The 56,490-nt window shown below is 70.9% G+C and carries 56 protein-coding genes, 1 tRNA gene and 1 pseudogene (1 of these 58 only partly in view); 43 read left to right on the top strand and 15 right to left on the bottom strand.

The features are described 5' to 3' along the window. The 10 genes and pseudogenes from H0H10_RS34425 to H0H10_RS34470 form a co-directional block, all read left to right on the top strand. Positions 1–323 (top strand): SCO3933 family regulatory protein (locus tag H0H10_RS34425; RefSeq protein ID WP_188185119.1); only part of this gene is annotated, 323 nt, incomplete at its 5' end. Between the two features lie 5 nt (positions 324–328). Then, positions 329–1,702, top strand: a complete 1,374-nt coding sequence (locus H0H10_RS34430; protein WP_188185120.1) for an FtsK/SpoIIIE domain-containing protein — start codon at positions 329–331, stop codon at positions 1,700–1,702. An 81-nt stretch (positions 1,703–1,783) separates the two neighbouring features. Further along, positions 1,784–2,412: pseudogene (locus H0H10_RS34435) on the top strand (DUF2637 domain-containing protein). Between the two features lie 18 nt (positions 2,413–2,430). After that, positions 2,431–2,622, top strand: coding sequence for an RING finger protein (locus H0H10_RS34440; RefSeq protein ID WP_019527053.1), 192 nt, complete (start codon positions 2,431–2,433; stop codon positions 2,620–2,622). Beyond that, positions 2,622–2,813, top strand: a complete 192-nt coding sequence (locus tag H0H10_RS34445; protein ID WP_188185121.1) for a mobile element transfer protein — start codon at positions 2,622–2,624, stop codon at positions 2,811–2,813. The genes H0H10_RS34440 and H0H10_RS34445 overlap by 1 nt, the downstream gene beginning before the upstream one ends. 10 nt (positions 2,814–2,823) lie before the next feature. Next, complete coding sequence (locus H0H10_RS34450) at positions 2,824–3,018, top strand: hypothetical protein (protein WP_023588145.1); 195 nt, start codon at positions 2,824–2,826, stop codon at positions 3,016–3,018. Positions 3,019–3,032: 14 nt separating this feature from the next. Continuing rightward, the gene (locus H0H10_RS34455; RefSeq protein ID WP_188185122.1) at positions 3,033–3,290 is read left to right on the top strand and encodes a SpdD protein; all 258 of its coding nucleotides are present in this window, start codon (positions 3,033–3,035) and stop codon (positions 3,288–3,290) included. Between the two features lie 130 nt (positions 3,291–3,420). Beyond that, positions 3,421–4,743: a replication initiator gene (locus H0H10_RS34460; protein WP_188185123.1), complete on the top strand. Its 1,323-nt coding sequence runs from the start codon at positions 3,421–3,423 to the stop codon at positions 4,741–4,743. Continuing rightward, positions 4,716–4,910, top strand: a complete 195-nt coding sequence (locus H0H10_RS34465) for a helix-turn-helix transcriptional regulator (RefSeq protein WP_188185124.1) — start codon at positions 4,716–4,718, stop codon at positions 4,908–4,910. The genes H0H10_RS34460 and H0H10_RS34465 overlap by 28 nt, the downstream gene beginning before the upstream one ends. Continuing rightward, positions 4,907–6,280, top strand: coding sequence for a tyrosine-type recombinase/integrase (locus H0H10_RS34470; RefSeq protein WP_188185125.1), 1,374 nt, complete (start codon positions 4,907–4,909; stop codon positions 6,278–6,280). Before H0H10_RS34465 ends, H0H10_RS34470 begins: the two co-directional genes overlap by 4 nt. 44 nt (positions 6,281–6,324) lie before the next feature. Here the strand turns inward: H0H10_RS34470 and H0H10_RS34475 are convergent, their stop codons facing one another. Both H0H10_RS34475 and H0H10_RS34480 read right to left on the bottom strand, forming a co-directional pair. Next, positions 6,325–7,530: a PIN domain-containing protein gene (locus H0H10_RS34475; protein WP_188185126.1), complete on the bottom strand. Its 1,206-nt coding sequence runs from the start codon at positions 7,528–7,530 to the stop codon at positions 6,325–6,327. A gap of 400 nt (positions 7,531–7,930) precedes the next feature. Next, positions 7,931–8,005, bottom strand: a tRNA-Arg gene (locus tag H0H10_RS34480). A 143-nt stretch (positions 8,006–8,148) separates the two neighbouring features. On the opposite strand from H0H10_RS34480, the gene H0H10_RS34485 reads away from it, so the two are divergent. The 26 genes from H0H10_RS34485 (at position 8,149) to H0H10_RS34610 (ending at position 36,496) form a co-directional block, all read left to right on the top strand. Further along, a complete protein-coding gene (locus H0H10_RS34485) occupies positions 8,149–8,667 on the top strand; it encodes a response regulator (RefSeq protein WP_188185127.1) in 519 nt (172 codons plus the stop codon). Between the two features lie 151 nt (positions 8,668–8,818). Further along, entirely contained in the window at positions 8,819–9,928 is a 1,110-nt protein-coding gene (gene nrtL / locus H0H10_RS34490; protein ID WP_188185128.1) for an ArgS-related anticodon-binding protein NrtL, read from the top strand. 18 nt (positions 9,929–9,946) lie between these two features. Then, entirely contained in the window at positions 9,947–11,338 is a 1,392-nt protein-coding gene (gene lysA / locus H0H10_RS34495) for a diaminopimelate decarboxylase (RefSeq protein WP_188185129.1), read from the top strand. A 162-nt stretch (positions 11,339–11,500) separates the two neighbouring features. Continuing rightward, the gene (locus H0H10_RS34500; protein ID WP_188185207.1) at positions 11,501–12,790 is read left to right on the top strand and encodes a homoserine dehydrogenase; all 1,290 of its coding nucleotides are present in this window, start codon (positions 11,501–11,503) and stop codon (positions 12,788–12,790) included. A 6-nt stretch (positions 12,791–12,796) separates the two neighbouring features. Continuing rightward, positions 12,797–13,855: a threonine synthase gene (gene thrC, locus H0H10_RS34505; protein ID WP_188185130.1), complete on the top strand. Its 1,059-nt coding sequence runs from the start codon at positions 12,797–12,799 to the stop codon at positions 13,853–13,855. A gap of 352 nt (positions 13,856–14,207) precedes the next feature. Then, entirely contained in the window at positions 14,208–15,125 is a 918-nt protein-coding gene (gene thrB, locus H0H10_RS34510; protein WP_188185131.1) for a homoserine kinase, read from the top strand. Positions 15,126–15,533: 408 nt separating this feature from the next. Continuing rightward, complete coding sequence (gene rho / locus H0H10_RS34515; protein ID WP_188185132.1) at positions 15,534–17,582, top strand: transcription termination factor Rho; 2,049 nt, start codon at positions 15,534–15,536, stop codon at positions 17,580–17,582. 211 nt (positions 17,583–17,793) lie between these two features. Then, positions 17,794–19,587 carry a trypsin-like serine protease gene (locus H0H10_RS34520; protein ID WP_188185133.1) on the top strand — a complete coding sequence of 598 codons (1,794 nt, stop codon included), beginning with the start codon at positions 17,794–17,796 and terminating at the stop codon, positions 19,585–19,587. A 339-nt stretch (positions 19,588–19,926) separates the two neighbouring features. Then, the gene (locus tag H0H10_RS34525; RefSeq protein ID WP_188185134.1) at positions 19,927–21,066 is read left to right on the top strand and encodes an LCP family protein; all 1,140 of its coding nucleotides are present in this window, start codon (positions 19,927–19,929) and stop codon (positions 21,064–21,066) included. A 195-nt stretch (positions 21,067–21,261) separates the two neighbouring features. Beyond that, on the top strand, positions 21,262–21,486 hold the full coding sequence (gene rpmE, locus H0H10_RS34530) for a 50S ribosomal protein L31 (protein WP_019326867.1): 225 nt from the start codon (positions 21,262–21,264) through the stop codon (positions 21,484–21,486). Between the two features lie 105 nt (positions 21,487–21,591). Further along, complete coding sequence (gene prfA / locus H0H10_RS34535; protein WP_188185135.1) at positions 21,592–22,668, top strand: peptide chain release factor 1; 1,077 nt, start codon at positions 21,592–21,594, stop codon at positions 22,666–22,668. A gap of 40 nt (positions 22,669–22,708) precedes the next feature. Next, positions 22,709–23,554: a peptide chain release factor N(5)-glutamine methyltransferase gene (gene prmC / locus H0H10_RS34540; protein WP_188185136.1), complete on the top strand. Its 846-nt coding sequence runs from the start codon at positions 22,709–22,711 to the stop codon at positions 23,552–23,554. A 50-nt stretch (positions 23,555–23,604) separates the two neighbouring features. Continuing rightward, positions 23,605–24,252, top strand: coding sequence for an L-threonylcarbamoyladenylate synthase (locus H0H10_RS34545; RefSeq protein WP_188185137.1), 648 nt, complete (start codon positions 23,605–23,607; stop codon positions 24,250–24,252). After that, a complete protein-coding gene (locus H0H10_RS34550; protein ID WP_188185138.1) occupies positions 24,249–24,926 on the top strand; it encodes an arsenate reductase/protein-tyrosine-phosphatase family protein in 678 nt (225 codons plus the stop codon). The genes H0H10_RS34545 and H0H10_RS34550 overlap by 4 nt, the downstream gene beginning before the upstream one ends. Positions 24,927–25,176: 250 nt before the next feature. Further along, positions 25,177–26,421 (top strand): serine hydroxymethyltransferase, encoded by a 1,245-nt coding sequence (gene glyA / locus H0H10_RS34555; RefSeq protein WP_188185139.1) that lies wholly within the window; start codon positions 25,177–25,179, stop codon positions 26,419–26,421. 130 nt (positions 26,422–26,551) lie between these two features. Beyond that, positions 26,552–27,844 carry an MraY family glycosyltransferase gene (locus tag H0H10_RS34560; protein WP_188185140.1) on the top strand — a complete coding sequence of 431 codons (1,293 nt, stop codon included), beginning with the start codon at positions 26,552–26,554 and terminating at the stop codon, positions 27,842–27,844. Positions 27,845–28,131: 287 nt separating this feature from the next. Further along, complete coding sequence (locus tag H0H10_RS34565) at positions 28,132–28,566, top strand: Cg1360 family ATP-synthase-associated protein (protein ID WP_188185141.1); 435 nt, start codon at positions 28,132–28,134, stop codon at positions 28,564–28,566. 210 nt (positions 28,567–28,776) lie between these two features. Then, positions 28,777–29,619, top strand: coding sequence for a F0F1 ATP synthase subunit A (gene atpB / locus H0H10_RS34570; RefSeq protein WP_188185142.1), 843 nt, complete (start codon positions 28,777–28,779; stop codon positions 29,617–29,619). Positions 29,620–29,697: 78 nt separating this feature from the next. Then, positions 29,698–29,928: an ATP synthase F0 subunit C gene (atpE, locus tag H0H10_RS34575; protein ID WP_009321656.1), complete on the top strand. Its 231-nt coding sequence runs from the start codon at positions 29,698–29,700 to the stop codon at positions 29,926–29,928. Positions 29,929–29,969: 41 nt separating this feature from the next. Next, complete coding sequence (locus H0H10_RS34580) at positions 29,970–30,515, top strand: F0F1 ATP synthase subunit B (RefSeq protein WP_188185143.1); 546 nt, start codon at positions 29,970–29,972, stop codon at positions 30,513–30,515. Next, the gene (locus H0H10_RS34585) at positions 30,512–31,327 is read left to right on the top strand and encodes a F0F1 ATP synthase subunit delta (RefSeq protein WP_188185144.1); all 816 of its coding nucleotides are present in this window, start codon (positions 30,512–30,514) and stop codon (positions 31,325–31,327) included. The genes H0H10_RS34580 and H0H10_RS34585 overlap by 4 nt, the downstream gene beginning before the upstream one ends. 145 nt (positions 31,328–31,472) lie before the next feature. Continuing rightward, complete coding sequence (gene atpA, locus H0H10_RS34590; RefSeq protein ID WP_188185145.1) at positions 31,473–33,062, top strand: F0F1 ATP synthase subunit alpha; 1,590 nt, start codon at positions 31,473–31,475, stop codon at positions 33,060–33,062. Between the two features lie 21 nt (positions 33,063–33,083). After that, positions 33,084–34,001, top strand: coding sequence for a F0F1 ATP synthase subunit gamma (locus tag H0H10_RS34595; RefSeq protein WP_188185146.1), 918 nt, complete (start codon positions 33,084–33,086; stop codon positions 33,999–34,001). Next, positions 34,001–35,437: a F0F1 ATP synthase subunit beta gene (gene atpD, locus H0H10_RS34600; protein ID WP_188185147.1), complete on the top strand. Its 1,437-nt coding sequence runs from the start codon at positions 34,001–34,003 to the stop codon at positions 35,435–35,437. Before H0H10_RS34595 ends, atpD begins: the two co-directional genes overlap by 1 nt. Positions 35,438–35,546: 109 nt before the next feature. Further along, a complete protein-coding gene (locus H0H10_RS34605; RefSeq protein WP_188185148.1) occupies positions 35,547–35,921 on the top strand; it encodes a F0F1 ATP synthase subunit epsilon in 375 nt (124 codons plus the stop codon). A gap of 128 nt (positions 35,922–36,049) precedes the next feature. Next, entirely contained in the window at positions 36,050–36,496 is a 447-nt protein-coding gene (locus H0H10_RS34610; protein ID WP_188185149.1) for a DUF2550 domain-containing protein, read from the top strand. Between the two features lie 80 nt (positions 36,497–36,576). On the opposite strand, the gene H0H10_RS34615 is transcribed toward H0H10_RS34610, so the two are convergent. From H0H10_RS34615 to H0H10_RS34625, 3 genes are all read right to left on the bottom strand, one after another. Next, the gene (locus tag H0H10_RS34615) at positions 36,577–38,400 is read right to left on the bottom strand and encodes a glycoside hydrolase family 18 chitinase (RefSeq protein ID WP_188185150.1); all 1,824 of its coding nucleotides are present in this window, start codon (positions 38,398–38,400) and stop codon (positions 36,577–36,579) included. 134 nt (positions 38,401–38,534) lie between these two features. After that, complete coding sequence (locus tag H0H10_RS34620) at positions 38,535–39,176, bottom strand: response regulator (RefSeq protein WP_188185151.1); 642 nt, start codon at positions 39,174–39,176, stop codon at positions 38,535–38,537. Beyond that, a complete protein-coding gene (locus H0H10_RS34625) occupies positions 39,173–40,360 on the bottom strand; it encodes a sensor histidine kinase (RefSeq protein WP_188185152.1) in 1,188 nt (395 codons plus the stop codon). The genes H0H10_RS34620 and H0H10_RS34625 overlap by 4 nt, the downstream gene beginning before the upstream one ends. A 152-nt stretch (positions 40,361–40,512) precedes the next feature. On the opposite strand from H0H10_RS34625, the gene H0H10_RS34630 reads away from it, so the two are divergent. Beyond that, a complete protein-coding gene (locus H0H10_RS34630) occupies positions 40,513–41,109 on the top strand; it encodes a hypothetical protein (RefSeq protein ID WP_188185153.1) in 597 nt (198 codons plus the stop codon). 73 nt (positions 41,110–41,182) lie between these two features. On the opposite strand, the gene H0H10_RS34635 is transcribed toward H0H10_RS34630, so the two are convergent. The 3 genes from H0H10_RS34635 to H0H10_RS34645 are packed head-to-tail and all read right to left on the bottom strand — an operon-like array spanning position 41,183 to position 43,319. After that, positions 41,183–41,755 carry a cob(I)yrinic acid a,c-diamide adenosyltransferase gene (locus H0H10_RS34635; protein WP_188185154.1) on the bottom strand — a complete coding sequence of 191 codons (573 nt, stop codon included), beginning with the start codon at positions 41,753–41,755 and terminating at the stop codon, positions 41,183–41,185. 13 nt (positions 41,756–41,768) lie between these two features. Further along, complete coding sequence (locus tag H0H10_RS34640) at positions 41,769–42,518, bottom strand: ABC transporter permease (RefSeq protein ID WP_188185155.1); 750 nt, start codon at positions 42,516–42,518, stop codon at positions 41,769–41,771. A gap of 18 nt (positions 42,519–42,536) precedes the next feature. Then, positions 42,537–43,319 (bottom strand): ABC transporter ATP-binding protein, encoded by a 783-nt coding sequence (locus H0H10_RS34645; RefSeq protein WP_188185156.1) that lies wholly within the window; start codon positions 43,317–43,319, stop codon positions 42,537–42,539. An 80-nt stretch (positions 43,320–43,399) separates the two neighbouring features. On the opposite strand from H0H10_RS34645, the gene H0H10_RS34650 reads away from it, so the two are divergent. The 4 genes from H0H10_RS34650 to H0H10_RS34665 all read left to right on the top strand — a co-directional run bounded on the left by H0H10_RS34650 (position 43,400) and on the right by H0H10_RS34665 (position 48,473). Then, positions 43,400–44,041 (top strand): TetR/AcrR family transcriptional regulator, encoded by a 642-nt coding sequence (locus H0H10_RS34650; RefSeq protein WP_188185157.1) that lies wholly within the window; start codon positions 43,400–43,402, stop codon positions 44,039–44,041. 125 nt (positions 44,042–44,166) lie between these two features. Then, positions 44,167–45,015 (top strand): 3-hydroxyacyl-CoA dehydrogenase family protein, encoded by an 849-nt coding sequence (locus H0H10_RS34655; protein ID WP_188185158.1) that lies wholly within the window; start codon positions 44,167–44,169, stop codon positions 45,013–45,015. 173 nt (positions 45,016–45,188) lie between these two features. Beyond that, a complete protein-coding gene (locus H0H10_RS34660; protein ID WP_030420940.1) occupies positions 45,189–45,512 on the top strand; it encodes an STAS domain-containing protein in 324 nt (107 codons plus the stop codon). 276 nt (positions 45,513–45,788) lie between these two features. Continuing rightward, positions 45,789–48,473, top strand: a complete 2,685-nt coding sequence (locus H0H10_RS34665; protein ID WP_188185159.1) for an ATP-binding protein — start codon at positions 45,789–45,791, stop codon at positions 48,471–48,473. Positions 48,474–48,538: 65 nt separating this feature from the next. Here the strand turns inward: H0H10_RS34665 and nucS are convergent, their stop codons facing one another. Then, the gene (gene nucS, locus H0H10_RS34670) at positions 48,539–49,210 is read right to left on the bottom strand and encodes an endonuclease NucS (RefSeq protein WP_188185160.1); all 672 of its coding nucleotides are present in this window, start codon (positions 49,208–49,210) and stop codon (positions 48,539–48,541) included. A gap of 280 nt (positions 49,211–49,490) precedes the next feature. Here nucS and H0H10_RS34675 point away from each other — a divergent pair, with 280 nt between their 5' ends. Further along, positions 49,491–49,883: an SCO5389 family protein gene (locus tag H0H10_RS34675; protein ID WP_188185161.1), complete on the top strand. Its 393-nt coding sequence runs from the start codon at positions 49,491–49,493 to the stop codon at positions 49,881–49,883. 126 nt (positions 49,884–50,009) lie between these two features. Here the strand turns inward: H0H10_RS34675 and H0H10_RS34680 are convergent, their stop codons facing one another. Further along, on the bottom strand, positions 50,010–51,038 hold the full coding sequence (locus tag H0H10_RS34680; protein ID WP_188185162.1) for an LLM class flavin-dependent oxidoreductase: 1,029 nt from the start codon (positions 51,036–51,038) through the stop codon (positions 50,010–50,012). A 258-nt stretch (positions 51,039–51,296) separates the two neighbouring features. Here H0H10_RS34680 and H0H10_RS34685 point away from each other — a divergent pair, with 258 nt between their 5' ends. Beyond that, positions 51,297–51,629 (top strand): Rv1322 family protein, encoded by a 333-nt coding sequence (locus H0H10_RS34685; RefSeq protein WP_188185163.1) that lies wholly within the window; start codon positions 51,297–51,299, stop codon positions 51,627–51,629. 18 nt (positions 51,630–51,647) lie between these two features. Here the strand turns inward: H0H10_RS34685 and H0H10_RS34690 are convergent, their stop codons facing one another. The 5 genes from H0H10_RS34690 to H0H10_RS34710 all read right to left on the bottom strand — a co-directional run. Further along, the gene (locus H0H10_RS34690) at positions 51,648–52,517 is read right to left on the bottom strand and encodes an ABC-2 transporter permease (protein ID WP_188185164.1); all 870 of its coding nucleotides are present in this window, start codon (positions 52,515–52,517) and stop codon (positions 51,648–51,650) included. Then, positions 52,514–53,782 carry an ABC transporter ATP-binding protein gene (locus H0H10_RS34695; RefSeq protein ID WP_188185165.1) on the bottom strand — a complete coding sequence of 423 codons (1,269 nt, stop codon included), beginning with the start codon at positions 53,780–53,782 and terminating at the stop codon, positions 52,514–52,516. The genes H0H10_RS34690 and H0H10_RS34695 overlap by 4 nt, the downstream gene beginning before the upstream one ends. A gap of 138 nt (positions 53,783–53,920) precedes the next feature. Further along, a complete protein-coding gene (locus H0H10_RS34700) occupies positions 53,921–54,694 on the bottom strand; it encodes an ABC transporter permease (RefSeq protein ID WP_188185166.1) in 774 nt (257 codons plus the stop codon). Then, on the bottom strand, positions 54,691–55,665 hold the full coding sequence (locus H0H10_RS34705) for an ABC transporter ATP-binding protein (RefSeq protein WP_188185167.1): 975 nt from the start codon (positions 55,663–55,665) through the stop codon (positions 54,691–54,693). The genes H0H10_RS34700 and H0H10_RS34705 overlap by 4 nt, the downstream gene beginning before the upstream one ends. Positions 55,666–55,751: 86 nt before the next feature. Then, a protein-coding gene (locus tag H0H10_RS34710; protein ID WP_188185168.1) for a coiled-coil domain-containing protein crosses the window boundary here: on the bottom strand, positions 55,752–56,490 show its 3' portion. Its footprint extends 197 nt past the window's final position; 739 of the gene's 936 nt are visible here — the last part of the coding sequence; its start codon lies beyond the right edge, outside the window; its stop codon occupies positions 55,752–55,754.

Consider the following 56,490-nt stretch of genomic DNA (forward strand, 5'->3'; position numbering starts at 1 on the left):
CCGCCACGATCCTGCTCACCGAAGCTCCGGCGCCGAAGGTGCGCGACCGGCAGACCGGTGAGATCGCCAAGGATGCGATGACCGGTGAGGCACTGATGACCGTCGGCGTCGTCTACATCGACGAGGGCGAGTCGTCGCTGATCCAGGTCACCGTCGCGGAGAGCGGCGTGACCGAGGGCCTGACGGTCGGTGCTCCGGTCTCGCTTCCGGGTCTGGTGGCACGGCCTTGGCAGAGCGTCTTCAACGGCCGGGAGCGGCACGGCATCGCCTACCGGGCGACCGCCGTCGCTCCGGGTGCCTTCTCGATGGCTCAGGCGGGCTGACCGCCGTGACGGATCTGGTGACGTGGGCCGAGCTGGGCGGTTCGCTCGCTGCGATAGGCGGCGCCGCCTACACCCGGCACGCCCACCCGGCGGCGTACTGGTCCACGGTCGGGCTGCCGCTCTCGGTGGTCCGGCTGCTGGCCTCGTACTCCTCGACCATGGACGCCTGCGGCCTGACCGTCGAGCCGTCCCGGTGGCGGGTGCTGGCCGTCCGGGCGACCACCCGCCGTGAGGTCCGGCCGGTGCCTCCTCGTCGGGGCGTCATCCGTCCCACCACGACCGGCCTGCGCATGCGACTGCGGCTGGCTCCGGGGCAGGAGCCGGCGGACGTGGCGGCCTCCGCCGAACGCCTCCGGCACGCCTGGGGCGTTCACGCCGTCCACGTGCGGGACGTCAAGCCGGGCGTCGTCGAGCTGCGGCTTGTCGGCTTCGACGTGCTGCGGAAGGTGCGGATGCCCCGTCGGCTGGACGGTGGTCCGCTTCGGATCCCGGTGGCGTTACGGGAGGACGCGACCGCGTTCGTGCGGGACTACCGGGCCGTGCCGCATGAGCTGGTGCTCGGCGCCACGCTCTCGGGCAAGTCCATGTACCTGCGGAACCTGCTGACCGGGCTCGCCGCTCAGCCGGTGGCCCTGGTCGGCATCGACTGCAAGCGCGGGGTCGAGCTGGCGCCCTTCGCACCTCGGCTCTCCGCCCTGGCGACCGACCCGGACCAGGCGGCCGAGCTGCTTCCCGCGCTCGTGAAGGAAATGGAGGACCGATACGACCTGATCAAGGCCCGGCAGGGCATCGCGCCCGGCACCCCGGAAGAACTGATCACCTCGGACGTCTGGGGACTGCCGGAGGACGAACGACCTGCCCCGATCGTGCTGTTCATCGACGAGGTGGCCGAACTCTTCCTCGTCGCCACGCGGAAGGAGGAGGAACGGCGGGACGAGATGGTCACCCACCTCATCCGGCTCGCCCAACTCGGCCGGGCCGCTGGCATCTATCTCGAAGTCTGCGGCCAGCGCTTCGGCGCCGAGCTGGGCAAGGGCGCGACCATGCTCCGTGCCCAGCTCACCGGCCGCGTCTGCCACCGCGTGAACGACGAAGCCTCGGCCAAGATGACGCTCGGCGACATCGCCCCTGAGGCCGTCGTCGCGGCCTGTGCCATCGCCCCCGAGCTGCCAGGCCTGGCCGTCGTCGGCGACACCCCCGGTAGCTGGTCCCGCATCCGCACCCCCTACCTCTCCCTCGCCGACGCTGCGGTCACCTGCCGCGCGACGGCTCACCTCGCCCCCGACGTCCCGGCGCTCGACCCCTACCGGCCGTACGTCCCGCCGATGCCGGTGGAGGCGTCCGGGCTCGTAGCCACGGCTCGCCCGGTCACCGAGTAAGCGCACCCGCCCACGGCCGGCACGGCCGTCCCGTGCCACGTCCCTACCCCCTCCATGCCTGGAACCGGAAGGAGCTGCGCCGTGCGTGCCCTGTCCGTCCGCATCGACGCCGTACTCGTCCAAGCACTGATCGCCGCCGCGCTGTCCTTCGCCCACCTGCACGACCTGGCGCTGGCCGCCGGGCAGGACGGCTGGAAGGCGTGGGCCTATCCGGTCTCCGTCGACCTGCTGCTGGTCGCGGCCTGGCGGCGGCTGCGCTTTGGTGAGGCGAAAGCGGCCGGGTGGTGCTGGTTCCTCGTCGCCCTGACCGCCTCACTCGGCGCCAACGTCGCCACGGCCGGTCTGCTCGACCTGAACGACGTGCCGGACTGGCTGCGCATCCTCGTCGCCGGATGGCCCGCGATTGCCTTCCTGGGCGGAACGCTGCTCGCCCACGGAGCAACCGCGGACGCCTCGACGGGGGGACGCGAGTCGGCCCCGGAACCCATCGCGCCCGAAGTGCCTGCGTCTGCATCTGAGTTGTCCGCTGCGGAGTTGGAACCGGCTCCGCCCTCCACGCCCCGGTCCCGCCGGCGCTCGTCACGCTCGCGCGCAAGGTCGCCGACGAACACCGCGCCCGGACCGGAACGCCCATCGACACCTCGACCCTTCGCGCCCGGCTCGGCGTCCCGCTGCCGCTGGCCGAAGCCATCTCCGCCCACCTGACCTGACCCGGAGGACTTTTCCTCGTGCGCCCGTCCACGCTCCGCGCGCTGAAGCGCGCCGCCGAGCTGACCCGACAGAACCGCCTCACCGAAGCCGTGCTCATCGCCGAGCCCGTGATCCTCGCCGCCGACAGCTACGAGGGCGACGAGATCTTGCGCTGGCTGGCCGAGCACGTCACCGACTTCACCGGCCAAGACCTCAAGGAGACCCCCTGATGACCGCCAACCGCCGCTTCCGCCGCGGCGTCCGCATCGGCCCCGTGCAGGTCGCCACCTACTACGACGGCCGCGGCCGCGAGAAGCACACCGCCGCCTGCACGGCTCCGCGCTGCGGCTTCGCCACGGACTACGACAGCCGCGCCGCCGCCGAGCTGGCCGCCCGTACCCATCGCTGCGCCGTCCGCTGAAGGAGATCCCGTGACCGTCTCGCTGCCGCTCGTCTTCGTCCTGGGCGTCATCGCCTGGGCCGCGATCAAGTTCCTCGGCGTCCGGCTCTGGGTCGCCGTCGTGATCGCGCTCTTCGGCTTCTGGCTCTCGCACACCTTCCTCGCCCCCGCCATCGAGTCCGGCACCCGTTCCGGGGTCGACGTCGTCAACGGCACCCACGAGTGACAAGGAGATCCACCGTGTTCCGCCCCAAGCTGCCCGACGTCCCGACTCTGCTGACGACAACCGTCACGCCTCGGCAGACGCAGGCTCCGGCTCCCTCGGCCGGCCGCCCGGTCGCCCCGTACCTGGGCATCGGCGCCGGCGCGGTCGCCGCCGTGGTCGTCGTCGGAATCGTGCTCACCGCGCTCCTTGCGGCGGTCGCCGTCTCGGCCGTGTCCGTGGCGATCGCCGCCGTGGTCCTGCGCTCCCTCGTCAACGGCGCGCACAAGCGCTGACCGGCCGCCGGGGCGGCAAACGCCGCCAAGCATCCCGCCGCCCCGGGGCTGTCCCTCCCAACCGTCACGACAGCCGAAAGGAACTCCCATCATCACCCGGCAGACTCCGCCTCCGCTGGCGGAACTCTCCATGCTGGCCTCCCTCGGCACCCTTCCCGAACTGGCCCGCCAACTGTCCGGCCTGGGCGGCTGCACCCGCCCCGTACGCCTCGACGGCCACCGCACCGAACACGCGGTGGACCGGACGACCGGTGAGATCGGCGGCGTCCTGCGCCACCTGGACTCGTCGGCCCTCCCGGCCGGTCAGCTCCTCCTCCGCTGCAACAACCGCCGCGCCACCCGGTGCGCGGCCTGCGCCGAGACCTACCGCCGCGACACCTACCACCTGATCACCGCCGGACTCCGCGGCGGCAAGGGCACCCCGGAACGGGTCGCCACCCACCCGCGCGTCTTCGCCACCTTCACCGCCCCCGGCTTCGGCCCGGTTCACAACCGCCCCGCTGGCGGACGCCCCTGCCGCTGTGGCCTCCGTCACGACGATCAGGACCCTGCCCTGGGCACGCCCCTCGATCCGGATACGTACGACTACGAAGCGGCCGTGCTGTGGAACGCGCACGCCGGTGTCCTCTGGCGGCGCTTCTCGATCTACCTCCGTCGGGAGGTCGCCAAGCGAGCCGGCCTCACCCAGCGGGCCTTCCGTGACCATGCCCGGGTCTCCTTCGCGAAGGTGGCCGAGTACCAGAAGCGGGGCGCCGTCCACTTCCACGCGGTCATCCGCCTCGACGGCCCGGAGGGCGGCGAGACCGCGCCTCCGGCCTGGGCGACGGCCGAGCTGCTGACCGACGCCATCCGGGCCGCCGCTGCCGCCGCTCGCGTCGACGGCCCGGAGGTCGACGGCCGGCCGCACACCTTCGTCTTCGGCCGACAGCTCGACGTCCGTACGATCCGCTCCGCCGACTTCAACGACGGCCAGGACCTGACCGAGCGGGCCGTAGCGGCGTACGTCGCCAAGTACGCCACCAATGGCGCCGAGATGGCGACCGGCACCCTCGACCGGCCGATCCGCTTCCTCGCCGAACTGGCGCAAGCGAGGATCACCGACCACGCCCGGCGCATGATCCGTACCGCCTGGACCCTGGGCGCACGCCCCGAGCTGGCAGACCTGCGCCTGCGGGCCTGGGCCCACATGCTCGGCTTCCGCGGCCACTTCTCCACCAAGTCCCGCCGCTACTCCACCACCCTCGGCACCCTCGGCGATGCCCACGCCGTATGGCGCCGTGCCCAAGCCGATCCGGCCGTCGACACCGCCCAGGAAACGACTCTCATCCTCGCGCACTGGGTCTTCGCCGGAACCGGCCTCTCCGGCGCTGAAAGCTGGCTCGCAGCCACCCTCGAACCCGCTCCCGGAACGGAAGGAGAACCGACATGGACCGCCGACGCGACGAACTCATGACCGTTTCGCAGATCCTTGCCGAGCTGGGTGGGGTGTCCCGGCGCACCTTCTACCGCTGGCGCGAATTGGGCCAGGGCCCCGCTGCGTTCAAGTTGCCCAACGGGGAGCTCCGGGTGTGGCGGAGTGACTTCACCACGTGGCTGCGGCAGTTGGAGGCGGCGGCGTGAAGTCTCTCGACGTGAAGGTCTGGAGCGTCCGTAAGCGGGACACCAAGACGCCCTCGTACGGGGTCCGCTGGTCTGTTGCGGGCAACGTCTTCTCGGAGTCCTTCCGGACCAAGGCGCTTGCCGACCACTACCGCACGAAGCTCATGCGCGCGATGCGCGAGGGCGAGGAATTCGACACGGAGTCGGGCCTCCCGGCCTCGATGGAAGAGAAGAAGTCGGCCGTATCGTGGTACGCCTTCGCTGTCAGGTACCTCGCCATGAAGTGGCCCCATGCCGCACCCAACACACGGGACGGCATCAACGAAGCCCTCACCAGCGTGACGCTGGAACTCCTCGACGAGCGCGCCGGACGGCCGTCCGACGAGGTGATCCGCAGAGCATTGCGTAACTGGGCCTTCGTGCTGCCGGGGCCCGATGACCGGGAAGTCCCGGAGGACGTGCGGAACGTTCTCCACTGGGTGTCCAAAGCGTCCCGGCCGCTCGCCGATCTTGCCGAACCGGCCACGGCTCGCGCGGTCCTCGATTCGCTGAAGCTCAAGCTCGACGGTACGGCGGCGACGCCGGAGACGGTGCGGCGCAAGCGTCGGACGCTCGTCAATGCCGCGAATTACGCCGTCGACTTGGGGGAGCTGCGGGAAAACCCCATCACGGCTGTCCGCTGGCAGAAGCCGAAGGTGGCCAACCAGGTCGATCCGCGGGTTGTCGCCAACCCGGAGCAGGCACGGAACCTGCTGGCGGCGGTTTCCTACGTGGGCGGGTACCGGCGTGCCCGTGGTCGTCGCCTCGTGGGTCTGTTCGCCGCCATGTACTTCGGCGGTCTCCGGCCGGCGGAAGCGGTCGGCCTCGTCGAGACGGACCTGAACCTTCCCGGGCAGGGCTGGGGCTCGGCGCTGCTCCACCGGACCCGTCCGTCCGTCGGCAAGCAGTGGACCGGCTCGGGGGAGACCCATGACGACCGCGGGCTGAAGAACCGGCCGACCGAGGACGTCAGGCGGGTGCCCATCCCGCCCCACCTCGTCGCCGTGCTCCGCGAGCACCTGGCCACCTTCGGCACGGCGGACGACGGGCGGCTGTTCTTCAGCGAGAAGGGCTCGGTCGTCCCGTCCTCGACCTACTACCGCGTGTGGCAGGAGGCCCGGCTCCTCGCGCTTCCGCCGGCCGTCGCGGCCTCGCCGCTCGCGAGCCGGCCGTACGACCTCCGGCACTCGGCGCTGTCGACGTGGCTCAACGCCGGCGTCGACCCGACCGAGGTGGCCGAGCGCGCTGGCAACAGCGTCGAGGTCTTGCTGACCCGCTACGCGAAGTGCCTCGACGGACGGCAGGACGTCGCCAACCGGCGGATCGAGGATCTATTGCGCGAATACGAGTGAGACACCCGCCACCCCCGCGGGGCCCCGGGCATCATGCCCGGGGCCTACGCGTCGTGTCCTGGATGGTCAAAGTGGCTCGCCAACCGTCGCTGGATGGCTTCCTGGCGAGCCTGCCTCTTCAGCGCGCCTTCGTAGGCCCGAGGAATCCCCCTAGAGGCAGGAACCAGGTGATTCAGGAGTTCGGCGAACTGAGTGACCGCCGGGGCAAGCCTTTCGACCACGGTGGCTTCAACATCAATGGCTTTGAACTCAGCAGCGGAGAGGGGCTGCGGCGGGTCGTGCCGGAGAACCGTCACACGCGAGTCCTCGGCATTGGGTGCGAAAAGCAGCGAAGTGTTCCAGCTGACACCTGCGGCGCTGACCTCGGCATCGTCTAGGAAGGCCAGGCCAGCCATGTGCCATACAGCGTCTGCCGTGTACCACTCGTGATCGCCGATACGATAGGCATGGACGTTGGTAACCGTGTGCAGCGTTGATCTGAGAGGGGAGAAAGAGCGGGCAGCCGAAATGGTCACCTCCTGTCCTACTTCGCTGACGGACGTCGCGCACAGGATGGGCTCCGTACCCGCGATGAGCTTCTTCGCGGCCGCTGTGATCGCATGGATTGAGGCCGCAGAGCTGAGGATCTCTTGCGAAAGGGCCCTATCTGCCTTAGCCGGGTTTGTGAAGCGCTGGACGACTTCGGCGAGCGTAGTCAAGTGCTCGAACCGATCACCGAGATCACTGACATCCGTGTCCATGGGGCTGGGGTACGCGCTGCCGTGCGTGAAGTCGCGGTGGTTTTCACTGATGAAGTAGACAGTCTCGTCGGGGTGTTCACGCGCGTACTCGACGGCCGAGAGCCAGATAACGGCGTCTCTGGAGCCAGTCTTGTTCTTGCCCGCCTTTTTGCAGGGCGGGAGTACGTTCGCTTCACGGAAGAGCGCCTCGCGCATGGCTGCCGGGCTTGACGGAAGGATCTCCGCGAGCGTTCCGTACATTTTTGTCCAGTACTTCCGGATACGTTCGACATCGGGATCCTCAAGCTGATTGCTTGTGTCCCATGGCGTGTGGCGCTCAACCTCCCTCAACGCCGCAACTGCCGAGTCGTGCGCGTCCCGGTAGCTGATCACTCGCTGCGCGACGAGTTCTTCCGCCACCATCCACGGGATACCGACGCGCTCGCCAACCGCGCGCAGTGCGCGCAGCAGGTCAGCGCTGCTGTCCTTGAGGCCCAAGGACCTGACGATGCACGTGTCGAGAAAGATCACGGTATGCACCTCTGTGCGATCCGATAATGGATCACAGGGTCTCAAGTCTTGGGCTTCCGCCGCACTCGAGTATCGCAACCGATCATGCTGGCGTCGCTCGAGGCAGCATGCCATCCGCTTATGACCACTCTCGGACCGTTGCGGCTGAGGGGCGGCGAGGGGGCCGGCCAGACTCACACTTTGGGATCAGGGCCAGGACAGCCGGGATGACCGCGACATGAGGACTGCGGACCCGACGCTATTTCTCGGGCCTCACCTGCGGCGATGCTCCAAGATCCCGTCCATGCCTCGTCCACAGGCCCCGACATGCGGCCGCTCCAGGCAGCACACGCCTGCACATACGCGAAGACCCCGGCCTCAGCGTTTCCGCTGGTGACGGGGTCTTTGGGCACCTAATCCATGGTGCCCCCGGCAGGATTCGAACCTGCGCACACGGCTCCGGAGGCCGTTGCTCTATCCCCTGAGCTACGGGGGCGTGTCGGTTGCGGAGCTGCTTGCCCGCGGCGACGAGTAGAACACTACCAGCTTCACCGGGGTGGTCATGAACGGGTTTCCGCGGGCCAGGTCGGGCCTGTGGGCCCCGGCTGGCGTTCCGCGCGTCCCTCGGACGGGGTGGAAGTGGGGAAAACCCGGACGCGGTGGCCGGTCCCCACCTACTCTCGAGTTGTGCCAGGGGCGTCGCGCCGGGTTCTTGTTGTGGACGACAACAAGGTCATCCGGCAGTTGATCAGGGTCAACCTCGAGCTGGAGGGCTTCGAGGTGGTGACCGCGGCTGATGGTGCCGAGTGTCTGGAAGTCGTCCATCAGGTGCGGCCCGACGCCGTCACCCTCGATGTGGTCATGCCTCGGTTGGACGGGCTCCGGACCGCCGCCCGGCTGCGTGCGGATCCGCGGACCCGGGATCTTCCGCTGGCCATCATCAGCGCCTGTACGCAGTACGAGGTCGATGCCGGTGTCGATGTGGGTGTCGATGCCTTTCTCTCCAAGCCCTTCGAACCCGCCGAGCTCGTCGGTGTCGTACGGCAGTTGGTCGAGCGGGAGTCGGCCCGGGGTGAGACCGAGGGTGGTGAGGAGGGCCCCACGTTCGGGAGTGTTCTCGGGGCCGCTGCCGCGGGTGACAGTGAGGCGTCCGGGTAGTTCTTGTGTTCGGTGACCTCTGTTGCCTAGGTTGCCTCCGGGGTGCGCGAGTCGCGGCTCGCCCCGCTGGCCCCCTGCGCCCCGTCCACATCCCGGGAACCCGCCCAAACCAGTTGGCCTACCCACCCCCCTCCTCCCATACGCTTGACCCGTGACCCCCGCCGAGCTCTCCCGTACCGTGCTGCACGCGGTGCGTCGTGCCGTCGACGCGGGGCAGCTCAGTGTGACCCCTCCCGAGCGCGTCGTAGTCACGCCGCCCGGTCCCGGGGGGTGCGGGGACTACGCCACCAACGTGGCTCTTCAGCTGGCGCGGCCGGCCGGGCGGACGCCCCTGGCGGTCGCCGAGGTGCTGCGGCCGTATCTCGTCGGCACCGACGGCATCACCGACGTCGTCGTCACCGGGCCCGGATTCCTCAACTTCAGCCTGTACGACGCCGCTCCCGTCGCCCTCGTCCAGGAGATCCTGCGGCGCGGCTCCCGGTACGGGTTCGTCGACGGGCCCCGGAGCGGCCGAGCCGGCCAGAACCAAGCCGGCCAGGGCCAAGCCGGCCAGGGCCAGGGCGGCGCCTTGATCCACTGTGTCCGCGACGTCCGTGCCGTCGTCGTCATGGACGCCGTCGCCCGGATTCTTCGGTCCCAGGGTGTTCCGGTCCTCACCCGCTGCTCCGGCCACCCGCACCCCGAGTGGGAGCGCATCCTCGGTGTCGGCATCGGTGCCGGTGTCGACTCGGTCGGCAGCCCTCCCACCCCGGGTGCCACCGTCCTCCGCCCCGTCCCCGCCCCCGCCGACCCCCTCCCCCTCGGCCGGGACGCCGGCCGCTGGGCGCTGCTCCATCCCGCCGCCCACGACCGGCCCCTGATCGGCGACGAGCACCTCGTCCAGCGGGAGAGCAACCCCCTCTTCCGGGTCCGTTACGCCCACGCCCGCAGCCGGGCCCTCGTCCGCAATGCCGCCGACCTCGGGTTCGCCCCCGAGCCCGGGCCCGTGACCGCCGCCGGCGTGCAGAGTCTGCTCGCCGCCCTCGCCGATCACCCCCGTGTCCTCGCCGCCGCCGCGCGGCAGCACGCTCCCGACCGGCTCGCCCGGCACCTCGTCACCGTCGCCGATGCCGCGCTGCCCCTCCTGCCCACCGTGCTCCCCCGTGGTGCGGAGAAACCCTCGGCCGCCCACCGCGCCCGGCTCGCCCTCGCCGAAGCCGCCGGGACGGTGCTGGCCGGCGGCCTGTCCCTTCTCGGCATCGACGCACCCGATCACCTCTGAGAGAGCCCTGAAGACGCCATGAGCCGTTCCGCACACCCCGCCGGGCCCCGTCACGCCGACGTCCTCCCCGAGGGCCACTACTCCGCCCCGCCCGCCGACCTCAACGCCCTCGACGCCAAGGTGTGGGCGCAGACCGTCTCACGGGACGCCGACGGTGTCGTCACCGTCGGCGGTATCCCCGTCACGCGCATCGCCGAGGAGTACGGCACCCCCGCCTACGTCCTCGACGAGGCCGACTTCCGGGCGCGGGCCCGCAACTGGCGCACCGCGTTCGGTGCCGACGCCGACGTGTTCTACGCCGGCAAGGCGTTCCTGTCCCGGGCCGTCGTGCGCTGGCTGGACGAGGAAGGGCTGAACCTCGACGTGTGCTCCGGCGGTGAGCTCGCCACCGCGCTGTCCGCCGGGATGCCCGCCGACCGCATCGCCTTCCACGGCAACAACAAGTCCCCCGAGGAGATCCGGCGGGCCGTCGAGGCCGGCGTCGGACGGATCGTCCTCGACTCCTTCCAGGAGATCGTGCGCGTCGCCCACATCGCCCGGGACCTGGGCAGGCGGCAGCGCGTGCAGATCCGTGTCACCGTGGGTGTCGAAGCTCACACCCACGAGTTCATCGCCACCGCCCACGAGGACCAGAAGTTCGGCATCCCGCTGGCCGGGGGCCAGGCCGCCGAGGCCGTGCGGCGGGCGCTGCAGCTGGACGGGCTGGAGCTGATCGGCATCCACAGCCACATCGGGTCGCAGATCTTCGACATGTCCGGGTTCGAGGTCGCCGCCCACCGCGTCGTCGGGCTGCTCAAGGACATCCGCGACGAGCACGGCGTCGAGCTGCCCGAGATCGACCTCGGGGGCGGCCTCGGGATCGCGTACACGAGTGACGACGACCCCCGTGAGCCGCACGAGATCGCCAAGGCGCTCACCGAGATCGTCACGCGTGAGTGCGAGGCCGCCAAGCTGCGGACCCCGCGGATCTCCGTCGAGCCGGGGCGGGCCATCGTCGGGCCCACCGCCTTCACGCTCTACGAGGTCGGCACCACCAAGCCCCTCGACGGACTGCGGACGTACGTCTCCGTCGACGGCGGCATGTCGGACAACATCCGCACCGCGCTGTACGACGCCGAGTACAGCGTCGCCCTCGTCTCCCGTTCCTCCGACGCCGAGCCGATGCTCGTGCGCGTCGTCGGCAAGCACTGCGAGAGCGGCGACATCGTGGTCAAGGACGCTTTCCTGCCGGCCGACGTGGCACCGGGTGACCTGATCGCCGTACCCGCCACGGGCGCGTACTGCCGGTCCATGGCCAGCAACTACAACCACGCGCTGCGCCCGCCCGTCGTGGCCGTGCGGGACGGTGAGGCGCGGGTCATCGTCCGCCGGGAGACAGAGGAAGACCTGCTGCGTCTCGACGTCGGGTGAGTCCGGCGGTCGCAGGCAACGGGAGCGGGGCGGAAGATCTTTCGCCTTTCCGTCCCGCCCTAGTGAAATAAACGTCTCACGATCCGGACGAAAGGCAGAAAATCCCGTCCGGTGAGTGAGACTGGACCAACCGTAGACGGTATGAGGAAACGAGGTCGGATGATGCGTACGCGTCCGCTGAAGGTGGCGCTGCTGGGCTGTGGAGTGGTCGGCTCAGAGGTGGCGCGCATCATGACGACGCACGCCGACGACCTCGCCGCCAGGATCGGGGCGCCCGTCGAGCTCGCGGGCGTCGCCGTACGGCGGCCCGACAAGGTGCGCGAGGGCATCGACCCCTCCCTCGTCACCACCGACGCCACCGCCCTGGTGAAACGCGGGGACATCGACGTCGTCGTCGAGGTCATCGGGGGCATCGAGCCCGCCCGGACCCTCATCACCACCGCCTTCGAGCACGGCGCGTCCGTCGTCTCCGCCAACAAGGCCCTCCTCGCGCAGGACGGTGCCGCCCTGCACGCCGCGGCCGACGAGAACGGCAAGGACCTCTACTACGAGGCCGCCGTCGCCGGCGCCATCCCGCTGATCCGGCCGCTGCGCGAGTCCCTCGCCGGCGACAAGGTCAACCGGGTCCTCGGCATCGTCAACGGGACGACGAACTTCATCCTCGACAAGATGGACTCCACGGGCGCCGGGTACCAGGAGGCGCTCGACGAGGCCACCGCCCTGGGGTACGCGGAAGCCGACCCCACCGCCGACGTCGAGGGCTTCGACGCCGCCGCCAAGGCCGCCATCCTCGCCGGGATCGCCTTCCACACGCGCGTGCGCCTCGACGACGTCTACCGCGAGGGCATGACCGAGGTCACCGCCGCCGACTTCGCCTCCGCCAAGGAGATGGGCTGCACCATCAAGCTGCTCGCCATCTGCGAGCGGGCCGCGGACGGTGCGTCGGTCACCGCGCGCGTCCACCCGGCGATGATTCCGCTCAGCCACCCGCTGGCGAGCGTCCGCGGCGCCTACAACGCCGTGTTCGTCGAGTCCGACGCCGCCGGACAGCTGATGTTCTACGGCCCCGGCGCCGGCGGCTCGCCGACCGCCTCCGCCGTGCTCGGCGACCTCGTCGCCGTCTGCCGCAACCGGCTCAGCGGCGCGACCGGACCGGGCGAGTCCGCGTACGCCGCACTGCCCGTCTCGCCGATGGGCGACGTCGTCACGCGCTACCACATCAGCCTCGACGTCGCCGACAAACCGGGCGTGCTCGCCCAGGTCGCGACCGTGTTCGCCGAGCACGGTGTCTCCATCGACACCGTCCGGCAGCAGGGCAAGGACGGCGAGGCCTCCCTCGTCGTCGTCACCCACCGCGCGTCCGACGCCGCCCTCGGCGGTACGGTCGAGGCGCTGCGCAAGCTCGACACCGTGCGGGGTGTCGCCAGCATCATGCGGGTTGAAGGAGAGTAACCAGCAATGACCCACCAGTGGCGCGGAATCATCGAGGAGTACCGGGACAGGCTGCCGGTTTCCGACAGCACGCCGGTCGTGACGCTCCGCGAGGGCGGCACGCCGCTCGTGCCCGCGCAGGTGCTCTCCGAGCGCACGGGCTGCGAGGTCCACCTCAAGGTGGAGGGCGCGAACCCGACCGGGTCCTTCAAGGACCGCGGCATGACCATGGCCATCAGCAAGGCCAAGGAGGAGGGCGCGCAGGCCGTCATCTGCGCCTCCACCGGCAACACGTCGGCCTCCGCCGCCGCGTACGCCGTGCGGGCCGGGATGGTCTCCGCCGTCCTCGTGCCGCAGGGCAAGATCGCGCTCGGCAAGATGGGCCAGGCCCTCGTGCACGGCGCGAAGATCCTCCAGGTCGACGGCAACTTCGACGACTGCCTCACGCTCGCCCGCGGACTGAGCGACAACTACCCCGTGGCGCTGGTCAATTCGGTCAATCCGGTGCGTATAGAGGGCCAGAAGACCGCCGCGTTCGAGATCGTGGACATGCTCGGCGACGCACCCGACATCCACGTCCTGCCGGTGGGCAACGCGGGCAACATCACCGCGTACTGGAAGGGGTACAAGGAGTACGCCGCCGACGGCGTCGCCACCCGCACCCCCCGCATGTGGGGGTTCCAGGCCTCCGGCAGCGCCCCGATCGTGCGCGGCGAGGTCGTCAAGGACCCGTCGACCATCGCCACCGCCATCCGGATCGGCAACCCGGCCTCCTGGGAGTACGCCCTCGCGGCGCGGGACGAGTCGGGCGGCGCCATCGACGAGGTGACGGACCGTGAGATCCTGCGCGCCTACCGGCTGTTGGCCTCGCAGGAGGGCGTCTTCGTCGAGCCCGCGTCGGCCGCGTCCGTCGCCGGTCTGCTGAAGGCCGCCGAGCAGGGCAAGGTCGACCCTGGGCAGAAGATCGTGTGCACCGTCACCGGCAACGGTCTGAAGGACCCCGACTGGGCCGTCGCCGGTGCTCCGCAGCCGGTCACCGTCCCGGTCGACGCGGCGACCGCGGCCGAGCGGCTGGGCCTGGTGTAGCAGGCGCGGGCGGCGGGCTCCGGCCGCGCCGCCCACCCCCACCGCGCCCCGCCCCGCCCGCGTACGAGGGCGTAAGGGGACGCTTACCTGGGGAAGTTCCCTACGGGGGGTGCACAGGGGGCTTACGACACGCATCGTGCGCCTCCCGTGCGCCCTATGTCGCCACAGAACCTTCCTTCGATAGGCTGTACTGAACCCGCCCGCCGCATATGCCGCGGTGCCGCGCCGTCTCCGCGGTCGGGAGGCGGTCGGGAGCGGTCGCCCGTTCGGCAGGCAGTGGCGGCCCCGGGGTTTTCCGTACGTCATCGAATGTCATTCGACAGTCACGCAGCTCAAGGAGAGTCATCGAGCGATGGCCGGTCCAGCGTTCCGCGCCGCCGCCGTCCGGGTGCGCGTCCCCGCCACCAGCGCCAACCTCGGCCCGGGCTTCGACGCCCTCGGCCTCGCGCTGGGCTTGTACGACGACGTGGTCGTCCGGGTGGCCGACTCCGGGCTGCACATCGACATCGCGGGTGAGGGCAGCGAGACGCTGCCCCGCGACGAGAAGCACCTGCTCGTACGCTCCCTGCGCACCGCCTTCGACGTCCTCGGCGGCCAGCCGCGCGGCCTGGAGATCGTCTGCGCCAACCGCATCCCGCACGGCCGGGGCCTCGGCTCCTCCTCCGCCGCCATCTGCGCCGGCATCGTCGCCGCGCGCGCGGTGACGATAGGCGGCGAGGCCCGCCTCGACGACGCGGCGCTCCTCGACCTCGCCACCGAGATCGAGGGCCACCCCGACAACGTGGCGGCCTGTCTGCTGGGCGGCTTCACCCTGTCCTGGATGGAGTCCGGCGCCGCCCGGGCGATCAGGATGGAGCCCGCCGATTCCATCGTTCCGGTGGTTTTCGTACCCGGAAAGCCGGTACTGACGGAGACCGCGCGCGGTCTGCTCCCGCGCACCGTCCCGCACGTCGACGCCGCCGCCAACGCGGGCCGCGCCGCCCTGCTCGTCGAGGCCCTGACCCGGCGCCCCGAGCTGCTGCTGCCGGCCACCGAGGACCGCCTCCACCAGGAGTACCGCGCCCCGGCCATGCCGGAGAGCGCCGCGCTGGTGGAGCGGCTGCGCGCCGACGGCATCCCGGCGGTGATCTCCGGCGCCGGGCCCACGGTGATGGCGCTGGCCGACGCCGGCACGGCCGACAAGGTCGAGGCGCTGGCGGGCACGGAATGGGCCGCCAACCGGCTGAGCCTGGACCAGCAGGGCGCGAGCGTGCTGCCGCTCGCGACCTGACACACGGTTGCCGGATTTGGAGAGGGGGAATGTTTGTTGGATCCGGTAGTGTTAACCTCAAGTCTGCACCCGACCCCACCATGGCGAGGTGCCTCGTGTCCCCGTCCGGGACAGACATTCTTCCGGGAGCCCCCCAAGTCGCATTGTGTGGTGGACGTCGTACGCAAGCAGTACGGCCGACACGGACACTGAGCGGCCCGACGGGCACGCTCCGGAGCCGGTGCGACCACGCCGCGTGACACAGACACTGGGTGCCACGGCTAGGGGGAGCGCCATCACCAGATATTTCTTCCGCCGCTTAGGCGGACCACCGCCCCGGCACGGTTCCGACATCAAGGACCGACGCCGGACAGCACAACCGGTCGCCGAGCCAGACAGGCCGACGTCCGCTCCAGGGAAGGACCCTTCGTGAGCGACACCACCGATCTGATGGGCGCACGTGTCGAGGAGACCGCTGCCGCGCCCGCCACGGACGCTTCCGCGCCTGCCACCGGTGCCGGCTCCCGGCGGCGCCGCGGTACCGGCCTCGAGGGCATGGTGCTGGCCGAGCTGCAGCAGGTCGCATCCAGCCTCGGCATCAGGGGCACCGCGCGCATGCGCAAGAGCCAGTTGATCGAGGTCATCAAGGAGGCGCAGGCCGCGGGAGGAGCCCCCGCCAAGGCGGCGCCCGCCGCCGACGCAGCCGGCGAGACCAAGCCGAAGCGCCGTGCCACCTCCCGTTCGCGTACGGGCGACGAGGCCCCCGCCGCCGAGAAGGCGCAGAAGGCCGACACCGCCGGCAAGGCGGACAAGGCCGAGCAGGCCGGCAAGGCCGACAAGAAGGCCGAGCAGGCCGTGGCCCAGCAGCAGATCGAGATCCCCGGCCAGCCGGCTGGGGGCACCGCCCGCGCGAGCGAAGCCGAGCGTGGGGGAGAAGACGCTCCCTCCGAGCGCCGTCGACGCCGCGCCACCGCGGACGCCGGCAGCCCGGCCGCCACCGAGACGGTCGCCGCCGAGGCCAAGGGCGAGCCGAAGGCCGAGACGCCCGCGCAGCAGCCCCAGCAGCAGGGCGACGCCCGCTCCGACGCCGGTGAGGGCGGCGAGGGCCGCCGCCGCGACCGCCGTGACCGCGGCCGTGACCGCGACCGCCGCGGCAAGGGCGACGACCAGCAGCAGGGCGGCGGCCAGCAGCGCCAGCAGCAGGGCGGCGGACGCCAGGACCGCCAGCAGGACGACGACGACTTCGAGGGCGGCCGTCGGGGCCGTCGCGGCCGCTACCGCGACCGGCGTGGGCGTCGCGGACGCGACGACGTGCAGGAGCCGCAGATCGCCGAGGACGACGTCCTGATCCCGGTCGCGGGCATCCTGGACATCCTCGACAACTACGCGTTCATCCGCACCTCCGGCTACCTGCCCGGCCCGAACGACGTGTACGTCTCCCTCGCCCAGGTCCGCAAGAACGGCCTGCGCAAGGGCGACCACATCACCGGTGCCGTGCGCCAGCCCAAGGAGGGCGAGCGCCGCGAGAAGTTCAACGCGCTGGTGCGCCTGGACTCCGTCAACGGCATGGCCCCCGAACACGGCCGCGGCCGCCCGGAGTTCAACAAGCTCACCCCGCTGTACCCGCAGGACCGCCTCCGCCTGGAGACGGACCCGGGCGTGCTGACCACCCGCATCATCGACCTGGTGTCGCCGATCGGTAAGGGCCAGCGCGGTCTGATCGTGGCCCCGCCGAAGACCGGCAAGACCATGATCATGCAGGCGATCGCCAACGCGATCACCCACAACAACCCCGAGTGCCACCTGATGGTCGTCCTCGTCGACGAGCGTCCGGAAGAGGTCACCGACATGCAGCGGTCGGTCAAGGGCGAGGTCATCTCCTCGACCTTCGACCGCCCGGCCGAGGACCACACCACGGTCGCCGAGCTCGCCATCGAGCGGGCCAAGCGCCTGGTGGAGCTGGGTCACGACGTCGTCGTGCTGCTCGACTCGATCACGCGTCTGGGCCGTGCGTACAACCTCGCCGCCCCGGCCTCCGGCCGCATCCTGTCCGGTGGTGTCGACTCGACCGCCCTGTACCCGCCGAAGCGCTTCTTCGGTGCGGCCCGCAACATCGAGGACGGCGGTTCGCTGACCATCCTCGCCACCGCCCTGGTGGACACCGGGTCCCGCATGGACGAGGTGATCTTCGAGGAGTTCAAGGGCACCGGCAACATGGAGCTCAAGCTCGACCGGAAGCTCGCCGACAAGCGCATCTTCCCGGCGGTGGACGTCGACGCGTCCGGCACCCGCAAGGAGGAGATCCTGCTCGGCAACGAGGAGCTGGCCATCGTCTGGAAGCTGCGCCGGGTGCTGCACGCCCTCGACCAGCAGCAGGCGATCGAACTGCTCCTCGACAAGATGAAGCAGACGAAGTCGAACGTCGAGTTCCTGATGCAGATCCAGAAGACGACCCCGGCGCCCGCCAACGGCGACTGAGCCGTCCGCGGCCCGCTCCGGCACCGTCCGAAGTCCCGCTCCGTCACGCAGGTGACGGGGCGGGACTTCTGCCTTGTAAGATCAGCGCACTGCAGTGGGGGGGAACGTATTTTCGGATACGCCCACGGGGAGGTTTCGTGCTGCCTCGGCGGGGCGGCGTCCGCTGGGTTCTTCTCTCCTGCGAGCCCCTACGGTGACAGGAGAAATCTGAGTGACACCTACCTCCCGAAGAACCCACCTGGTTCTTCCCGCGGCAGCCGCCGCACTCGCCCTGTCGGGCGCGGTTCTCTCGGCCGCCCCCGCCCAGGCGTCGGGCACCGTCCCCGTCCCGCCCCGGCCGGCCGCCACCCTGCAGCCCGGCGCCTCGCAGGCGGAGCTGCAGGAGCGGATCCAGGGCTCCGGGGCCGCGCTGAAGAACGGCGAGGCCACCCCGCCCGCGGCGCAGCCCGAGGCCGGCGCGACCGCCGGCGCCCCGTCCCCGTCCGGCACCGTCGACCCGAAGATCATCGGCGGTAAGGACGCGACCATCGCCGAGGCCCCGTGGATGGTGCAGCTGCACTACTACGACGACAAGGGCACCGCGGACACCTCCGACGACGAGGGCTACTTCTGCGGCGGCACCCTGGTGGCCCCGGCGAAGGTCCTGACCGCCGCGCACTGCGTGTACGGCCTGGACTGGGCGGCGAACGGAGCCGTCCTCGGCGGCACCGCCCAGCTCCCGGACGGCGGCGACCTGCACGGCGGCCGGGTCGCCGGCGTGTGGCGCCAGTGGGTCAACCCCACGTACCGGCCGAGCACGATCTCGGGCGGCGACCTCGCCGTGCTGACGCTGACCGACGCGCTGCCGTACAAGACGCTCCAGCCGGCGTCGAGCAGCGACACCGCCTCGTACGCCAATGGCACCCCGGCGACGGTGTACGGCTGGGGGCGCACCAGCTCCACCAGCGACGACATCTCGCCGACGCTGCAGAAGGCGACCGTGCCGATGCGCTCGGACGCCGCCTGCACCGGGTACTGGGGCTCCGACTTCGTGCCCGGTCAGATGGCCTGCGCCGGCTACCCGGCGTCCGGTCAGGACGAGGGCACGGTCTCGCCGTGCAACGGTGACTCCGGGGGCCCGCTCGTGGTCAACGGCCGGATCGCCGGTGTCGTCTCCTGGGGCGTCACGGACTGTGTCGCGACGGGCGCCTACGGCGTCTACGCCAAGACCAGCTCCTACGCGGGCGAGGTCAACGCACGCATCGACGACAGCGACCTCGACTTCGACGGCCTGGCGGACCTCTTCGCCCGCACGTCCGGCGGCGACGCCTTCGAGTACTACTCCCTCGGCGACCGGTGGCCCTACCTGGCCGACCGCGTCTCGCTCGGCGACTGGAGCGGGCTGAGCCTGGTGCGCCAGGCCGACCTGAACCGCGACTTCTACCAGGACTACCTGTACCGCGCCCCGGACGGTGTGCTGTACGACTTCGCGTTCAACGGGGACGACCGCTACGAGTCGATCCGCATCGGCGGCGGCTGGAACGCGATGAAGGACATCCGCGTTCCGGGCGACCTCTCCGGAGACGCCCTGCCCGACCTGGTCGCCAAGGACAAGGACGGCGTCCTGTGGCTCTACCCGGGCAAGGGCAACGGCCTGTTCGGCACCCGGGTCCGCATCGGTGGCGGCTGGTCCGCGTACACCATCACCGGCAAGGGCGACTACAACCGCGACGGCAAGGCCGACCTGCTGGCGCGGGACGGCTCCGGCGTCCTGTGGCTGTACCCGGGAACCGGGAAGGCCTCCCCGGCGCTCGGCACCCGGATCAAGGTCGGCGGCGGCTGGTCCGTGTACAACGCCTTCGCCACCGCCGGTGACGTCACCGGCGACGGCAGGCCCGACCTGCTGGCCCGGGACACCTCCGGTGTGCTGTGGCTCTACAAGGGCACCGGCAGCGCGGGCACGGCGACGTTCAAGACCAGGATCAAGGTCGGCGGCGGCTGGGGGGCGTTCAACCTCTTCGGCTGATCCCGCCGGGTCCGCCCGCGGTCGTGACAGGGGCCGCCTCCGTTCCGGGGGCGGCCCTTCGCGTTGCGATCTTCGCCACACGGGCCCTCTCGGCGTCCCGCCCGCAGCGCCCGCGGCGGTGCCCGCGGACCCGCAGGTCAGCGACGCGGGCCACCGGCCGATGGGCACGTTCCGTGACCGTCTGCCCGCCCGGTCGGCACAGACAGTTGTGCAACCCTGTCCCGAGTTCCCCCGTCTGACGTACGGAGGGACGATGGAGCGGTACCGGCCGACGAGCCACCGGACCGAACCCGGCCCCGAGAGCAGGGGGTAACCGACCGGACGAGAACCGAGGAGCACATGTCCGCCGAGAGCATGCCCGATCCCGCCATACCGGGTGAGTCCGGAAGCACCGGACCGCGCCACCGGGCCAAGGGCCGCCGCCGCAAGCCCCGCGCCAAGCGGCGCAAGGGCCTGCTGGTCGTGGCCTGGACCGCCGCGGGCATCGTCGTTCTGGGCGGCACCGGCGCCGGGGTGCTGTACTTCAAGCTCAACGGCAACCTGAAGAGCGTCGACATCGACCAGGTCCTCGGCACCGACCGGCCCGAGAAGGCCGACAACGGCTCCGAGAACATCCTCGTCCTCGGCTCGGACACCCGCTCAGGCGGCAACGAGAAGCTCGGCGGCGGCACCGACGACGGCACCGCCCGCTCCGACACCGCGATGATCGTGCACGTCCACCAGGGCCACAAGCAGGCCAGCGTGGTCTCCATCCCGCGCGACACCCTCATCGACCGCCCCGAGTGCACCGACACCGACGGGGGCGAGCACCCGGCAGCCGACGACGTGATGTTCAACTCCGCGTACGCCACGGGCGGCGCCGCCTGCGCGGTGAAGACCGTCGAGTCCCTCTCCGGCCTGCGCATGGACCACTACCTGGAGGTCGACTTCGGCGGCTTCCAGCAGCTCATCGACGACCTCGGCGGCGTCGAGGTCACCACCACCGAGGACATCGAGGACCCCGACAGCCACCTCGACCTGAAGGCCGGCACCCACCGGCTCGACGGCGAGCAGGCCCTCGGCCTGGTCCGCACCCGGCACGGCGTCGGCGACGGCTCCGACCTCGGCCGCATCCAGCTCCAGCAGGCCTTCATCAAGGCCCTGGTCCACCAGGTCGAGGACGTCGGCGTCCTCACCAACCCCAAGAGGCTCTACGACCTCGCCGACACCGCCACCAAGACCGTGACCACCGACTCCGACCTGGGCTCGGTGAACTCCCTGATGTCCTTCGCCGGCGGCCTGAAGGGCATCGGCCCCTCCAACATGCACATGGTGACGATGCCGGTGATCTACGACCCCGCCGACGCCAACCGCGTCCTGGTGGAGGAGACCAAGGCCCAGCAGGTGTGGGACGCCCTGAAGAACGACCGGGAGATCCCGAAGACGGCCACGGAAGGCACGGCCACCGGTGAGGCGGACGGAGTCGTGAGCGCCGGTTAGGGGCGCGGGTCCGTATCGACGGGCGGCTCCTGCGCGCGGGCGCGGGAACCACCGCCGGCCCGCGGGGAATAGACGACCGCAACCCCCGGTTTTGGGGGATGGCGCCAGTCCTGGCAGACTGGTACGTCGGCTCCGGTTCACGCTCCCGCATCCCGCGGCTGCGACCCGGCGCCCTCCCTGGACATAGGAGAAACCTTGAAGCGCGACATCCACCCCGAGTACGTCGAGACGCAGGTCAGCTGCACCTGTGGGGCGTCGTTCACCACCCGTAGCACCATCGAGTCCGGCACCATCCGGGCCGAGGTCTGCTCCGAGTGCCACCCGTTCTACACGGGCAAGCAGAAGATCCTCGACACCGGTGGCCGTGTGGCCCGCTTCGAGGCCCGCTTCGGCAAGGCTGCCGCCGGCTCCAAGAAGTAGCGAGCCACCGATCGCCGGTCCACGGCCGCGACCCCAGCCGGGGGAGCGCCGGGACCGGCGTTTTTGGTCGCCGCCCTTCCCTTCCCGCACTACAGGAGCCCCAAGATGTTCGAGGCCGTCGAGGAACTCGTCGCCGAGCACGCCGACCTGGAGAAGAAGCTCGCCGACCCGTCGGTCCACGCCGACCAGGCCAACGCGCGCAAGCTGAACAAGCGCTACGCCGAGCTCACCCCGATCGTCGCCACGTACCGCTCCTGGAAGCAGACGGGCGACGACATCGAGACCGCGCGCGAGTTCGCCGCCGACGACCCGGACTTCGCCGCCGAGGTCAAGGACCTGGAGAAGCAGCGCGAGGAGCTCACCGAGAAGCTCCGCCTGCTGCTCGTCCCGCGCGACCCGAGCGACGACAAGGACGTCATCCTGGAGATCAAGGCGGGTGCGGGCGGCGACGAGTCCGCCCTGTTCGCCGGCGACCTGCTGCGCATGTACCTCAGGTACGCCGAGCGGGTCGGCTGGAAGACCGAGATCATCGACTCCACCGAGTCCGAGCTGGGCGGCTACAAGGACGTCCAGGTCGCCGTGAAGACCAAGGGCGGCCAGGGCGCCACCGAGCCCGGCCAGGGCGTGTGGGCCCGGCTGAAGTACGAGGGCGGCGTGCACCGCGTGCAGCGCGTGCCGGCCACCGAGTCCCAGGGCCGTATCCACACCTCCGCGGCCGGCGTGCTCGTCACGCCCGAGGCCGAGGAGATCGACGTCGAGATCAACCCCAACGACCTGCGGATCGACGTCTACCGGTCCTCCGGCCCCGGCGGCCAGTCCGTCAACACCACCGACTCCGCCGTGCGCATCACGCACATTCCGACCGGAGTCGTCGCCTCCTGCCAGAACGAGAAGAGCCAGCTGCAGAACAAGGAGCAGGCGATGCGTATCCTGCGCTCCAGGCTGCTCGCCATGGCGCAGGAGGAGGCGGAGAAGGAGGCCGCGGACGCCCGCCGCAGCCAGGTCCGCACCGTCGACCGCTCCGAGAAGATCCGTACGTACAACTTCCCGGAGAACCGCATCTCGGACCACCGCGTCGGCTTCAAGGCGTACAACCTGGACCAGGTCCTCGACGGCGACCTGGACGCGGTGATCCAGGCGTGCGTCGACGCGGACTCGGCGGCCAAGCTGGCAGCCGCATAAGCAGCCGCACAACCCTCGCAAGACAGCTCGGAGGACCAGCGTGAACCTGCTGCTCGCGGAGGTGGCCCAGGCCACCCAGCGGCTGGCCGACGCCGGCGTGCCCTCGCCGCGCACCGACGCGGAGGAGCTCGCCGCGTTTCTGCACGGCGTCAAGCGGGGCGAGCTGCACACCGTGCCGGACGCGGACTTCGACGCCCGGTACTGGGAGGTCGTCGCCCGCCGCGAGGCGCGCGAGCCGCTCCAGCACATCACCGGACGCGCCTACTTCCGCTATCTGGAGCTCCAGGTCGGGCCCGGTGTGTTCGTGCCGCGTCCCGAGACCGAGTCCGTGGTCGGCTGGGCCATAGACGCCGTGCGCGCCATGGACGTGGTCGAGCCGTGCATCGTCGACCTGTGCACGGGCTCGGGCGCCATCGCGCTCGCGCTCGCCCAGGAGGTGCCCCGCTCGCGCGTCCACGCCGTGGAGCTGTCCGAGGAGGCGCTGGTGTGGACGCGCAAGAACATGGAGGGGTCCAGGGTCGACCTGCGCCAGGGTGACGCCCTGACGGCCTTCCCGGACCTCGACGGCCAGGTCGACCTGGTCATCTCCAACCCGCCGTACATCCCGCTCACGGAATGGGAGTACGTCGCTCCCGAGGCGCGGGACCACGATCCCCAGATGGCCCTGTTCTCCGGCGAGGACGGCCTCGACCTCATCCGCGGCCTGGAGCGCACCGCGCACCGGCTGCTGCGCCCCGGCGGCGTGGTCGTCGTCGAGCACGCCGACACGCAGGGCGGACAGGTGCCGTGGATCTTCACCGAGGAACGGGGCTGGGCCGACGCGGCCGACCACCCCGACCTCAACAACCGCCCGAGGTTCGCGACCGCCCGCAAGGCGCTGCCGTGAGCCCGTCCCAGACTTCGAACCCGCAGTACGTGTACGAGGAGGCCCGCTGAATGGCACGGCGATACGACACCAACGACGCGACCGACCGCGTGACCGGTCTGCGCGAGGCCGCGTCCGCCGTCCGCCGTGGCGAGCTCGTGGTGCTGCCCACGGACACGGTGTACGGCATCGGCGCCGACGCGTTCTCGTCGGAGGCCGTGGGCGACCTGCTGGAGGCCAAGGGCCGGGGCCGCAACATGCCCAGCCCCGTCCTCATCGGCTCGCCGAACACCCTGCACGGGCTGGTCACGGACTTCTCCGAGAAGGCCTGGGAGCTGGTCGACGCCTTCTGGCCGGGCGCGCTGACGCTCGTCGCCAAGCACCAGCCGTCGCTCCAGTGGGACCTCGGTGACACCCGCGGCACGGTCGCCGTGCGGATGCCGCTGCACCCGGTCGCCATCGAGCTGCTCACCGAGGTCGGACCCATGGCCGTCTCCTCCGCCAACCTCACCGGCCACCCGGCGCCGGAGGACTGCGACGCGGCCCAGCAGATGCTCGGCGACTCCGTCTCCGTCTACCTCGACGGCGGCCCCACCCCCGGCAACGTCCCGTCGTCCATCGTCGACGTCACCCGTGAGGTGCCCGTGCTGCTGCGCGCGGGCGCGCTGTCGGCGGAGGAGCTGCGCAAGGTCGTACCCGACCTCGAGGTGGCGAATTGACGGCCCCTGAGACGGGGCGTGGCATAGGTGGCGGGGAACGCCCCGCGGAGGTGACGACGACTTTCGGCTTTCCGCGCGACAGCTTCCGCATCCTCCACGTCAGCACCGGAAACGTGTGCCGCTCGCCCATCACCGAGCGGCTGACCCGGCATCTCGTGACGGAGCGGCTGGGCGTCCTGGGCGGCGCGCTGATCGTGGAGAGCGCGGGTACCTGGGGCCACGAGGGCGCGCCCATGGAATCGCACGCGGAGACCGTCCTGGCCGAGTTCGGCGCCGACGCCTCCGGCTTCACCGGCCGCGAACTGCTCGACGAGCACGTCATCCGCGCCGACCTGGTCCTGACGGCGACCCGGGACCACCGCGCCCAGGTCATCTCCATGGGCCACTCGGCGGGCCTGCGCACCTTCACCCTCAAGGAGTTCACCCGCCTGGTGAACGCCATCGACCCGGCCACCCTGCCGCCCCTGGAGGACGGCGTGGTCACACGGGCGCGTGCGCTGGTGCGTGCGGCGGCGGCTCTACGCGGGTGGCTGCTGGCACCGACGGCGGAGGCGGACGAGGTCTACGACCCGTACGGTGCGCCGCTGACGTTCTTCCGCTCGATCGGAGACGAGATACACCAGGCGCTGGACCCGGTCGTGACGGCGCTGACAGGCGTGGCCGCGCGGGCTTGACGCGGGCGCGCGGACGCTGGGGCCGAGCGGTGTGGGGGGTGCGTCGGGGTGGTGACGGCCTTGGGGGGCGTGGCCGCGCGGGCGTGATGCGGGGGTGCGGGCCGACGGGGGAAGTCCGCCGAGGTGGTGGCGTTGGCGGGAGGCGCGGTGCGAGCGTGGGCGGCGCCGATCGTGTGACAACTCGGGCGTCGGGGGCGTACCGGGCCTACATTGGTCGTACGTCACCGTCGACGCACGCCCGGAGCGCACCATGTCGGTCACCCACGCCGTCGAGGCAGATGCCGATGTCCTGCGGCGGCAGGACCCCGAGCTGGCCGAGATCCTGCTCGCCGAACGCCACCGGCAGTCGACGACGCTCCAGCTGATCGCCGCCGAGAACTTCACCTCGCCCGCGGTGCTGGCGGCCCTCGGCTCCCCGCTCGCCAACAAGTACGCCGAGGGCTACCCCGGCGCCCGCCACCACGGCGGCTGCGAGATCGTCGACGTCGCCGAGCGGCTGGCCATCCAGCGGGCCCAGAACCTGTTCGGCGCCGAGCACGCCAACGTGCAGTCCCACTCCGGCTCCTCGGCGATGCTGGCCGCGTACGCGGCGCTGCTGCGCCCCGGGGACACCGTCCTCGCACTGGGCCTGCCGTACGGCGGCCACCTCACGCACGGCTCGCCCGCCAACTTCTCCGGCCGCTGGTTCGACTTCGTCGGCTACGGCGTGGACGCGGAGACCGGGCTGATCGACCACGACCAGGTGCGCACCCTGGCCCGTACGCACCGGCCCAAGGCGATCGTGTGCGGCTCCATCGCCTACCCCCGCCACATCGACTACGCCGCCTTCCGCGAGGTCGCCGACGAGGTGGGCGCCTACCTCATCGCGGACGCCGCCCACCCCATCGGCCTGGTCGCCGGGGGAGCGGCACCCAGCCCGGTGCCGTACGCCGACATCGTCTGCGCCACCACGCACAAGGTGCTGCGCGGGCCGCGCGGCGGGATGATCCTGTGCGGGAGCGAGCTGGCCGAGCGGGTGGACCGGGCCGTCTTCCCGTTCACGCAGGGCGGCGCGCAGATGCACACCATCGCCGCCAAGGCGGTCGCCTTCGCGGAGGCGAGGACCCCGGCCTTCGCCGCGTACGCCCATCAGGTGATCGCCAACGCCCGCACGCTCGCCGCCCACCTGGCCGCCGAGGGCCTGGTCGTCACGACCGGCGGCACGGACACCCACCTGCTCACCGCCGACCCGGCCCCGCTCGGCGTCGACGGCAGGACCGCCCGGGGCCGGCTCGCGGCGGCCGGAATGGTCCTGGACTGCTGCGCGCTGCCGCACGGCGACGCCCGCGGCCTGCGTCTGGGCACGGCGGCCGTCACCACGCAGGGCATGGGGGAGGGGGAGATGCGGACGGTGGCGGCACTGCTCGCCGGAGTGCTCCGGGACGCGACGGACCCCGCCGTCGCACGCGAGACCGTACGGGAGCTGGCCGCGGCATTTCCGCCGTATCCGGGCTGAGGCGGGGTAGACGCACTCGCGTGCACAGCCACTCGTGCAACCATCGTCGCTACCCGGAAGTCCTCACACATATGCGCGCATCGCTAGGGTGTGAGGCTGGGAATGGCCAGCGAGACCTGTGGGGAAGCCCGTGCGTGAATACCTGCTGACGCTCTGCATCACGGCCGCGGTGACGTACCTGCTGACAGGACCGGTACGGAAGTTCGCGATCGTGGCGGGGGCGATGCCGGAGATCCGGGCCCGTGACGTGCACCGGGAACCCACTCCGCGCCTCGGCGGGATCGCGATGTTCTTCGGGCTCTGCGCGGGCCTGCTGGTCGCGGACCACCTGACCAACCTCAACGAGGTCTTCGAGACGTCCAATGAGCCCAGGGCCCTGCTCTCCGGCGCCGCCCTGATCTGGCTGATCGGCGTCCTCGACGACAAGTTCGAGATCGACGCCCTGATCAAGCTGGGCGGCCAGATGATCGCCGCCGGCGTGATGGTGGTGCAGGGCCTGACGATCCTGTGGATCCCGGTCCCCGGCGTCGGCAACGTGGCGCTGACCCAGTGGCAGGGCACGCTGCTGACGGTGGCGCTGGTCGTCATCACCATCAACGCGGTCAACTTCGTGGACGGCCTCGACGGCCTCGCCTCCGGCATGGTGTGCATCGCGGCGGCCGCGTTCTTCATGTACGCCTACCGGATCTGGTACTCGTACGGCATCGAGGCCGCCGCACCCGCGACGCTGTTCGCCGCCATCCTCATGGGCATGTGCCTGGGCTTCCTGCCGCACAACATGCACCCCGCCCGGATCTTCATGGGCGACTCGGGCTCGATGCTGATCGGCCTCGTGCTGGCCGCCGGCGCGATCTCGGTGACGGGGCAGGTCGACCCGGACGCGATGCGGCTGTTCTCCGGCTCGGAGCGCAACACCGTGCACCAGATGGTGCCGGTCTACATCCCGCTGCTGATGCCGCTGACGATCATCGCGATCCCGGCCGCCGACCTGATCCTGGCGATCGTCCGGCGCACCTGGCGCGGCCAGTCGCCGTTCGCCGCGGACCGCGGGCACCTGCACCACCGCCTGCTGGAGATCGGCCACTCCCACAGCCGCGCGGTGCTCATCATGTACTTCTTCTCGGCACTGATCGCGTTCGGCGCGCTCGCCTACTCCGTGAACGCCGCGTCGATGTGGATCGTGCTGAGCGTCGTCTTCCTCAGTGCGATCGGCCTGATCCTGCTCCTGCTGCCGCGCTTCACCCCGCGCGCCCCGCGCTGGGCCGAGCGCTTCGTCCCGCCCCGCTACCGCCGGCGCCGGGCGGCGGCCGCCGAGGCCGCGGTGGCCGGCATGGAGGAGGCCGAGGAGCGCGTCCCCGTCGCCGCGGGCGTCTCGGGCGTCAACGGCGCTACCGCCGTGGGACCCCGTTCGCGGGCAAGGTAAGAATCTGACTAGAGCATTGCCAACTCGTGGGGGAACGAATCTCCCCAATACCAGACAATCCGGTGCTGTGTTTGCACAAACGCGCAGGGTCACTCTCATGTGTGACAGCAAGCACACCCTCAGGTAAAGACCTCATCAAATAGTTTGTGATACGGTTCACGAGAACCCCCCGGATAGAGCCGAAGGACCGTAGTGCGACGGTCTCTTGGCGTGAGGTCACCACTCAGCCCGGGACTACGCTCGTCCATGACGACACCCTGCCCCCTGTGAAAAGCGGAGTTGCCGCCATGCCGTCCAATGACGTCCGGATCCTGCTTCAGGCTGCCGTGCCCACGGCTGCCGTCGGCGCCGTAGCCGCCGTCGTCAGCGGTGTGGTCGCCGGCGGCAAGGGAGCGGTCGGCGCCGTGGTGGGAACGCTGGTGGTGATCCTCTTCATGGGGCTCGGCCTCTACATCCTGCAGCGCACCGCCAAATCGCTTCCGCACCTCTTCCAGGCGATGGGCCTGATGCTCTACGCGGCGCAGATCCTCCTGCTGTTCATCTTCGTCGCCGCGTTCAAGAACACGACGCTGTTCAACCCCCGGGCCTTCGCGCTCACCCTGGTCGCCGGCACCCTCGCCTGGATCGCCGCCCAGACGCGTGCCCACATGAAGTCCAAGATCCTCTACGTCGAGCCCGAGTCGACGGGCGAGAAGCCCGAAAAGACGGGCCACTCGTCGTGAGGGGTAGGGCCGGGATAAAGAGGCATGCGCAGTCCTGCTATCGTCCGGTGCCAACTGCGGCATCGCGGGCGCGGGCATTCGAGCTGACGCCTGCTCAATCGCGAGGCGAGATGCCCCACAGCCGCCCCCACATCCGTAACACCAGTCCCGTGCCGAACCGCGGCCACGCGCCGCGCCGACACAACGAGGTTGCCGTACCTATGCGCCACGATGAAGGAGCCCGCGGTGAGTGCTGACCCGACGCAGGTGCTCGCCTTCGAGACCGACTGCCACATCTTCGACGGCTGCGGATTCGCCGAGGTCTCCCCGGGCCTGCACTCGTTCCTGTTCCAGCCTCTCTGGGGCGACGCGGACAGCAACCTGTACTTCAACAAGACGATGCTGCTGGCGCTGCTCGGCTCGATCATCGTCGTCGGCTTCTTCTGGGCCGCCTTCCGCAGGCCGCAGGTCGTCCCGGGCAAGCTGCAGATGGTCGCCGAGGCGGGCTACGACTTCATCCGGCGCGGTGTCGTCTACGAGACCATCGGCAAGAAGGAGGGCGAGAAGTACGTCCCCCTCGTGGTCTCGCTGTTCTTCTTCGTCTGGATGATGAACCTCTGGTCGATCATTCCGGTCGCCCAGTTCCCGGTCACCTCGATCATCGCGTACCCGATGATCCTGGCCCTGATCGTCTACATCCTGTGGGTGTCGCTGACCTTCAAGCGCCACGGCTTCGTCGGCTTCTGGAAGAACGTCACCGGCTACGACAAGTCGCTCGGCCCGGTGCTTCCCCTGGCCATGCTGATCGAGCTGTTCTCGAACCTGCTGATCCGGCCGTTCACCCACGCCGTCCGACTCTTCGCCAACATGTTCGCGGGCCACACCCTGCTGCTGCTCTTCACGATCGCCAGCTGGTACCTGCTGAACGGCGTCGGCATCGCCTACGCGGGTGTCTCGTTCGTGATGGTCATCGTGATGACCGCCTTCGAGCTGTTCATCCAGGCCCTGCAGGCGTACGTGTTCGTCCTGCTGACCTGCACCTACATCCAGGGCGCGCTGGCCGAGCACCACTGAGCCGGCACCCGCACAGCCCTCAACAAGTCGTCCGGTGGCCAACCCCCACCGGTCCGTAAAGGAAAAGGAAGAACTGGCATGTCCCAGACCCTTGCTGCCGTCGAAGGTTCCCTCGGTTCCATCGGTTACGGTCTCGCCGCAATCGGCCCCGGCGTCGGCGTCGGCATCATCTTCGGTAACGGCACCCAGGCCCTCGCCCGCCAGCCCGAGGCCGCCGGCCTGATCCGTGCCAACCAGATCCTCGGCTTCGCCTTCTGTGAGGCGCTGGCGCTGATCGGTCTGGTCATGCCGTTCGTCTACGGCTACTGATCGCTGACCCCAGACCAGCCGACTAGGCGAAAGGCACACACATGAGCCAGCTGCTCACGATCGCGGCCGCGGAGGGTGAGAACCCTCTCGTCCCGCCGATCCCCGAGCTTGTCATCGGCCTGATCGCCTTCGTCATCGTCTTCGGCTTCCTCGCCAAGAAGCTGCTCCCGAACATCAACAAGGTTCTGGAAGAGCGTCGCGAGGCCATCGAGGGCGGTATCGAGAAGGCCGAGGCCGCGCAGACCGAGGCCCAGAGCGTTCTTGAGCAGTACAAGGCTCAGCTCGCCGAGGCCCGGCACGAGGCCGCGCGCCTGCGCCAGGAGGCGCAGGAGCAGGGCGCCACGCTCATCGCCGAGATGCGCGCGGAGGGCCAGCGGCAGCGTGAGGAGATCATCGCCGCCGGTCACGCCCAGATCGAGGCCGACCGCAAGGCCGCTGCCTCGGCGCTGCGCCAGGACGTCGGCAAGCTCGCCACCGAACTGGCCGGCAAGCTCGTCGGCGAGTCCCTCGAGGACCACGCCCGGCAGAGCCGTGTCATCGACCGCTTCCTGGACGAGCTCGACCAGAAGGCCGAGGCCACGCGATGAACGGAGCGAGCCGCGAGGCCCTGGCCGCCGCACGCGAGCGTCTCGACTCGCTGACGGACTCCACGTCCGTGGACGCGAGCTCGCTCGCCGAGGAGCTGGCCGCCGTCACCGCGCTGCTCGACCGCGAGGTGTCGCTGCGTCGGGTCCTCACCGACCCGGCGCAGGCCGGCGAGGCCAAGGCCGAACTCGCCCAGCGCCTCTTCGGCACCCAGGTCAGCGGTCCGGCCGCCGACCTGGTGTCCGGCATGGTGCGTTCCCGCTGGTCGCAGTCCCGCGACCTGGTGGACGCGCTGGAGGAGCTGGCGAACACCGCCGACCTCACCGCCGCGCAGAAGGCGAACAAGCTCGACGACGTCGAGGACGAGCTGTTCCGGTTCAGCCGGATCGTCTCCTCGAACACCGAGCTGCGCGCCGCGCTGACCGACCGCAAGGCCACCACCTCGGCCAAGGGCGAGCTGCTGCGCAGCCTGCTCGGCGGCCGGGCGGCCGTGACCACCGAGCGTCTGGTGACGCGCCTTGTGACCGCGCCCCGGGGACGTAGCCTGGAGTCGGGACTCGAGTCCCTGTCCAAGCTCGCCGCCGAGCGCCGGGACCGCATGGTCGCCGTCGTCACCTCGGCGGTGCCGCTGAGCGACACGCAGAAGCAGCGCCTCGGCGCCGCCCTCGCCAAGCTCTACGGCCGCCGGATGCACCTCAACCTCGACGTGGACCCCGAGGTCGTCGGCGGCATCCGGGTGCAGGTCGGCGACGAGGTCATCAACGGCTCCATCGCGGACCGTCTCGAGGACGCCGGCCGCCGCCTGGCGGGCTAGCGCCCCCGGGCAGCAGAACAACAAAGCAGTACGTACTTACGACGGCCCTGGTTGGGCCGTGCAGAGGATTCACCTCTTATTGGGGGGAGTCCCTTCTACCCCCCAAGTGAAACTTCGGGCCCAACAAGGAGAGCAGGGAACTCAGATGGCGGAGCTCACGATCCGGCCGGAGGAGATCCGGGATGCGCTGGAGAACTTCGTCCAGTCGTACAAGCCGGACGCGGCCTCGCGCGAGGAGGTCGGTACGGTCACCCTTGCCGGCGACGGCATCGCGAAGGTCGAGGGCCTGCCCTCGGCCATGGCCAACGAGCTGCTGAAGTTCGAGGACGGCACCCTCGGCCTCGCCCTCAACCTCGAGGAGCGCGAGATCGGTGCCATCGTCCTCGGTGAGTTCAGCGGCATCGAGGAGGGCCAGCCGGTCACCCGCACCGGCGAGGTCCTGTCGGTCGCCGTGGGCGAGGGTTACCTCGGCCGCGTCGTCGACCCCCTCGGCAACCCGATCGACGGCCTCGGCGAGATCGAGACGTCCGGCCGACGCGCCCTCGAGCTGCAGGCCCCCACGGTCATGCAGCGCAAGTCGGTGCACGAGCCGATGGAGACCGGCTACAAGGCCGTCGACGCCATGACCCCGATCGGCCGTGGTCAGCGTCAGCTGATCATCGGCGACCGCCAGACCGGCAAGACCGCCCTGGCCGTCGACACGATCATCAACCAGCGCGACAACTGGCGCACCGGCGACCCGAACAAGCAGGTCCGCTGCATCTACGTCGCCATCGGCCAGAAGGGCTCCACCATCGCGTCGGTCCGCCGCGCGCTGGAGGAGAACGGCGCGCTGGAGTACACGACCATCGTCGCCGCCCCGGCGTCCGACCCGGCCGGCTTCAAGTACCTGGCGCCGTACACCGGCTCGGCCATCGGCCAGCAGTGGATGTACGAGGGCAAGCACGTCCTGATCATCTTCGACGACCTGTCGAAGCAGGCCGACGCCTACCGCGCCGTGTCGCTGCTGCTGCGCCGCCCGCCGGGCCGCGAGGCCTACCCGGGTGACGTCTTCTACCTGCACTCCCGGCTGCTGGAGCGCTGCGCCAAGCTCTCCGACGACATGGGTGCCGGCTCGATGACCGGTCTGCCGATCGTCGAGACCAAGGCCAACGACGTCTCGGCGTTCATCCCGACCAACGTCATCTCCATCACCGACGGCCAGTGCTTCCTGGAGTCCGACCTGTTCAACGCCGGCCAGCGCCCGGCCCTGAACGTCGGTATCTCGGTCTCCCGCGTCGGTGGCTCCGCCCAGCACAAGGCGATGAAGCAGGTCTCCGGCCGTCTGCGCGTGGACCTCGCCCAGTTCCGTGAGCTGGAGGCGTTCGCCGCCTTCGGTTCCGACCTGGACGCCGCGTCGAAGGCGCAGCTGGAGCGCGGTCAGCGCATGGTCGAGCTGCTGAAGCAGGACCAGTACCAGCCGATGGCCACCGAGGACCAGGTCGTCTCCGTCTGGGCCGGCACCACCGGCAAGATGGACGACGTGCCGGTCGCCGACATCCGCCGCTTCGAGAAGGAGCTGCTGGAGTACCTGCACCGCAAGGAGCAGGGCCTCATGACCTCCATCAAGGAGGGCGGCAAGATGTCCGACGACACCCTGCAGGCCGTCGCCGACGCGATCTCGGCGTTCAAGAAGCAGTTCGAGACCTCGGACGGCAAGCTGCTCGGCGAGGACGCCCCGTCCGCCGCCAAGTGACGTAAGGAAGGGACCTGACTCATGGGAGCCCAGCTCCGGGTCTACAAGCGTCGCATCCGATCCGTCACCGCGACCAAGAAGATCACCAAGGCGATGGAGATGATCGCCGCCTCGCGCGTCGTCAAGGCGCAGCGCAAGGTGGCGGCCTCCACGCCGTACGCGCAGGAACTGACCCGCGCGGTCACGGCGGTCGGCACCGGGTCGAACACCAAGCACCCGCTGACCACGGAGGCGGACAACCCGACCCGTGCCGCGGTCCTGCTCCTCACGAGCGACCGCGGTCTGGCCGGCGCCTTCAACTCCAACGCCATCAAGGCGGCGGAGCAGCTCACCGAGCGCCTGGAGCGCGAGGGCAAGCAGGTCGACACGTACATCGTCGGCCGGCGCGGTGTCGCCCACTACAACTTCCGTGAGCGCAAGATCGCGGAGTCGTTCACCGGCTTCACCGACCAGCCCTCGTACGCGGACGCCAAGAACGTCGCGGCCCCGCTGATCGAGGCGATCGAGAAGGAGACGGCGGACGGCGGGGTGGACGAGCTCCACATCGTCTACACCGAGTTCGTCTCGATGATGACGCAGACGGCGATCGACTCGCGGATGCTTCCGCTGCGCCTCGAAGAGGTCGCGCAGGAGACCGCCGCGAAGGGCGAGATCCTGCCGCTGTACGACTTCGAGCCCTCGGCGGAGGACGTCCTCGACGCCCTGCTGCCGCGGTACGTCGAGAGCCGGATCTACAACGCGCTGCTCCAGTCGGCCGCTTCGAAGCACGCCGCCACCCGGCGCGCGATGAAGTCGGCCACCGACAACGCGGGCGAGCTGATCAACACGCTCTCCCGTCTTGCCAACGCGGCCCGCCAGGCCGAAATCACCCAGGAAATCAGCGAGATCGTCGGTGGCGCGAGCGCCCTGGCCGACGCGACCGCGGGGAGTGACAACTAATGACCACCACTGTTGAGACGGCCACGGCGACGGGCCGCGTCGCGCGGGTCATCGGCCCGGTCGTCGACGTGGAGTTCCCCGTCGACGCGATGCCGGACATCTACAACGCGCTGCACGTCCAGGTCGCCGACCCGGCGAACGAGGGCGAGCTGAAGACGCTGACCCTGGAGGTCGCCCAGCACCTGGGTGACGGTCTGGTCCGCGCCATCTCCATGCAGCCCACCGACGGTCTGGTCCGCCAGGCCCCGGTGACCGACACCGGTGCCGCGATCTCCGTGCCGGTCGGCGACTTCACCAAGGGCAAGGTCTTCAACACCCTCGGTGAGGTGCTGAACGTCGACGAGTCCTACGACGGTGAGCGCTGGCCGATCCACCGCAAGGCGCCGAACTTCGACGAGCTCGAGTCGAAGACCGAGATGTTCGAGACCGGCATCAAGGTCATCGACCTGCTGACCCCGTACGTCAAGGGCGGCAAGATCGGTCTGTTCGGCGGCGCCGGCGTCGGCAAGACGGTGCTCATCCAGGAGATGATCTACCGCGTCGCCAACAACCACGAGGGTGTGTCGGTGTTCGCCGGTGTCGGCGAGCGCACCCGTGAGGGCAACGACCTCATCGACGAGATGAGCGAGTCCGGCGTCATCGACAAGACCGCGCTGGTCTTCGGCCAGATGGACGAGCCCCCGGGCACCCGTCTGCGCGTCGCGCTGGCCGGCCTGACCATGGCCGAGTACTTCCGTGACGTCCAGAAGCAGGACGTGCTGTTCTTCATCGACAACATCTTCCGCTTCACCCAGGCCGGTTCCGAGGTGTCGACCCTGCTCGGCCGTATGCCCTCCGCGGTGGGCTACCAGCCGAACCTGGCCGACGAGATGGGTCTCCTCCAGGAGCGCATCACCTCGACCCGTGGTCACTCGATCACCTCGATGCAGGCGATCTACGTCCCCGCGGACGACCTGACCGACCCGGCCCCGGCCACCACCTTCGCCCACCTCGACGCGACGACGGTTCTCTCCCGTCCGATCTCGGAGAAGGGCATCTACCCGGCCGTGGACCCGCTGGACTCGACGTCCCGGATCCTGGACCCGCGCTACATCGCGCAGGACCACTACAACGCGGCCATGCGCGTGAAGAACATCCTGCAGAAGTACAAGGACCTGCAGGACATCATCGCGATCCTCGGTATCGACGAGCTCGGCGAGGAGGACAAGCTCGTCGTCCACCGTGCCCGTCGCGTGGAGCGCTTCCTGTCCCAGAACACCCACGTCGCCAAGCAGTTCACCGGCGTCGAGGGCTCGGACGTGCCGCTGGACGAGTCGATCGCCGCGTTCAACGCGATCTGCGACGGTGAGTACGACCACTTCCCGGAGCAGGCGTTCTTCATGTGCGGTGGCATCGAGGACCTGAAGAAGAACGCGAAGGAGCTGGGCGTCTCCTGAGCCTGCGGCTCTTGTGAGGGGGCGGGCGCGTCCCGCCCCCTCGTCCACGCCCCTTAGACTTGTAACCAACACCCGGCAGAACCGCCGGGTGGTGACCCGAGGAGCCACCTTGGCTGCTGAGCTGCACGTCGCGCTGGTCGCGGCCGACCGAGAGGTCTGGTCCGGCGAGGCCACCCTGGTCGTCGCGCGCACCACGTCCGGCGACATCGGCGTCATGCCCGGTCACCAGCCGCTGCTCGGTGTGCTGGAGTCGGGCCCGGTGACCATCCGTACGAGTGATGGTGGGACGGTCGTCGCCGCGGTGCACGGCGGTTTCATCTCGTTCGCGGACAACAAGCTGTCGCTGCTGGCCGAGATCGCCGAACTGTCGGACGAGATCGATGTCCAGCGCGCGGAGCGGGAGCTCGAGCGTGCGAAGGCGGAGGGCGACGCCACCGCCGAACGCCGTGCGGACGTGCGACTGCGCGCGGCGGCGGGGCGCTGACGACCGCGCCGTGCTATGACGTCACTCAGCCGCGGCTGGGACCGGAGCGATCCGGACCCGGCCGCGGCTGAGGCAGATCCGGGTGTTTTTTCCGTTCCGTTACCTAGGAGACGAGGAGGTCGGTGCCGATGGTCCTCGCTCTGACTGTGTGCGGAATTGTCGTCGCCCTGGTGGTGATCGGGCTCTTCGTCTTCGGTCTGCGCCGCCGGCTGATCCAGCGCTCGGGCGGCACCTTCGACTGCTCCCTGCGGTGGGACGCCCCCGAGGAGGGCGACACCGGCGGCAAGGGCTGGGCCTATGGAGTGGCCCGCTACAACGGCGACCGGATCGAGTGGTACCGGGTCTTCTCGTACTCCCCCCGTCCGCGCCGCGTTCTTGAGCGCTCCGCGATCGAGGTGGCCGGCCGCCGTGTCCCCGAGGGCGAGGAGGAGCTGGCCCTGCTCTCGGACGCCGTGGTCCTCGCGTGTCTGCACCGGGGCACACGGCTCGAACTGGCGATGAGCGAAGACGCGCTGACCGGATTTCTCGCGTGGCTGGAGGCAGCCCCGCCCGGACAGCGAGTGAATGTGGCGTAGCCACATTCACTCGCTGGGTGGGGGTCCCCCCGGGCGAAGCCTGGGGGAGCGTCAACGTCGCTTGGGTATCTCTCGGGTGACTACTGCAGGCCGCTGTCGATGGCGCTCACCAGTTCGCCGTTGGCGGTGTCACCGCTGAACTCCCAGAAGAAGGCGCCGCCCAGGCCCTGGTTGCCGGCCCATGCCATCTTCGACTTGACGGTGGCCGGGGTGTCGTACGACCACCAGTTGGTGCCGCAGTGCGCGTACGCCGTGCCGGCGACGGTGCCGGTGGCCGGGCAGCTGTTCTTGAGGACCTTGTAGTCCTCGATGCCCGCCTCGTAGGTGCCGGCGGCCGGTCCGGTCGCGGTGCCGCCGGGCGCGGACTGGGTGACGCCGGTCCAGCCGCGGCCGTAGAAGCCGATGCCGAGCAGCAGCTTGCTCGCCGGGACGCCGGTCGCCTTGAACTTCGCGATCGCGTCGGCGGAGGTGAAGCCCTGCTGCGGGATGCCGGCGTACGAGGTCAGCGGCGAGTGCGGGGCGGTGGGGCCGTTCTTCGCCCAGGCGCCGAAGAAGTCGTACGTCATCACGTTGTACCAGTCGATGTACTGCGCGGCCGGGCCGTAGTCGGCGGCTTCGATCTTGCCGCCGTCGGACGCGTCCGCGGTGACGGCCGCGGTGACGAGGTCGTTGCCGAACTCGGCGCGCATGGCCTTCATCATGGTGCTGAAGGCGTTCTTGGCGCTGGTCGTGTCACAGCTCAGACCACAGGCGTTCGGGTACTCCCAGTCCAGGTCGATGCCGTCGAAGACATCGGCCCAGCGCGGGTCCTCGACCAGGTCGTGGCAGGACTTGGCGAAGGCGGCCGGGTTCTTCACGGCGTCGGGGAAGCCGCCGGACCAGGTCCAGCCGCCGAACGACCACAGCACCTTGATGTGCGGGTACTTGGCCTTCAGCTTGCGCAGCTGGTTGAAGTTGCCGCGCAGCGGCTGGTCCCAGGTGTCGGCGACGCCGTCGACGGACTGGTCGGCGGTGTACGCCTTGTCGTAGTCGGCGTAGGCGTCGCCGATGGTGCACTTGCCGCCCTGGACGTTGCCGAAGGCGTAGTTGATGTGCGTGATCTTCTCGGCGGAGCCGGAGGTGACCAGGTTCTTCACGTGGTAGTTGCGCCCGTAGACGCCCCAGTTGGTGAAGTAGCCGAGCTTGACCTTGTCGCCGCCGGGGTTGCCGCCGCCGTCGTCGCCGGTGGTGCGGACCTTGACGGCGCCGCTCACGGGGCCGGTCTGGTCGGCGGTGTCGCGGGCCTGGACCGTGTAGGAGTAGTCGGTGCCCTTGGTCAGGCCGGTGTCGGTGTACGAGGTGCCGGTGACGGTGGCGACCTTGGCGCCGTCGCGCAGGACGTCGTAGTTCTTGACGCCCTTGTCGTCGGTGGCCGCGGACCAGGTCAGCTTGACCGAGGTGTCGGTGATGTCGGAGGCGGTCGGCGTGCCGGGGGCGGAGGGGGCCGCGTCGCCGGGCTGAGAGGTGCCGTCGCAGCTGCCGCCGTTGAGCTTGCAGCCGGACGGGGAGCCGGAGCCGGTGCCGTTGAACCCGAAGGAGACGGACGCCCCGGGAGCGAGGGTGCCGTTCCAGCCGAGGTTCTTGGCGGTCCAGTGGTCACCGGAGTTGGTGACCGTGGCGTCCCAGGCGGAGGTGACCTTGGTGCCGGAGGGGAAGTCCCACTCGACCGTCCAGGAGTTGATGGTCGTGGTGCCGGTGTTCTTCACCGTCCAGCTGCCGCCGAAGCCGGTGCCCCAGTCCGAGGTCTTGGTGAAGGTGGCCGTCGCGCTGGTGGCCGCCTGGGCGGGAGTCGCGAGTCCGACCAGCCCCGTGAGGGGGAGTGCCAGCGTCGCGGCCAGTGCCGCGGCTCTGTGTCTGAAGCGCATGGTGCGCCTCCTTATGTGGGGACCTGTGGGGATCTTGTTGTGGGCATGACTGAGCCGCATGCCCGCAGTGCCGCGAGAATAGAAAGGTCTGGACCACGGGTCAATAGGTCTGGACCACTACAGCTGAAAGCCGGCTAGATCCCCAACTCCTGCGCGAGCACCGCCGCTTGCACGCGGCTGCGCAGCCCCAGCTTCCCCAGCAGGCGGCTGACGTGGGTCTTCACCGTGGCCTCGGCCATGTCCAGCCGGTCGGCGATCGCGGCGTTGGACAGGCCCTGGCCGAGGCAGGACAGGACCTCGCGCTCGCGGCGGGTCAGGCTCTGCAGCACCGCCGGATCGGCGGTCGTCTCCCGGACCGGCTTGGCGGCGAACTCGGCGATCAGCCGCCGGGTGACGGCCGGGGCGACGATCCCCTCACCGCCCGCCACCGTGCGGACGGCGGCGATCAGGTCCTTCGCCTCCGTGTTCTTCAGCAGGAACCCCGCGGCGCCCGCCCTGAGCGCCCCGAAGACGTACTCGTCGAGGTCGAAGGTGGTCAGCACGAGCACGTCGGCCAGCCGCTCGGCGACCACCTGGCGGGTCGCCGACACCCCGTCGACACGCGGCATCTGAACGTCCATCAGCACCACGTCGGGCCGCAGCTCCCGGGCCAGCGCCACCGCCTGTTCGCCGTCCGCCGCCTCGCCGACCACCTCGATGTCCGGTGCGCTGCCCAGGATCAGCACCAGTCCGGCGCGCACGGCGGACTGGTCCTCGGCGACGAGGACGCGGATCATGCGAGGTCTCCTTCGGCGAGGGGCAGCGTGGCGCGCACGGCCCAGATCTTGCCATCGGCCGACCGCTCGGGCCCGGCCTCGAACGTTCCGTGCAGCAGCGCCACCCGCTCCCGCATGCCGACCAGACCGGCGCCGGAGCCGGGGGCCCGGGGAGCGTCGCGGTCGCCGTACGTGCTGGTCACCTCGACGCGCAGCACGTGGCTCCGGCGGGTGAGCGTCACCCGGACCGGGCCCTTCGAGGCGTGCTTCAGCGCGTTCGTCAGCGACTCCTGGACGATCCGGTACGCGGCCAGCTCCACCGGCGCGGGCAGGTCCTCGCCGTACGCCGTCTCCAGGGCGACGTCGAGCCCGTTGGCGCGGGCGCCGTCGACCAGCGCGCCGAGGCCGTCGAGGGTGGGGGCGGCGGCCGGCTCGGCGTCCTCACCGGTGTCCCGCAGGATGCCGATCAGCCGCCGCATCTCCGACAGGCCCGCCACGCTGTTCTCCCGGATCACCCCGAGCGCCTGCCGGGTGGTCGCCGGGTCGTCGAGGGAGAGGGCGGCCGTGGAGTGGATGGCGATCGCCGAGAGGTGGTTGGCGACCATGTCGTGCAACTCGCGGGCCATCCGGGACCGTTCCGCGGTCACCGCCTGGACCCGGTCCATCTCGGCCAGCAGCGCGGTCTGTTCGGCGCGCAGCCGGGCGGCCTCCGCCTCCTCGCGGTGGCTGCGCACGATCAGGCCGGTGGACGCGGGCCCGAACGTCACGATCCCGACGGCCACACCGATCAGCAGCGCCTCGGGGACCCGCCACACCGCGAACGGCAGGACGGTCGCGACCACCGTGAGCAGCCCGGTGATCCACGGGATGCGGCGGGCCGAGGCGGGCGGGCCGTACAGGACGGCGGCGTACATGAGGTCGGTGTACATCAGCACCGTGACCAGGCTGCCCTGGGTGATCAGGTCCGCGGCCAGCGCGGCCGTGCCGATCAGCAGGCCGGTGCGGGGTGCGGCCCGGCGCAGCAGCTCGCAGCCGGCCACGACCGCGAGCGGCACGAGCAGCGGCCAGCGGCCGTCGAACAGCACGATCGGTTCGCCGGCCGGGCGGACGCCGAGGCCGATGCCCCACAGCAGCAGCCCGCCGAGCAGCCCGGCCGCGGCGGCGCCCACGTCGAAGCGGTGCGGGCGGGGGAGTCGTACGGCCATGACACCATCCAACACGGCCCGCGCCGCGTGTGCCTGGTGCCCGGGAACGGTCCCGTACTGCATCTTTCGATGTACTGGAGGTTCGTCACCGGCGACGACGCTCCGGGCCGCCGCGCACGGGAGCCTGAATGGGTGACCGAGAGGAGCGAACCGTGATCGTCACCCTGATCATCGCCTGCGAGATCGGCTTCTGGGTGCTGCTGGCGGCGGGGCTGTCCTTCCGATACCTGCTGCGGATGCCGCGCACGGGCATGGCGCTGCTGCTGGCCGAGCCGCTGCTGGAGGTCGTCCTGCTGGTCGTCACCGCGCTGGACCTGAAGAACGGCGCCGATCCGAGCTGGAAGCACGGCCTGGCGGCGCTGTACATCGGCTACACGGTCGGCCACGGCCACCGGACGGTGAAGTGGCTCGACGGTCACGCCGCCCACCGCATCGACGGCCGCCCGCTGCCGCGGCCCCCGCGCTACGGGATGGCCCGCGCCCTGCACGAGGGGAAGGTGTGGCTCGGCACGGTCGTCGCCGCGGCCGTGGCGACGGGGCTGCTCCGGCTCGCCATGTGGTACGTCGACGACCCGGCCCGCACCGGCTCCCTGGAGAGCTGGCAGTACACGGCCTGGCGCGTCGCCGGCATCCACGGCCTGATCGCGCTGTCGTACGCCATCTGGCCGAAGAAGGCCCCGGCGGCCGGGCCCGGTCCCTCGGAGCCGTCGTCGGATCGCCTGCTCAAGAAGGAGGACGTCCGCCGCTGAGCCGGACACCGCCCGTCCCGCCGGTGGCCGTCACCGGGTGACCGGTCACCGGCGCCCGGGTGCGCGCGGTGCCTCAGCGCTCCCCGCCCGGCACCCAGAGCACGTCCCCGAGCTCCTTGTTGGCCGTGCGCGCGAGGATGAACAGCAGGTCGGAGAGCCGGTTGAGGTAGGTCGCGGTCAGCGGGTTCATCGTCTCGCCGTGGACGTCGAGGGCCGCCCACGTCGAGCGCTCGGCCCGGCGGACCACCGTGCACGCCTGGTGCAGCAGGGCCGCGCCGGGCGTGCCGCCGGGCAGGATGAAGGAGCGCAGTTTCTCCAGCTCGCCCAGGAAGCGGTCGCAGTCCGCCTCCAGCTTGTCGACGTAGAACTGCTCGACCCTGAGCGGCGGGTACTGCGGGTTCTCCACCACCGGCGTCGACAGGTCCGCGCCCACGTCGAACAGGTCGTTCTGGACGCGGGTGAGGACCTTGACGACCTCCTCGTCCAGCCCGCCCAGGGCGATCGCCGTGCCGATCGCCGCGTTCGCCTCGTTGGCGTCGGCGTACGCGGCGATCCTGAGGTCGGTCTTCGGGACCCGGCTCATGTCACCGAGGGCGGTGGTGCCCTGGTCGCCGGTCCGGGTGTAGATGCGCGTCAGGTTGACCATGCACCCAGCGTAGTTACGCCCCCGCGGTACGGAACACGCGTGTGCCGACCGTCACGGCGAGCGCCGCGAAGGCGACGGCCACGAGGGAGCCGTACAGCATGTGCGCGGTGGCGTAGGCGCCGGTGTAGGCGTCCCGCACCGCGTCCACCAGATGGCGCAGCGGCATCAGGCGGGACAGGACGTCGAGCCAGGCCGGGCCGAGGGTCATCGGGAGCATCAGGCCGGACAGCAGCATCGACGGCATCGTCAGCGCGTTGATCGTGGGCCCGAACTCCTGGGGCGTGCGGACCTTCATCGCGAGCGCGTACGACAGGGAGGCCAGAGCGACCGTGAGCACGGCGACGAAGGCGAAGCCGACGAGCACGCCGGGCAGCGGTGCCCTCAGGCCCATCACCACCGCCGCCAGCACCAGCAGCACCGCCTGGAAGACGAACAGCGTGGCGTCCCGCAGCACCCGGCCCAGCAGCAGGGCCAGGCGGCTGACGGGCGTGACGCGCATGCGCTCGATCACGCCCTGGCCGTTCTCGACGATGACCGAGAAGCCCGCGAAGGAGGCGCCGAACAGGGCGAGTTGGAGCAGGAGCCCGGGGACCAGCAGCTGCCAGGAGCTGCCCCGGCCGCCGAGCGGCAGACCGGTCAGCAGCGGACCGAAGAAGACCAGGTACAGCAGGGGCATCAGGACGCCGAAGAGGAGCCCGAAGCGGGAGCGGAGGGACTGGCGCAGGTAGCGGCCGTAGACGAGAGCGGTGTCGTGGAGCAGCATCGGAGGGTCCTGGGTGTCCTAGACGGCTACGGGGGTCGGGTCGGCCGGTGCGGTACCGCGGCCGGTGATGGCGAGGAAGGTGTCCTGCAGGGAGGCGTCGGCCGAGCCGCCGTGCTCCCGCTTCAGCGCGCTCGGGGTGCCGTCGGCCACCACCACGCCCCGGTCGACGACGACCAGGCGGTCGGAGAGGGCGTCGGCCTCGTCGAGGTAGTGGGTGGTCAGGAACACCGTGGTGCCGTGTTCGTCGCGCAGCCGGCGGACCAGGTCCCACAGTCCGGCGCGGCTGCCCGGGTCCAGGCCGGTGGTCGGCTCGTCCAGGAAGAGCAGCTTCGGCCGGTGGGTGAGCGCCATCGCGATGTCCAGCCGGCGCCGCTGGCCGCCGGAGAGCGCGGCGCACCTGCGGTCGAGCAGCCCGGTCAGGTCCAGGTCACGGGCCAGTTCCTCGGCGCGCTCGGCCGCCCGCGCCCTGGGCAGCCGGTACAGGCGGCCCTGGGTGACCAGCTCCTCCCGCACGGTGATCTGCCCGTCCACCCCGCCCGACTGCGCCACGTACCCGCACGCCCGGCGGACCCCGGCCGGGTCCCTCGCCAGGTCGTGACCGGCGACCGTGGCGGCGCCGCCGGTGGGGGCGAGCAGGGTCGTGAGCATCCGCAGGGTCGTGGTCTTGCCCGCGCCGTTGGGGCCCAGGAAGCCGAGGATCTCCCCTTCGCGGACGGTCAGGTCGATGCCGCGCACGGCCTGGACCGGGCCGCGCTTCGTCTCGAAGGTCCGGGCCAGACCGGCCGTACTGATGATTGCCATGAAACCCAGAAAAACAGAGTCACTGAAATTTTGCAATGACCCCAAGTTTTCATCGGCGCCAGCGAAGCTAGGATGCGTCCATGGCCGAGGGGCTCAGGGAGCGGAAGAAGCGGCAGACCCGGCAGTACATCTCCGATGTCGCCACGGGTCTGTTCGTCGAGCGCGGCTTCGACGCCGTGACCGTGGCCGAGGTGGCCGAGGCCGCGAACGTCTCGGTGAACACCGTGTACAACTACTTCCCGGCCAAGGAGGACCTGTTCCTCGACCGCTCCAAGGGCGTGACCGACCGGCTCTCCCGCTGGGTGCGCGGCCGGCGTGACGGCGAGTCGGCCGCCGAGGCGGTCCTGCGCGAACTGCGCGAGGAGGTCGAGTCGGTCTCGCCCCGGATCGGCCTGATGGACGGCTACGCACGCTTCATGAGGGTCATCCATGACTCGCCCGCCCTGCGCTCGCGGATGTGGGCGATCGGCCAGGAGGTCCTGCTCGACCTGGAGCGCACGCTGCGCGAGGAGACCGGCGCCCCCGCGGACGACACGATGCCCGCCCTGATGGCCGGCCAGATCAACTGGCTGCACGGAACGGTCGTCGCGACCATCGGGCAGCGCATGCTCGCCGGCGGGAAGCCCGCCGAGGTCTCCCGGGAGGTGCTGCTGATGCTGGACGAGATGGAAGGGCTGTTGAGCGAGAAGGTGCTCAACTACGCCGTCCGAGGCGCCGCATGACCCTCGGCGGTGTGATGTCCGTCATGTGAGACGTGACGCGCATTACTTACCGGTCACACAGCCCCTCACGACCGCTAGTGTCCGGCCGAGAGAACAAGGACAGCGCGTATCAGGGGAGTCGCACAGTGGCACGGAAGCTCGCCGTCATCGGAGCCGGTCTCATGGGATCCGGCATCGCCCAGGTCTCCGCGCAGGCGGGCTGGGACGTCGTCCTGCGCGACGTCACCGACGAGGCGCTCCGGCGGGGCACCGACGCCATCAAGGCGTCGTACGACAAGTTCGTCGCCAAGGGCAAGCTGGCGGCCGACGACGCCGAGGCCGCCCTCGCCCGCATCACCGCGACCACCGACCTGGACGCCGCGGCCGACGCCGACGTCGTCGTCGAGGCCGTCTTCGAGAAGCTGGAAGTCAAGCACGAGATCTTCCGCGCGCTCGACAAGCTCGCGAAGGACGACGCGGTCCTCGCCTCCAACACCTCCGCCATCCCGATCACCAAGATCGCGGCCGTCACGGAGCGCCCGGAGCGGGTCGTCGGCACGCACTTCTTCTCGCCGGTCCCGATGATGCAGCTGTGCGAACTGGTGCGCGGCTACAAGACCAGTGACGAAACGCTCGCCACCGCGCGGGAGTTCGCCGAGTCCGTCGGCAAGACCTGCATCGTCGTCAACCGCGACGCCGCCGGCTTCGTGACCACCCGTCTCATCTCCGCCCTCGTCGTCGAGGCCGCCAAGCTCTACGAGTCGGGCGTCGCCACCGCCGAGGACATCGACCTCGCCTGCAAGCTGGGCTTCGGACACGCCATGGGGCCGCTGGCCACCGCCGACCTGACGGGCGTGGACATCCTGCTGCACGCCACGAGCAACATCTACACCGAGTCGCAGGACGAGAAGTTCGCCCCGCCGGAGCTGATGCGCCGGATGGTGGACGCCGGTGACATCGGACGCAAGAGCGGGCAGGGCTTCTACAAGCACTGACTCCGCACCCGCCCCGGAAACATCACACGCCGGGGTGAATTCGGTATCGGTTCGCTCACAGGCGGCAACCTGGGGCCGTTTCACGCAGTCAGAGGTTGCATCACCGCACAGCACACCGAGCATCGGAACGACACCACTTCGCGGAGCACGAGACGCACGCACGGGGAGCGCATATGCACATCAGGGGCGACCACGTCGAGCTGGTCGTCGGGGGCCGCCTCGACGTCCGCAGCGCGGCGGACGCCCGAACGGTCCTGCACTCGGCCGTCGACGACGGAGTCGGCGACCTGGTCCTCGACCTGTCAGAGCTGGACTCCTGGGACGCCACCGGACTCGGTGTGATCATGGGGGCCCACCGGCGGGCCGGCCGCTGCGGCCGGCGGCTGGTGCTGCGCGGCGTGCCGCCGCAGATGCAGCGCCTGCTGGTGGCCACCCGGCTGCACCGGATCCTCGCCATCGAGGGCGGCCTCGGCGTGGAGAGCCTGCCCAGGGTGTGACGCCCCGGGCAGGTGTGCCCGGGTGGGCGGGGGAGGCCGGGACGCTCCCTCACGGAAACGCCCGACGCACGCAATCCTCACGAGACTGTGACGTCTCGGGCGACGCGGTACCCCGGACTGTCGGAGATACTGAGCGAAGGTTTAGGGTTCGGCTGCCCGCTGCCCTGCAACCCACTGGCGGGCCCGGACCAGAAGCGACAGCGCGGTGTGCGGCAAGGCCGGGAGGGTGGTCCCGACCGGGACCCTGCACACGACGCTTTTGGGGGGCTTGAACCTATGGACCCGAACAGCCGGGGACCCGAGGAGTACGGCCACGACGATGGGGGCCCCTCCCGGTCGAGTGAATTCGAGACCGGGGGAGGCCACACGCCGCGCCCGCGCCCGCCCAGGGATCCCCTTACACCCGACTTCGGACAGCACGCGCCCGCGCTCGCCCGCACGGTGCAGCTCGTCTCCGGCGACTTCCTGCTCACCGTCAACCCCGTCGACGGCAGCGAGATCGAGGCCTGCCCGCCCGGCGAGCGGCCCGCCCGGCCCGAGAAGTTCACCGCGGCCGAACGCGCCGAGGTGGACCGCGCCGCCCGGCCGCCCGCCCCGCCCGGACCGGCACGGCCCGAACGGCCGCTCACGGCCCGCCAGGACGAGCGTGAACGCCTGGTGCGGCTGCTCGCCCGCGGCCGCTCCGTACGCCTCACCGGCCCCGCCGGCTCCGGCCGCACCAGCCTCCTCGACCTCGTCGCCGAGGACTGCGCCGACCTCGCACCCGACGGCGTGGTCCGCCTCAGCGGCTTCCACCGCACGGCCGACGACCTGCTGTACGACCTCTTCTACGCCGTCCACCGCGCACCCCTGCACCGCCCGGATCGGATCGAACTCCTCGCGCACCTCAGGGAGGTCGGCGCGGTCGTCGTCCTCGACGACGTCGAGTTCGGCGGCGCCGCCCTCGACGAACTGCTGGAGGCCACCCCCGAGTGCGCCTTCCTCATCGGCGCGACGCCGGACGTGCCCGCGCCGTCCGCCGCCTCCGCCGTCGAGGAGGTCTTCCTCACCGGCCTGGACCGCTCCGACGGCGTGGAGCTGCTCCAGCGGGCCGCCGGACGCACCCTCACCGACGAGGAGGCCAACTGGGCCGGCGACCTCTGGTTCGAGTCCGAGGGCCTGCCGCTGCGCTTCGTCCAGGCGGGCGCCCTGCTGCGCCAGCGCGACCGGCTGCGGGCCGGCGCCGACGCCGTCGACGAGTTCGGCGTCTTCGCGGACGCCCGCCCGGCCGACGACACGCCCTACGACGCCGCCGAGAGCGACGAGGTCCCGCTCCCGTCCCTCGGCGAGGCCGCCGCGCCCGCGCCGCTGCTCGCCTCCCGGCTGAGCGCCTCCGCCCAGGCCACCCTGGAGTTCGCCGTCGCCCTCGGCGGCGAGGTCCCGCACCAGGCCCACCTGCCCGCCCTGGTCGGCGACACCCACGCGGACGCCGCCCTCGGCGAGCTGGCCGACTGCGGCCTCGTCTCCCCGGTCGGCTCCCGCTACCGGCTGGCCGCCGGTGTGCTCACCCAGCTGGAGAGCGCCGGATACGCCGACGAGGCCCCCGCCAGGGCGCTGACGGCCGCCCAGCACTACGCCTGGTGGGCCGGGCACCCCTCGGTCACCCCGGAGCGCGTCTGCGCCGAGGCCGACGCCGTGCTGGCCGCCCTCGCCGTGCTGGTGCCGAGGACCACCCCGCCCGCCCAGGACGAGGAGAGCCCCGCCGTCCAGCTGGCCCGCACCGCGGCGCCCGCGTTCGCGGCCGGGCTGCACTGGAGCGCCTGGGAACGGACGCTGCGCTCCGGCAGCGAGGCCGCCCGGCTCGCCGGCGACGTCGCCGAACAGGCCTACTTCCACCACGAACTCGGCATCCTCGCGCTGTGCGACGGACAGCTCGACCGGGCCCGCGCCGAGCTGGAGGCCTCCATCGGGCTGCGCGGCGCACTCTCCGACAAGCGCGGAGCCGTCGCGGGGCGCCGGGCCCTCGCCCTGGTCGCCGACCGCTCCGGGGACACGCCCGGCCCGGGCACCGCCGTGTCCGCTCCCGGCGTCCCCGAGGCCGTCGCCGGCGCCCCCGCGCACGGCCTCGGCCCCATGGCCGGGGACGAGGTGCCCGACGCCCGGCAGGAGGAGTCGGCGTCGCCGCCGGGGGGCGTGCCCGCCCCGTTCCCGCCGCTGCGGCCGTCCCCGCAGTCCCCGACGCTGGTGACCCACCGGGGCGCGTCCCCCGGCCCGTCCCACAAGGCCGGGACCGGCATCAAGGGCTTCGCCCGGCGCAACCTGGTCGCCGCCGGAGCGGGCGCGCTGCTCGTGGCCGTACTCGGCACGGTGGTGACGCTCGGCGCCACCTCGGACAACGACGCCGGTGACCCCTCCGACCGGGTGGGCGTCAACCCGTCGGCGAGCCAGGGCGTCGACGACGGCAGCCTCGGCGCCGACCGGGCGGGCGACGGCAGCGACGACTCCGCCGACACCGGCGAGGCCACCAGCCGGCCGACCGACCCCGGCCCGGACGGCACCTTCGGCACGTCCGACGACCCGACGCCGACGGAATCGTCCGGCCCGTCGGACGATCCGAGCGGTACCAAGAGCCCCGACGACTCGGACGAGCCCGACGGACCGAGCGGCTCGGGCAGCCCGGACGACCCGTCGTCGTCTTCGAAGCCGCCCACGTCGCCGAAGCCGACGGTGAAGCCGCCGACGTCCAAGCCGCCGACGTCCGAGCCGCCCACCTCGGAGCCGCCCACCTCCGACCCGCCCCCGACCTCCGAGAAGCCGACGTCCGAGCCGCCCCCGCCGTCGACACCGGAGACGTCCGACACGGCGAGCGGTCCCGTCTCCAGCGCCCCGGCGAGCACCACCGCGAGCGCGCCGCAGAGCAGCACGAGCAGCGACGCGGGATCGCCGAGCGGCTCCGGTCCGGCGACGGGCCAGGTGATCTGAGGCCCCTCGGCACGCGTGAGGGCCGGGTCCGTCCGCCGGACCCGGCCCTCACGCATGCCGTCCGCTCAGAACAGCCGCAGCTTGTCGTCCTCGATGCCGCGCAGCGCGTCGTAGTCGAGCACCTGGCAGCCGATGCCGCGGTCGGTGGCCAGGACCCGGGCCTGCGGCTTGATCTCCTGGGCGGCGAAGACACCGCGCACCGGCGCGAGATGGGGATCGCGGTTCAACAGTTCCAGATAGCGCGTGAGTTGCTCCACGCCGTCGATCTCGCCACGGCGCTTGATCTCGACCGCGACGGTCCCGCCCTCGGCGTCCCGGCACAGGATGTCGACCGGGCCGATGGCCGTCGGGTACTCGCGGCGGATGAGGGTGTAGCCCTCGCCGAGCGTCTCGATGCGGTCGGCCAGCAGCTCCTGGAGGTGCGCTTCCACGCCGTCCTTGATCAGGCCCGGGTCCACGCCCAGTTCGTGCGAGGAGTCGTGGAGGATCTCCTCCATCGTGATGATGAGCTTTTCGCCCGCCTTGTTGACGACGGTCCACACGCCCGCCTCGTCGCCGGTGCCCTCCTTCAGCGTGCAGGGCGGCGACATCCAGTTCAGGGGCTTGTAGGCCCGGTCGTCGGCATGGATCGAGACGCTGCCGTCCGCCTTGACCAGGATGAGGCGGGGGGCCGAGGGGAGGTGGGCGGTGAGCCGCCCGGCGTAGTCCACGGAGCAGCGGGCAATGACGAGACGCATGGTCGGCAACGCTACTCGACGGGCCGGGCCCGACGCGATTCGCGTCCCGGGGGGAGCCGGGGTGAGCCGCCCCACTTTTCCCATAAGGCCCATGTTGCGCACTGGCCGATTGTGTCCCTAACCGAAGGGGCCCATCTGGGCATTCTCCTGGTGCGGTCACGTTCGGTTGCTTACGGTATTGAACGGGAGGTCGCGACGTGTGTACGGAGCGTGTTCGACATCGCGCACTCCCTTTACTGTCCGGCAACCCCTGCTGGTCGGGGGTGCGAGAGGAGAACCCATGTCGCTCGACGTCTCACCGGCCCTACTCGAAAAGGCCGAGCGAGGCGAGGTCGACGAAGCAGAATTCGTCGACTGCGTCCGGACCTCCCTGCCCTACGCATGGGAGATGATCAGCTCCCTGGTGGCACAGCTGAAGGTGGACGGCGGAGCCTTCGCCGACAACCAGACGCCCCCGCCGGACGAGCAGGCACGCGGTCAGCTGCTGCGTGCGCTCGCGAGTGACGCGATACGCGGCGCGCTGCAACGGCACTTCGGTGTGCGGCTGGCCTTCCAGAACTGCCACCGGGTGGCGGTGTTCCCGTTGGACTCCTCGGTCGACGAGACGCTGGCCCGTTTCACCTCGGTGCGCAGCCAGTTGCTGAACCAGTCGCCGGAACTGCGCGACTGCTGAGGCGGATGGTCGCTCGCTTGCCGCTCCGTACGCGGGAGGTGCAGTCTGTACCGGAGCGGCAAGCTCCCCGCCGGGCCCGGAGTTCGCCGGGTCCGCCCGAGTCCGCGGGCACCGCGGCCGGGCCGTTCAGCGGAGCTGGGGGAGTACCTCGGTTCCGAGCCGCCGTACGTTCTCCTCGGTCGCCGCCAGATCGCCGGAACCCTCGACGAGCAGCGCGAACCGGGAGATGCCGGTCCGCTCGCTGGTCGCCGCGAGCCGGTCCGCGCACAGCCGGGGCGGGCCCACCGGGTGCAGCCCGCAGAGCAGTTCGGTGTACGCCAGCGGGTCGCGCATCTGCCGGGCGCGTCCGTCCACCGTGACATGGGCCTCGAGGCCCTGACGCAGCCAGCCCGGCATCGCCTTCTGCAGCGTCTCCGCCGCGTCCGTGCGCCGGTCCGCGATCTGGCAGACGCCGGCCGAGACGTGCTCCGCGCCGTGGATCTCCGCCGCCGGCCTGCCGGCGGCCCGGGCGTGCTGCCGCCACAGGGCGACCATCTCGGCCTTCTCCTCGTCCCCGACGTGCATGCCGAGCAGCATCGGCAGGCCCCGCTCGGCGGCCAGGCGCACGCTCGCCGGTGAGGTGCAGGCGACGACGACCTCGGGACCCGGGGCGTCCGACAGGGACTCCGAGGGCCGCGGGACCACGGGCACCTCACGGAACCGGAACCGGTCCCCCGAGGCCCCGACCGCCGGTTCGCGCAGCCAGCGCACCAGCAGATCGAGTGATTCCGGGAACCCCTTCTCGTACGCCTCCAGACCCGAGCCGAACACCTCCAGGTCGACCCACGGGCCGCCCCGGCCGACGCCCAGCGAGAACCGGCCACCGCTCGTGACGTGCAGCAGGGCGGCCTGCTCGCCGAGGGCCACGGGGTGGGCGGTGGGCAGCACGCTGACCGCCGTGCCGACCCGGATGCGGCGGGTGCGGCCGAGCAGCAGCGCGGCCAGCGTCACCGCCGACGGACAGGTGCCGTACGGCACGAAGTGGTGCTCGGCCAGCCAGACCGTGTCGAGCCCCGACTCCTCGGCGACCTCGGCCGAGCGGACCGCGCGGTGCAGCGCTTCCCCCTGGCCCTGCCCCGGGAACTGGGCGCCCAACACGAAACTTCCTACGCGCATTGCTTTTTTCCTGCTTCCTCGGCTCCGACACGGAGCTCCCCCACAGGGCATAACCGTCTGACACGTGCCGAGGACACGGCCGGGCGAAGAGATTTGCGGATTGTCTGCAGAACGGGCCGGTGCCGAGCGGCCGGGGACGGCCCTCCGGGGAGCCCCGCACAGCGGAGTTGTGGCCATCGGAGCCGTACGCGTACCCCTCCGCGTGCCGCGTACGCTGGATGCGGCCCGTACCTTCTGTATAGCTCCGTGAGGTGTCCTGTGTCCCCGCGTCGCAACCGACCCAAGGGAGCCGGTTCGTCCGGCCGGAGCGCCGAGGACGACCGGTCCGGCCGCTACGGCGGCTGGCAGTCGTCGGAGAACTGGCAGGGCGAGGACTGGAGCGTACGGCACGTGGCGGGCGCCAGCGCGCAGGGCAAGTCCTACCGCTGCCCGGGCTGCGACCAGCTGATCCCGGACGGCGTCCCGCACGTGGTGGCCTGGCCGGAGCACGCGGGCGTCGACGACCGCCGGCACTGGCACAAGTCCTGCTGGAACGCGAAGGACCGCCGCACCACGCGGGTGCAGCGGTCCCGTAACGCGCCGAAGTTCTGAACTCCCCCGTTCCGGCCCTTACACGTCCCGCTTCTGCAGCAGGGCGACGGCGCCGGCGAACGCCGCGGCGGTCACCGCGAGCATGATCCACAGCGGATCCCAGCCCGACGGGCCGGAGTCCGTGAGCGAGTTGGCGTAGAAGATGCTGAGCTGGTTCGGGATCGAGTACTCGAACAGGGCCTGCTGCACGTCCTTCAGCGACTGGGAGAACATGAACAGCGCGATCACCAGCGGTGCCAGCACGGCCCCGATCATGATGGTGATGGCGCCCGCCGAGTGCCGGATCACCGAGCCGATGGCCAGCGAGAGCAGCCCGAGCAGCGCGATGTAGAGCGAGACGCCGACGGTCGCCTTGAACCACTCCTCGCCGGTGGGTTCCAGCGCCCCCTCGCCCTCCAGCATGGCCACGTGCGCGAAGGCCACCAGCGAGGCGGAGACCAGCGTCACCACGAACGCCACCAGGAAGAACACGATCGCCTTCGCGGCGAGGACCCGGCCCCGGTTGGGGCAGGCGACCATCGTGGTCCGGATCATGCCGGTGCCGTACTCGGAGGCGGTGGTCAGCACGCCGAGCGTGATGACGCACATGCTGCCGAGGAGCAGCCCGAAGAAGCCCAGCTCCAGCGGGTTCGCATTGGAGGCGTCGGCGGAGGAGTTCGCCACCACGGCGCCGGCCAGCAGGCCGATGCCGACGACCAGCAGGACGAACACGCCCAGCGTCCACATCGTCGAGCGGACCGACCTGATCTTCGTCCACTCGGAGCCGACCGCGTGCCAGAGGGTCGTGCGCACGACCGGGATCGGCGAGGTGTAGGTGGGGTACGGCGATCCGGGCGCCGCCTGCCACTCGGGCGCGGCCTGCGGCATCGGGTGCTGGGGCGTGCTCATCGGGCGTCCTCGGACTTGGTCGGGTTGGTGGCGGGCGCGGTGGCGGGGGCGGCGGGCGCGGCGGCGGGTTGCGCGGGGGGCTGGGCGGGCTGGGCGGGCGGCTCGGCGGCCGGCCCGCCCGGAGCCCCGCCCTGCGGCGCCGGCTGCGCGTAGGGGTTGGGCGACGGCTGCCCGCCCGGTGCCGCCGGGGCGCCGTACGGCCCCGGCGTGCCCTGCGGCGCCGGGAACGGCTGCCCGCCCTGCTGGGGCGGCGGCGGGGCGTACCAGCCGGGCTGGCCCTGCCCGGGCACCGGCATCGGAGGCTGCGCGCCGGGCGGCAGCGGCTGCTGGAGCCCGGCCTTCTGGTCGGCGACCGACCGGTAGTCGACGGCGCCCTGCGTCATCCGCATGTACGCCTCCTCCAGCGAGGCCTGGTGCGGGGACAGCTCCCACAGCCGTACGCCGGAGTCGTGCGCGATGTCACTGATCCGGGGCAGCGGCAGACCGGTAACGCGCAGCGCGCCGTCCTGCTCGGGCAGTACCTGGCCGCCCGCCTCGGTCAGCGCGGAGGTCAGCTTCTCCCGCAGCTGGGGCTCGGTGTCCGGGGTGCGGACGCGCGCGAAGTCGGCGGAGTTGGCGGAGATGAAGTCCTTGACGCTCATGTCGGAGAGCAGCTGACCGCGCCCGATGACGATGAGGTGGTCGGCGGTCAACGCCATCTCGCTCATCAGGTGGGAGGAGACGAAGACCGTACGGCCCTCGGCGGCGAGGGACTTCATCAGGTTGCGCACCCAGAGGATGCCCTCGGGGTCGAGGCCGTTGACCGGCTCGTCGAACAGCAGCACCTGGGGGTCGCCGAGCAGGGCGGCGGCGATGCCGAGCCGCTGGCCCATGCCGAGCGAGAAGCCCTTCGACCGCCGCCCCGCCACGTCCTGGAGGCCGACCACACCGAGCACCTCGTCCACGCGCCGGGCCGGGATGCCGGACAGCTGGGCCAGGCTCAGCAGGTGGTTGCGGGCGGAACGCCCGCCGTGCACGGCCTTGGCGTCGAGCAGGGCGCCGACCTGGCGGGGCGCGTTGGGCAGCCTGCGGTACGGGTAGCCGCCGATGGTCACGTGTCCCGCGGTGGGGTTGTCCAGCCCGAGGATCATCCTCATCGTCGTCGACTTGCCCGAGCCGTTCGGCCCGAGGAAGCCGGTGACGGCACCGGGCCGCACCTGGAAGGACAGGTTGTACACAGCGGTCTTGTCACCGTAGCGTTTGGTCAGGCCGACTGCCTCGATCATGCTCCGCACCCATCGAAAGGTTCAGGACAGCGGGGCATACGCCCCCGTAAGGGTTAGGAGGATATAGGGGCGCTGACGGTTCCGTTCAAAGGCGAGCAAAATCCGATCGCCGCCGAGCGCACCGGGGTCGGGCCCCGTCTAGGCGTCGCGTCTCTTCAGCACGGCGTACCCGCCGGCGAGCGCCGCGATCACCCACAGCACCATGATCCCGAGGCCGCCCCAGGGGCCGTACGGAGTGTCGTCGCCGATCGGCGTGACCACCTCCATGACCCTGCTGCCGGCCTGGTCGGGCAGGAACCGGCCGATCTTCTCCGTCGCCGAGACGTTGGCCAGGATGTTGGAGATCAGGAAGAAGAACGGCATCAGCACGGCGAGCGACAGCATCGGTGAGCGCAGCATCGCGGCGACGCCCATCGAGAACACGGCGATGAGCGTCATGTACAGGCCCCCGCCGACGACCGCGCGCAGCACCCCCGGATCGCCGATCGACGCTCCCAGGTCGCCGAGCATCGCCTGCCCGAGGAAGAAGGCGAGGACGCTGGTGGCCATGCCGACCACCAGGGCGAGGACGGTGGCCACCGCGATCTTGCTGAACAGGAACGTGCCACGCTGCGGCACGGCGGCCAGCGAGGTGCGGATCATGCCGGTGCTGTACTCGTTCGCCACCACCAGCACGCCGAACACGATCATCGCCAGCTGGCCGAGACCCGTCCCGGCGAAGCTGATGAACGTCGGGTCGAAGGACAGCCGGTCCCGGACGCCCATGCCGCCGAACTCGTTCTTCGCCAGCGCCGAGATCAGCATCCCGAGGGCCACGGTGACGACCAGGGCGAGGGACAGCGTCCACACGGTGGAGGCGACCGACCTGATCTTGGTCCACTCGGAGCGGACCACCTGTGCCGCCGTGCTCATCCCTTCCTCCACTCGCTGCCCCACTGCTGCCGCGGCCCGGGCCGCTCCCGCGGCCCGGACGGCGGCCCGTCGTGCGCGTGGTACTCCACCGACCCGGCGGTCAGCCGCATGAACGCCTCCTCCAGCGACGACCGCTGCGGGCTCAGCTCGTGCAGCACGACCCGGTACCGCGCGGCCAGTTCTCCGATCGCCTCCGACTTGTCGCCGTCCACCTCCAGGACCTCGGCGCCGGGGTCCACGACCGTGATCCCCGCACCTTGCAGCACATCCAGCAGCCGCTCGCGCTGCGGGGTGCGGATCCGGACGCGACTGCGCGAGTTCTGCGCGATGAAATCGGCCATGGAGCTGTCGGCGAGCAGCCGGCCCTGGCCGATGACGATGAGGTGGTCGGCGGTCAGCGCCATCTCGCTCATCAGGTGGGAGGAGACGAAGACCGTACGGCCCTGGGCGGCGAGGGACTTCATCAGGTTGCGGATCCAGTGGATGCCCTCGGGGTCGAGGCCGTTGACCGGCTCGTCGAACATCAGGATCCGCGGGTCGCCGAGCAGTGCGCCGGCGATGCCGAGCCGCTGGCCCATGCCGAGCGAGAAGCCCTTGGTCTTCTTCCGGGCGACCGCCGTGAGCCCGACCGTGTCCAGGACCTCGCGCACCCGCCTCGCCGGGATGCCGTTGCTCTGTGCGAGGCACAGCAGGTGGTTGTAGGCGCTGCGCCCGCCGTGCCAGGCCTTGGCCTCCAGCAGCGCGCCGACATACGTCAGCGGGTCCTTGAGCCGGTCGTAGTGCCTGCCGTCGATCCGGACGTCCCCGGCGGTGGGCCGGTCCAGGCCCAGCACCATCCGCATGGTGGTCGACTTGCCCGCGCCGTTGGGCCCGAGGAAGCCGGTGATGACGCCGGGTCGGACGGTGCAGGTCAGGTCGTTGACCGCCACCTTCTCGCCGTAACGCTTGGTCAGCCCCTCCAGCTCGATCATGCGGACCACGCTAGAACGGGACGAAGCCCCCTGCCACTCAGTGGCAGGGGGCTCCGCCGTCGTCCGGCCGGCCCGTACCCCGGTGGTTACCGGGACTGCTGGGCGGGAACCCCGCGGGAGATCGGCTCGTCCTCGGCCGGCGTGCCGGCCGCGGCCACCGCGGCGCCCGTGAGGGTCGCCAGCATCTCGCGCACGTTGGTGAGCTGCGCGTTGATGGAGTCGCGGCGGTTGGTGAGGGCGGCGAGCTCGCGCTCCGATTCCGAACGGATGCGGTCGGCCTTGGCGTTGGCGTCGGCCACGATGTCCTCGGCCTGGCGCTGCGCCGTCTCGACGGTCTGGCGGGCGCGGCGCTCGGCGTCCGTGCGCAGCTTCTCCGCCTCCAGGCGCAGCTGCTCCGCACGGTGCTCGATCTCCGCGAGACGCTTCTCGGCCTTGGCCTGACGGGAGGCCAGGTCGCGCTCGGACTGCTCGCGGCGCTTGGCGAGGTTGGTCTCGAAGTCGGCGGCGGCCTGCGCGGCCTTGGCGCGGGTCTCCTCGAAGAGGGCGTCGGCCTCCTCGCGCTTGGACTGCGCGTCCTTCTGCGCCTCGGCGCGCAGCTGCGAGGCGTCGCTCTTGGCCTTCTCGACGATCCGGACGCCCTCGTCCTCGGCCTTGGCCTTGCGCTCCGCGGCGTACGACTCGGCGTCGTTGCGGACCTGCTGGGCCGCCGACTCGGCGAGTTCGCGGTGCTGTTCGGCCGCCCGCCGGGCCTCCTCGCGCAGGTCCTTCGCCTCTTCCTCGGCGAGACGCAGGATCTTCTCGACCCGGGCGCCGAGACCCGCGTAC

Source organism: Streptomyces griseicoloratus (genome assembly GCF_014534645.1).
Lineage (GTDB): Bacteria > Actinomycetota > Actinomycetes > Streptomycetales > Streptomycetaceae > Streptomyces > Streptomyces griseicoloratus.

Bases quoted from the DNA above. Each gene is read 5' to 3' on its own strand.
- H0H10_RS34640 (WP_188185155.1), bottom strand. From the start codon at position 42,518: ATGCTGCTCCACGACACCGCTCTCGTCTACGGCCGCTACCTGCGCCAG.
- H0H10_RS34695 (WP_188185165.1), bottom strand. From the start codon at position 53,782: ATGATCGAGGCAGTCGGCCTGACCAAACGCTACGGTGACAAGACCGCT.
- glyA (WP_188185139.1), top strand. From the start codon at position 25,177: ATGTCGGTCACCCACGCCGTCGAGGCAGATGCCGATGTCCTGCGGCGG.
- H0H10_RS34580 (WP_188185143.1), top strand. From the start codon at position 29,970: ATGAGCCAGCTGCTCACGATCGCGGCCGCGGAGGGTGAGAACCCTCTC.
- H0H10_RS34645 (WP_188185156.1), bottom strand. From the start codon at position 43,319: ATGGCAATCATCAGTACGGCCGGTCTGGCCCGGACCTTCGAGACGAAG.
- H0H10_RS34565 (WP_188185141.1), top strand. From the start codon at position 28,132: ATGCCGTCCAATGACGTCCGGATCCTGCTTCAGGCTGCCGTGCCCACG.
- H0H10_RS34460 (WP_188185123.1), top strand. From the start codon at position 3,421: ATGCTGGCCTCCCTCGGCACCCTTCCCGAACTGGCCCGCCAACTGTCC.
- H0H10_RS34675 (WP_188185161.1), top strand. From the start codon at position 49,491: ATGTCGCTCGACGTCTCACCGGCCCTACTCGAAAAGGCCGAGCGAGGC.
- H0H10_RS34595 (WP_188185146.1), top strand. From the start codon at position 33,084: ATGGGAGCCCAGCTCCGGGTCTACAAGCGTCGCATCCGATCCGTCACC.
- H0H10_RS34465 (WP_188185124.1), top strand. From the start codon at position 4,716: ATGGACCGCCGACGCGACGAACTCATGACCGTTTCGCAGATCCTTGCC.
- atpB (WP_188185142.1), top strand. From the start codon at position 28,777: ATGAAGGAGCCCGCGGTGAGTGCTGACCCGACGCAGGTGCTCGCCTTC.
- H0H10_RS34445 (WP_188185121.1), top strand. From the start codon at position 2,622: ATGACCGCCAACCGCCGCTTCCGCCGCGGCGTCCGCATCGGCCCCGTG.
- H0H10_RS34680 (WP_188185162.1), bottom strand. From the start codon at position 51,038: ATGCGCGTAGGAAGTTTCGTGTTGGGCGCCCAGTTCCCGGGGCAGGGC.
- H0H10_RS34500 (WP_188185207.1), top strand. From the start codon at position 11,501: ATGCGTACGCGTCCGCTGAAGGTGGCGCTGCTGGGCTGTGGAGTGGTC.
- H0H10_RS34700 (WP_188185166.1), bottom strand. From the start codon at position 54,694: ATGAGCACGGCGGCACAGGTGGTCCGCTCCGAGTGGACCAAGATCAGG.
- H0H10_RS34690 (WP_188185164.1), bottom strand. From the start codon at position 52,517: ATGAGCACGCCCCAGCACCCGATGCCGCAGGCCGCGCCCGAGTGGCAG.
- nucS (WP_188185160.1), bottom strand. From the start codon at position 49,210: ATGCGTCTCGTCATTGCCCGCTGCTCCGTGGACTACGCCGGGCGGCTC.
- H0H10_RS34705 (WP_188185167.1), bottom strand. From the start codon at position 55,665: ATGATCGAGCTGGAGGGGCTGACCAAGCGTTACGGCGAGAAGGTGGCG.
- H0H10_RS34545 (WP_188185137.1), top strand. From the start codon at position 23,605: ATGGCACGGCGATACGACACCAACGACGCGACCGACCGCGTGACCGGT.
- atpD (WP_188185147.1), top strand. From the start codon at position 34,001: ATGACCACCACTGTTGAGACGGCCACGGCGACGGGCCGCGTCGCGCGG.
- thrB (WP_188185131.1), top strand. From the start codon at position 14,208: ATGGCCGGTCCAGCGTTCCGCGCCGCCGCCGTCCGGGTGCGCGTCCCC.
- H0H10_RS34625 (WP_188185152.1), bottom strand. From the start codon at position 40,360: ATGGCCGTACGACTCCCCCGCCCGCACCGCTTCGACGTGGGCGCCGCC.
- H0H10_RS34525 (WP_188185134.1), top strand. From the start codon at position 19,927: ATGTCCGCCGAGAGCATGCCCGATCCCGCCATACCGGGTGAGTCCGGA.
- prfA (WP_188185135.1), top strand. From the start codon at position 21,592: ATGTTCGAGGCCGTCGAGGAACTCGTCGCCGAGCACGCCGACCTGGAG.
- H0H10_RS34665 (WP_188185159.1), top strand. From the start codon at position 45,789: ATGGACCCGAACAGCCGGGGACCCGAGGAGTACGGCCACGACGATGGG.
- H0H10_RS34635 (WP_188185154.1), bottom strand. From the start codon at position 41,755: ATGGTCAACCTGACGCGCATCTACACCCGGACCGGCGACCAGGGCACC.
- atpE (WP_009321656.1), top strand. From the start codon at position 29,698: ATGTCCCAGACCCTTGCTGCCGTCGAAGGTTCCCTCGGTTCCATCGGT.
- H0H10_RS34615 (WP_188185150.1), bottom strand. From the start codon at position 38,400: ATGCGCTTCAGACACAGAGCCGCGGCACTGGCCGCGACGCTGGCACTC.
- atpA (WP_188185145.1), top strand. From the start codon at position 31,473: ATGGCGGAGCTCACGATCCGGCCGGAGGAGATCCGGGATGCGCTGGAG.
- H0H10_RS34585 (WP_188185144.1), top strand. From the start codon at position 30,512: ATGAACGGAGCGAGCCGCGAGGCCCTGGCCGCCGCACGCGAGCGTCTC.
- H0H10_RS34620 (WP_188185151.1), bottom strand. From the start codon at position 39,176: ATGATCCGCGTCCTCGTCGCCGAGGACCAGTCCGCCGTGCGCGCCGGA.
- H0H10_RS34650 (WP_188185157.1), top strand. From the start codon at position 43,400: ATGGCCGAGGGGCTCAGGGAGCGGAAGAAGCGGCAGACCCGGCAGTAC.
- lysA (WP_188185129.1), top strand. From the start codon at position 9,947: ATGAGCCGTTCCGCACACCCCGCCGGGCCCCGTCACGCCGACGTCCTC.
- H0H10_RS34610 (WP_188185149.1), top strand. From the start codon at position 36,050: ATGGTCCTCGCTCTGACTGTGTGCGGAATTGTCGTCGCCCTGGTGGTG.
- H0H10_RS34660 (WP_030420940.1), top strand. From the start codon at position 45,189: ATGCACATCAGGGGCGACCACGTCGAGCTGGTCGTCGGGGGCCGCCTC.
- thrC (WP_188185130.1), top strand. From the start codon at position 12,797: ATGACCCACCAGTGGCGCGGAATCATCGAGGAGTACCGGGACAGGCTG.